The sequence below is a fragment of the Pseudomonas sp. 1912-s genome, from assembly GCF_029269205.1.
Classification (GTDB): Bacteria; Pseudomonadota; Gammaproteobacteria; order Pseudomonadales; family Pseudomonadaceae; genus Aquipseudomonas.
In genome coordinates this window covers 1-57,671 of the sequence record NZ_JARIXR010000001.1, presented here as the reverse complement: position 1 = coordinate 57,671, position 57,671 = coordinate 1, and the positions used below count along the sequence as shown (strand labels likewise).

The 57,671-nt window shown below is 61.6% G+C and carries 48 protein-coding genes and 1 other RNA gene; 24 read left to right on the top strand and 25 right to left on the bottom strand.

Features of this window, described 5'->3' with window-relative positions; translation table 11 throughout:
- The first annotated feature begins 135 nt into the window (after positions 1-135).
- The 8 genes from P3C29_RS00245 to hemN all read left to right on the top strand — a co-directional run bounded on the left by P3C29_RS00245 (position 136) and on the right by hemN (position 7,966).
- Entirely contained in the window at positions 136-390 is a 255-nt protein-coding gene (locus tag P3C29_RS00245; RefSeq protein ID WP_275963666.1) for a type II toxin-antitoxin system Phd/YefM family antitoxin, read from the top strand.
- Positions 390-800, top strand: coding sequence for a type II toxin-antitoxin system VapC family toxin (locus P3C29_RS00240; protein ID WP_029616137.1), 411 nt, complete (start codon positions 390-392; stop codon positions 798-800). Before P3C29_RS00245 ends, P3C29_RS00240 begins: the two co-directional genes overlap by 1 nt.
- A gap of 207 nt (positions 801-1,007) precedes the next feature.
- Positions 1,008-2,423, top strand: coding sequence for a cytochrome c oxidase accessory protein CcoG (ccoG, locus tag P3C29_RS00235; protein WP_275963665.1), 1,416 nt, complete (start codon positions 1,008-1,010; stop codon positions 2,421-2,423).
- Positions 2,424-2,437: 14 nt separating this feature from the next.
- Positions 2,438-2,977, top strand: a complete 540-nt coding sequence (locus P3C29_RS00230; RefSeq protein WP_010176382.1) for a FixH family protein — start codon at positions 2,438-2,440, stop codon at positions 2,975-2,977.
- Positions 2,978-3,112: 135 nt separating this feature from the next.
- Positions 3,113-5,563, top strand: coding sequence for a heavy metal translocating P-type ATPase (locus tag P3C29_RS00225; RefSeq protein ID WP_275963664.1), 2,451 nt, complete (start codon positions 3,113-3,115; stop codon positions 5,561-5,563).
- A 22-nt stretch (positions 5,564-5,585) separates the two neighbouring features.
- Positions 5,586-5,804, top strand: a complete 219-nt coding sequence (ccoS, locus tag P3C29_RS00220) for a cbb3-type cytochrome oxidase assembly protein CcoS (protein ID WP_003219033.1) — start codon at positions 5,586-5,588, stop codon at positions 5,802-5,804.
- A complete protein-coding gene (locus tag P3C29_RS00215) occupies positions 5,797-6,480 on the top strand; it encodes a sulfite exporter TauE/SafE family protein (protein WP_275963663.1) in 684 nt (227 codons plus the stop codon). The genes ccoS and P3C29_RS00215 overlap by 8 nt, the downstream gene beginning before the upstream one ends.
- A gap of 103 nt (positions 6,481-6,583) precedes the next feature.
- Entirely contained in the window at positions 6,584-7,966 is a 1,383-nt protein-coding gene (gene hemN / locus P3C29_RS00210; protein ID WP_275963662.1) for an oxygen-independent coproporphyrinogen III oxidase, read from the top strand.
- A 5-nt stretch (positions 7,967-7,971) separates the two neighbouring features.
- Here the strand turns inward: hemN and P3C29_RS00205 are convergent, their stop codons facing one another.
- Positions 7,972-8,460 carry a hypothetical protein gene (locus P3C29_RS00205; RefSeq protein WP_275963661.1) on the bottom strand — a complete coding sequence of 163 codons (489 nt, stop codon included), beginning with the start codon at positions 8,458-8,460 and terminating at the stop codon, positions 7,972-7,974.
- Positions 8,461-8,614: 154 nt separating this feature from the next.
- On the opposite strand from P3C29_RS00205, the gene fnr reads away from it, so the two are divergent.
- Positions 8,615-9,349 carry a fumarate/nitrate reduction transcriptional regulator Fnr gene (gene fnr / locus P3C29_RS00200; protein WP_003219044.1) on the top strand — a complete coding sequence of 245 codons (735 nt, stop codon included), beginning with the start codon at positions 8,615-8,617 and terminating at the stop codon, positions 9,347-9,349.
- A gap of 80 nt (positions 9,350-9,429) precedes the next feature.
- Positions 9,430-9,978 (top strand): adenine phosphoribosyltransferase, encoded by a 549-nt coding sequence (locus tag P3C29_RS00195; protein ID WP_010176387.1) that lies wholly within the window; start codon positions 9,430-9,432, stop codon positions 9,976-9,978.
- Positions 9,979-9,984: 6 nt separating this feature from the next.
- Here P3C29_RS00195 and P3C29_RS00190 read toward each other — a convergent pair whose 3' ends face one another.
- From P3C29_RS00190 to dnaX, 5 genes are all read right to left on the bottom strand, one after another.
- The gene (locus tag P3C29_RS00190) at positions 9,985-11,133 is read right to left on the bottom strand and encodes an acyl-CoA dehydrogenase family protein (RefSeq protein ID WP_201122212.1); all 1,149 of its coding nucleotides are present in this window, start codon (positions 11,131-11,133) and stop codon (positions 9,985-9,987) included.
- A 101-nt stretch (positions 11,134-11,234) separates the two neighbouring features.
- A complete protein-coding gene (gene recR, locus P3C29_RS00185) occupies positions 11,235-11,837 on the bottom strand; it encodes a recombination mediator RecR (protein ID WP_003219049.1) in 603 nt (200 codons plus the stop codon).
- A gap of 65 nt (positions 11,838-11,902) precedes the next feature.
- Positions 11,903-12,937: an NADP-dependent oxidoreductase gene (locus P3C29_RS00180; protein ID WP_275963660.1), complete on the bottom strand. Its 1,035-nt coding sequence runs from the start codon at positions 12,935-12,937 to the stop codon at positions 11,903-11,905.
- 139 nt (positions 12,938-13,076) lie between these two features.
- Positions 13,077-13,415, bottom strand: coding sequence for a YbaB/EbfC family nucleoid-associated protein (locus P3C29_RS00175; protein WP_003193199.1), 339 nt, complete (start codon positions 13,413-13,415; stop codon positions 13,077-13,079).
- 43 nt (positions 13,416-13,458) lie between these two features.
- On the bottom strand, positions 13,459-15,516 hold the full coding sequence (gene dnaX / locus P3C29_RS00170) for a DNA polymerase III subunit gamma/tau (RefSeq protein ID WP_275963659.1): 2,058 nt from the start codon (positions 15,514-15,516) through the stop codon (positions 13,459-13,461).
- Between the two features lie 132 nt (positions 15,517-15,648).
- Here dnaX and P3C29_RS00165 point away from each other — a divergent pair, with 132 nt between their 5' ends.
- Positions 15,649-16,398, top strand: a complete 750-nt coding sequence (locus P3C29_RS00165) for a transporter substrate-binding domain-containing protein (protein WP_275963658.1) — start codon at positions 15,649-15,651, stop codon at positions 16,396-16,398.
- 135 nt (positions 16,399-16,533) lie between these two features.
- On the opposite strand, the gene P3C29_RS00160 is transcribed toward P3C29_RS00165, so the two are convergent.
- Both P3C29_RS00160 and P3C29_RS00155 read right to left on the bottom strand, forming a co-directional pair.
- The gene (locus tag P3C29_RS00160; protein ID WP_201122206.1) at positions 16,534-18,225 is read right to left on the bottom strand and encodes an EAL domain-containing protein; all 1,692 of its coding nucleotides are present in this window, start codon (positions 18,223-18,225) and stop codon (positions 16,534-16,536) included.
- A gap of 18 nt (positions 18,226-18,243) precedes the next feature.
- A complete protein-coding gene (locus P3C29_RS00155) occupies positions 18,244-19,809 on the bottom strand; it encodes a PAS domain-containing methyl-accepting chemotaxis protein (protein ID WP_201122204.1) in 1,566 nt (521 codons plus the stop codon).
- Between the two features lie 460 nt (positions 19,810-20,269).
- On the opposite strand from P3C29_RS00155, the gene P3C29_RS00150 reads away from it, so the two are divergent.
- Together P3C29_RS00150 and P3C29_RS00145 are read left to right on the top strand one after the other, a co-directional pair.
- Positions 20,270-20,584 (top strand): helix-turn-helix transcriptional regulator, encoded by a 315-nt coding sequence (locus P3C29_RS00150; RefSeq protein WP_003219061.1) that lies wholly within the window; start codon positions 20,270-20,272, stop codon positions 20,582-20,584.
- 147 nt (positions 20,585-20,731) lie between these two features.
- Positions 20,732-21,103 (top strand): VOC family protein, encoded by a 372-nt coding sequence (locus P3C29_RS00145; protein ID WP_275963657.1) that lies wholly within the window; start codon positions 20,732-20,734, stop codon positions 21,101-21,103.
- On the opposite strand, the gene P3C29_RS00140 is transcribed toward P3C29_RS00145, so the two are convergent.
- Positions 21,017-21,985, bottom strand: coding sequence for a DMT family transporter (locus P3C29_RS00140; protein WP_275963656.1), 969 nt, complete (start codon positions 21,983-21,985; stop codon positions 21,017-21,019). The genes P3C29_RS00145 and P3C29_RS00140 overlap by 87 nt on opposite strands.
- A gap of 97 nt (positions 21,986-22,082) precedes the next feature.
- On the opposite strand from P3C29_RS00140, the gene P3C29_RS00135 reads away from it, so the two are divergent.
- A complete protein-coding gene (locus tag P3C29_RS00135) occupies positions 22,083-22,946 on the top strand; it encodes a LysR substrate-binding domain-containing protein (RefSeq protein WP_003219067.1) in 864 nt (287 codons plus the stop codon).
- A gap of 61 nt (positions 22,947-23,007) precedes the next feature.
- Positions 23,008-23,919, top strand: a complete 912-nt coding sequence (locus tag P3C29_RS00130; RefSeq protein ID WP_201122200.1) for a DUF2167 domain-containing protein — start codon at positions 23,008-23,010, stop codon at positions 23,917-23,919.
- 57 nt (positions 23,920-23,976) lie between these two features.
- On the opposite strand, the gene P3C29_RS00125 is transcribed toward P3C29_RS00130, so the two are convergent.
- From P3C29_RS00125 to P3C29_RS00090, 8 genes are all read right to left on the bottom strand, one after another.
- Positions 23,977-24,588 (bottom strand): hypothetical protein, encoded by a 612-nt coding sequence (locus P3C29_RS00125; protein WP_242487025.1) that lies wholly within the window; start codon positions 24,586-24,588, stop codon positions 23,977-23,979.
- Between the two features lies 1 nt (position 24,589).
- On the bottom strand, positions 24,590-25,636 hold the full coding sequence (locus tag P3C29_RS00120) for an N-acetylmuramidase family protein (protein WP_275963655.1): 1,047 nt from the start codon (positions 25,634-25,636) through the stop codon (positions 24,590-24,592).
- Between the two features lie 312 nt (positions 25,637-25,948).
- Positions 25,949-26,045: signal recognition particle sRNA small type (gene ffs, locus P3C29_RS00115), an RNA gene on the bottom strand.
- Between the two features lie 112 nt (positions 26,046-26,157).
- Positions 26,158-27,324: a putative zinc-binding metallopeptidase gene (locus P3C29_RS00110; protein ID WP_275963654.1), complete on the bottom strand. Its 1,167-nt coding sequence runs from the start codon at positions 27,322-27,324 to the stop codon at positions 26,158-26,160.
- Between the two features lie 138 nt (positions 27,325-27,462).
- Positions 27,463-29,823 carry an NAD-dependent DNA ligase LigA gene (gene ligA, locus P3C29_RS00105; protein ID WP_275963653.1) on the bottom strand — a complete coding sequence of 787 codons (2,361 nt, stop codon included), beginning with the start codon at positions 29,821-29,823 and terminating at the stop codon, positions 27,463-27,465.
- Positions 29,824-29,910: 87 nt separating this feature from the next.
- A complete protein-coding gene (zipA, locus tag P3C29_RS00100; RefSeq protein WP_010176398.1) occupies positions 29,911-30,762 on the bottom strand; it encodes a cell division protein ZipA in 852 nt (283 codons plus the stop codon).
- 258 nt (positions 30,763-31,020) lie between these two features.
- Complete coding sequence (gene smc / locus P3C29_RS00095) at positions 31,021-34,509, bottom strand: chromosome segregation protein SMC (protein ID WP_201122193.1); 3,489 nt, start codon at positions 34,507-34,509, stop codon at positions 31,021-31,023.
- A 2-nt stretch (positions 34,510-34,511) separates the two neighbouring features.
- Positions 34,512-35,171, bottom strand: a complete 660-nt coding sequence (locus P3C29_RS00090; protein ID WP_010176400.1) for a GntR family transcriptional regulator — start codon at positions 35,169-35,171, stop codon at positions 34,512-34,514.
- 280 nt (positions 35,172-35,451) lie between these two features.
- On the opposite strand from P3C29_RS00090, the gene xdhA reads away from it, so the two are divergent.
- The 4 genes from xdhA to guaD all read left to right on the top strand — a co-directional run bounded on the left by xdhA (position 35,452) and on the right by guaD (position 41,570).
- Positions 35,452-36,900 (top strand): xanthine dehydrogenase small subunit, encoded by a 1,449-nt coding sequence (gene xdhA / locus P3C29_RS00085; protein WP_010176401.1) that lies wholly within the window; start codon positions 35,452-35,454, stop codon positions 36,898-36,900.
- Entirely contained in the window at positions 36,893-39,292 is a 2,400-nt protein-coding gene (gene xdhB, locus P3C29_RS00080) for a xanthine dehydrogenase molybdopterin binding subunit (protein WP_010176402.1), read from the top strand. Before xdhA ends, xdhB begins: the two co-directional genes overlap by 8 nt.
- A gap of 123 nt (positions 39,293-39,415) precedes the next feature.
- Positions 39,416-40,258 carry a xanthine dehydrogenase accessory protein XdhC gene (xdhC, locus tag P3C29_RS00075; protein WP_088424560.1) on the top strand — a complete coding sequence of 281 codons (843 nt, stop codon included), beginning with the start codon at positions 39,416-39,418 and terminating at the stop codon, positions 40,256-40,258.
- Between the two features lie 7 nt (positions 40,259-40,265).
- Positions 40,266-41,570, top strand: a complete 1,305-nt coding sequence (gene guaD / locus P3C29_RS00070; RefSeq protein WP_275963652.1) for a guanine deaminase — start codon at positions 40,266-40,268, stop codon at positions 41,568-41,570.
- Positions 41,571-41,693: 123 nt separating this feature from the next.
- Here the strand turns inward: guaD and P3C29_RS00065 are convergent, their stop codons facing one another.
- Complete coding sequence (locus P3C29_RS00065) at positions 41,694-42,458, bottom strand: GntR family transcriptional regulator (protein WP_003219095.1); 765 nt, start codon at positions 42,456-42,458, stop codon at positions 41,694-41,696.
- A gap of 233 nt (positions 42,459-42,691) precedes the next feature.
- Between P3C29_RS00065 and P3C29_RS00060 the strand changes: the two genes are divergently transcribed.
- On the top strand, positions 42,692-43,882 hold the full coding sequence (locus tag P3C29_RS00060; RefSeq protein WP_177026892.1) for a benzoate/H(+) symporter BenE family transporter: 1,191 nt from the start codon (positions 42,692-42,694) through the stop codon (positions 43,880-43,882).
- 55 nt (positions 43,883-43,937) lie between these two features.
- Here the strand turns inward: P3C29_RS00060 and P3C29_RS00055 are convergent, their stop codons facing one another.
- Positions 43,938-44,282 (bottom strand): YggL family protein, encoded by a 345-nt coding sequence (locus P3C29_RS00055; RefSeq protein WP_275963650.1) that lies wholly within the window; start codon positions 44,280-44,282, stop codon positions 43,938-43,940.
- 235 nt (positions 44,283-44,517) lie between these two features.
- Here P3C29_RS00055 and dacB point away from each other — a divergent pair, with 235 nt between their 5' ends.
- Positions 44,518-45,978 carry a D-alanyl-D-alanine carboxypeptidase/D-alanyl-D-alanine-endopeptidase gene (gene dacB, locus P3C29_RS00050; protein WP_275963649.1) on the top strand — a complete coding sequence of 487 codons (1,461 nt, stop codon included), beginning with the start codon at positions 44,518-44,520 and terminating at the stop codon, positions 45,976-45,978.
- Between the two features lie 57 nt (positions 45,979-46,035).
- Here the strand turns inward: dacB and P3C29_RS00045 are convergent, their stop codons facing one another.
- Positions 46,036-48,435 (bottom strand): GGDEF domain-containing protein, encoded by a 2,400-nt coding sequence (locus P3C29_RS00045; RefSeq protein ID WP_275963648.1) that lies wholly within the window; start codon positions 48,433-48,435, stop codon positions 46,036-46,038.
- Between the two features lie 140 nt (positions 48,436-48,575).
- Positions 48,576-50,840 carry a bifunctional 23S rRNA (guanine(2069)-N(7))-methyltransferase RlmK/23S rRNA (guanine(2445)-N(2))-methyltransferase RlmL gene (gene rlmKL / locus P3C29_RS00040; RefSeq protein WP_010176408.1) on the bottom strand — a complete coding sequence of 755 codons (2,265 nt, stop codon included), beginning with the start codon at positions 50,838-50,840 and terminating at the stop codon, positions 48,576-48,578.
- Between the two features lie 532 nt (positions 50,841-51,372).
- Here rlmKL and P3C29_RS00035 point away from each other — a divergent pair.
- Positions 51,373-51,588 (top strand): ribosome modulation factor, encoded by a 216-nt coding sequence (locus P3C29_RS00035; RefSeq protein ID WP_002553055.1) that lies wholly within the window; start codon positions 51,373-51,375, stop codon positions 51,586-51,588.
- Positions 51,589-51,709: 121 nt separating this feature from the next.
- On the opposite strand, the gene P3C29_RS00030 is transcribed toward P3C29_RS00035, so the two are convergent.
- The 4 genes from P3C29_RS00030 to sctC form a co-directional block, all read right to left on the bottom strand.
- Positions 51,710-52,735 carry a quinone-dependent dihydroorotate dehydrogenase gene (locus tag P3C29_RS00030; protein ID WP_169387402.1) on the bottom strand — a complete coding sequence of 342 codons (1,026 nt, stop codon included), beginning with the start codon at positions 52,733-52,735 and terminating at the stop codon, positions 51,710-51,712.
- Between the two features lie 86 nt (positions 52,736-52,821).
- On the bottom strand, positions 52,822-53,283 hold the full coding sequence (locus P3C29_RS00025; protein ID WP_010176410.1) for a transglycosylase SLT domain-containing protein: 462 nt from the start codon (positions 53,281-53,283) through the stop codon (positions 52,822-52,824).
- Complete coding sequence (locus P3C29_RS00020; RefSeq protein ID WP_242487024.1) at positions 53,280-53,621, bottom strand: winged helix-turn-helix domain-containing protein; 342 nt, start codon at positions 53,619-53,621, stop codon at positions 53,280-53,282. Before P3C29_RS00020 ends, P3C29_RS00025 begins: the two co-directional genes overlap by 4 nt.
- 199 nt (positions 53,622-53,820) lie before the next feature.
- Positions 53,821-55,284 carry a type III secretion system outer membrane ring subunit SctC gene (sctC, locus tag P3C29_RS00015; RefSeq protein WP_275963647.1) on the bottom strand — a complete coding sequence of 488 codons (1,464 nt, stop codon included), beginning with the start codon at positions 55,282-55,284 and terminating at the stop codon, positions 53,821-53,823.
- A 236-nt stretch (positions 55,285-55,520) separates the two neighbouring features.
- On the opposite strand from sctC, the gene P3C29_RS00010 reads away from it, so the two are divergent.
- Positions 55,521-56,720 (top strand): CmpA/NrtA family ABC transporter substrate-binding protein, encoded by a 1,200-nt coding sequence (locus P3C29_RS00010; protein WP_010176413.1) that lies wholly within the window; start codon positions 55,521-55,523, stop codon positions 56,718-56,720.
- A gap of 12 nt (positions 56,721-56,732) precedes the next feature.
- Positions 56,733-57,308, top strand: a complete 576-nt coding sequence (locus P3C29_RS00005) for an ANTAR domain-containing response regulator (RefSeq protein WP_010176414.1) — start codon at positions 56,733-56,735, stop codon at positions 57,306-57,308.
- Positions 57,309-57,671 lie beyond the last annotated feature (363 nt).

The following is a 57,671-nucleotide window of genomic DNA, read 5'->3' as shown; positions in this document are numbered from 1 at the left end:
ATTGGCGAGGCCGTTTTTGATTTCAATCCAAAAAAATCCGGCGCTACCTAGCAACGTATCTACATTTGAGGTTGATCAAGAAAAACCGCAGTAGTAACGTATCTACATTCGTACCCCATGAGGAGGCTAGCCCCCATGACCATCACCACCATCTCCAGCCGTGAATTCAATCAAGACACAAGCGGTGCCAAAAAAGCCGCCCGCCAGGGCCCGGTTTTTATCACTGATCGGGGCAAGCCTGCCCATGTACTGCTAAGCATTGAGGACTACCAAAAACTGACAGGCCTCAATGCCGACATCGTTGACCTGTTGGTGATGCCAGAAGCGGGCGATATCGAGTTCGAAACCGAACGCGCCGTGATCATTCATCGACCCGTGGACTTCTCTTGATGTATCTACTCGACACCAATGTCATTTCTGAACTGCGCAAACCCCAGGCCGATGCAAACGTGGTCGCCTGGGCCAAAAGTGTCATCGCACCACGGATGTATATTTCAGCCATTACCTTGAAGGAGCTGGAAACAGGGGTCCTGCGAATGGAGCGGCGTGATCCCGCTCAGGGGAAGGTTTTGCGCACATGGCTCAAGCGCCAGGTAATGCCGGCGTTTGATGCCCGGATCCTGCCAATTGATGCAGCAGTTGCCCTGCGCTGTGCCAGCTTGCATGTGCCAGACCAAGCAAACGAATGTGACTCGCTGATCGCTGCGACCGCGCTGGTTCATGGGCTGACAGTGGTTACCCGCAACATCAGTGACTTTCAATCCAGCGGTGTCGCGTTGATCAATCCATGGGACGAATGACCGGTAAGGCTGCAAAAACCGTCCATACTTCACAAGTCAATTGATCCAGATCACCTACACCATCAATTGATTTCCCCCAACGCGACCAAAGGTCGCACCCGTTGAAGGGGATCAGGGGCGTATCATTACGCCACTGCAACACCCCTATTTTGACCCCGGTTGGCACGTACTGGCCGAGGCAAATCTCCACCGCCGTGGGATGCAATGATGAGCAACCAGATACCGGTACAGAACGTTACCCCGCCTGCCAAAAATTCGAACAACACCGTCGATCTCTACGCGTCCAGGGAGAAAATCTACACCCGCGCCTTCACCGGTTTGTTCCGCAATTTGCGGATGCTCGGTGGCGCCGGCCTGTTCCTCCTGTACTTCGGTACCGTGTGGCTGAATTGGGGTGGCCATCAGGCCGTCTGGTGGAACCTGCCAGAACGCAAGTTCTTCATTTTTGGCGCGACCTTCTGGCCCCAGGATTTCATCCTGCTGTCGGGCATTCTGATCGTGGCGGCGTTTGGCCTGTTCTTCATCACGGTATACGCCGGCCGTGTCTGGTGCGGTTACACCTGCCCGCAAAGCGTGTGGACCTGGATTTTCATGTGGTGCGAAAAGGTCACCGAAGGCGACCGCAACCAACGCATCAAGCTGGACAAGGCGCCGATGAGCGCCAACAAGTTCCTGCGCAAGTTCAGCAAGCACAGCCTGTGGCTGATCATCGGTTTTGTCACCGGCATGACCTTCGTCGGCTACTTCTCGCCGATCCGTGAACTGCTGTTCGATTTCTTCACCGGCCAGGCCGATGGCTGGTCGTATTTCTGGGTCGGTTTCTTCACCCTCGCCACCTACGGCAACGCCGGCTGGCTGCGGGAGCAAGTGTGTATCTACATGTGCCCGTATGCGCGCTTCCAGAGCGTGATGTTCGACAAGGACACCCTGATTGTTTCCTACGATCCGCGCCGTGGCGAAGCCCGTGGCCCGCGCAAAAAAGGCATCGACTACAAGGCCGAAGGCCTGGGGGATTGCATCGATTGCACGATGTGCGTGCAGGTGTGCCCCACCGGTATCGACATCCGTGACGGCCTGCAAATCGAATGCATCGGCTGCGCCGCCTGCATCGACGCCTGCGACAACATCATGGACAAGATGGAATACCCTCGCGGCCTGATCAGCTACACCACCGAGCACAACCTCTCGGGGCAGAAAACCCATAAGCTGCGCCCGCGCCTGATCGGTTACGCCCTGGTGCTCCTGGCGATGATCAGCCTGTTGGTGGCCGCGTTTTTCATGCGTTCGCTGGTGGGTTTCGATGTCAGCAAGGACCGCGTGCTGTACCGCGAAAACGCCGAAGGCCGGATCGAAAACGTCTACAGCCTGAAGATCATGAACAAGGACCAGCGCGACCACACCTACGTGCTCGACGCTGCTGGCCTGCCGGACCTCAAGCTGCAAGGCCGGCGCGAGATCAAGGTGGCTGCCGGGGAAATCTTCAGCATGCCGGTGGAGCTGTCGAGCGCACCCGAGCAACTGCCGTCGAGCACCAACGAGGTGAAATTCATCCTCAGGGACGCCGATGACCAAAGCGTTCACATTGAAGCCAAGAGCCGATTCATCGGCCCACAAGTTCGTTAATAGAGAGCACAACAATGCCCGCAGCTACTGCCGCAAGCCCCTGGTACAAGCACCTCTGGCCCTGGATCATCATTGGGATCCTGGCGTGCTCGGTAACGCTGACCTTGTCCATGGTGACCATCGCGGTGAACAACCCCGACAACCTGGTCAACGACAACTACTACGAGGCCGGCAAAGGCATCAATCGCTCCTTGGACCGCGAGTTGCTGGCCCAGACCCTGCAACTGCGCGCCAAGGTGCACCTGGACGAACTGACCGGCGAAGTCGAGTTGCACCTCACCGGCAACAGCGGGCCCGGCACCCTGGAACTCAACCTGATCTCGCCGACCCAGCCGGAGAAGGACCGCAAGATCATCCTGACCCGCAGCGACAGCGAACCCGGCCGCTACATTGGCCAGGTGACCGACAAGGTCGAAGGCCGCCGCTTCGTCGAATTGCTCGGCGTGGAAGGCGACCGGACCTGGCGCATGTTTGAAGAAGAACAGGTCAGCCATGACAAGGACTTGCTGCTGGGCGACGAGCCGCTGCAGGGTGCTGAAGACCTGAAAAAATAGCACCGTACCTGTTCGATCGTTCCCACGCTCTGCGTGGGAATGCAGCCCGTGACGCTCCGCGTCACAAGAGCGGACGCGGAGCGTCCAGCGAGGCGTTCCCACGCAGAGCGTGGGAACGATCATCGGAACTGAGCCATGACCACCCCTACCCCTTGCTACCACTGCGCACTGCCCGTTCCGCCCGGCAGCCGGTTCACCGCCGTGATCCTCGGCGAGTCCCGCGAGCTGTGCTGCCCGGGCTGCCAGGCAGTGGCCGAGGCGATTGTCGCCGGTGGCCTGGAAAGCTACTACCAGCACCGCAGCGAAGCCTCGGCCAACCCCGAGGCGCTGCCGGTGCAACTGGTGGACGAACTGGCGCTGTATGACCGTGCGGATGTGCAAAAACCCTTCGTACGCCACGACGGTGATCTGTCGGAAGCCACCCTGTTGATGGAAGGCATCAGTTGCGCCGCCTGTGGCTGGCTGATCGAAAAACACCTGCGCAACCTGCCCGCCGTGGCCGAGGCGCGACTGAACCTGTCCAACCATCGCCTGCACGTGCGCTGGGCCGACGGGCAATTGCCGCTGAGCCAACTGCTCGGCGAGTTGCGCCACATCGGCTACGCCGCCCACCCGTATCAAGCCGACCGCGCCGCCGAACAGCTGGCCAGCGAAAACCGCCTGGCCTTGCGCCAATTGGGCGTGGCCGGGCTGCTGTGGTTCCAGGCAATGATGGCGACGATGGCCACCTGGCCGGAATTCAATATCGACCTGAGCCCGGAGCTGCATGTGATCCTGCGCTGGGTCGCGATGTTTCTCACCACACCGATCGTGTTCTACAGCTGCGCGCCGTTCTTCAAGGGCGCGATGCGCGACCTGCGTACCCGCCACCTGACCATGGATGTTTCGGTATCCCTGGCGATCGGCGGTGCGTACCTGGCCGGGATCTGGACCGCCATCACCGGCACCGGCGAGCTGTATTTCGATGCGGTCGGCATGTTTGCCCTGTTCCTGCTCGCCGGGCGTTACCTGGAGCGCCGCGCCCGGGAACGCACGGCGGCGGCCACCGCACAGTTGGTCAACCTGCTGCCGGCCTCGTGCCTGCGCATGAGTGCCGATGGCCAGAGTGAACGCATCCTGCTCAGCGAGCTCGCCTTGGGTGATCGGGTTCTGGTACACCCGGGCGCGGTACTGCCGGCGGACGGCATCATCCTCGACGGCCAGTCGAGCATCGACGAATCCCTGCTGACCGGCGAGTACCTGCCGCAACCACGACAGGTCGGCGATGCAGTCACCGCCGGCACGCTCAATGTGGAAGGCGCGCTGACCGTCGAAGTCCGCGCGCTGGGCCACGACACGCGCCTGTCGGCCATCGTGCGCCTGCTGGAACGGGCCCAGGCGGAAAAACCCCGGCTGGCGGAAATCGCCGACCGCGCCGCTCAATGGTTCCTGTTGTGCTCGTTGATCGCGGCCGCAGTCATCGGGCTGGTGTGGTGGGAGCTGGATTCATCGCGAGCCTTCTGGATTGTCCTGGCGATGCTGGTTGCAACCTGTCCTTGCGCCCTGTCCCTGGCCACGCCCACCGCCCTGACGGCGGCCACCGGCACCCTGCACAAACTCGGCTTGCTGCTGACCCGGGGCCACGTATTGGAAGGCCTGAACCAGATCGACACGGTGATCTTCGACAAGACCGGCACCCTCACCGAAGGCCGCCTGGCTTTGCGCGCGATTCGTCCGCTGGGCGTGCTGGGCAGCGACGAATGCCTGAGCCTTGCCGCCGCGCTGGAACAACGCTCCGAACACCCGATCGCCCGCGCATTCGGCCGTGCACCCCTGGCGGCAGATGAGGTGCTCAGCACACCGGGGCTGGGCCTGGAAGGGCGCGTCGGCGAACGCCAGTTGCGCATTGGCCAGCCGGGTTTTGTCTGTGAACTGAGTGGTTGTGCCCTCCCCGACTCGCCAAAGGACGCCGGCCAATGGCTGCTGCTGGGCGACACTCAAGGTGCCCTGGCCTGGTTTGTCCTGGATGACCGCCTGCGCAGTGACGCGCCCGCCTTGCTCGCGGCCTGCAAAGCCCGGGGCTGGCGCACGTTGCTGCTGTCGGGCGACAGCTCGCCGATGGTCGCCAGTGTCGCTGCGGAGCTGGGTATCGATGAAGCCCACGGCGGCCTGCGCCCCGACGACAAGCTGCACATGCTGCAACAACTGCACAAGGAAGGTCGCAAGGTGCTGATGCTCGGCGATGGCGTCAACGACGTGCCGGTGCTGGCCGCTGCCGATATCAGCGTGGCCATGGGCTCGGCCACCGACCTGGCCAAGACCAGCGCCGACGCGGTGCTGCTGTCGAACCGCCTCGACGCCCTGGTACAAGCCTTTACCCTGGCCCGGCGCACCCGTCGGGTAATCATTGAAAACCTGCTGTGGGCCGGGCTGTACAATGGCCTGATGTTGCCGTTTGCCGCCCTTGGCTGGATCACTCCGATCTGGGCGGCGATCGGTATGTCCCTCAGTTCGTTGACCGTGGTGCTCAACGCCCTGCGCCTGACTCGCATGCCGAGCACGCCAGCCGCGAGCCCCGCCCCCGTAACCCGTCCGCTGCCGGCTTGAGCCGCGCGGGCATGGAGTGCAGATGCCAGCTCTTTACGTGATGATCCCGGCGGCACTGTTGATCGTGGCCATTGCCATTTACATCTTCTTCTGGGCGGTGGACAGCGGCCAGTACGACGATTTGGACGGCCCGGCCCACAGCGTGCTGTTCGATGACCAGGACCCGAATCACCTGGCCGCCGTCGATGAAGCCAACGGCCCCGAGCAACCGCCCAAGCCCAAAGACCCGCCCCATGCTTGAACTGGCGCCCCTGCTGGTCTCGGCGGTGATCCTCGGCCTGCTGGGCGGCGGCCATTGCCTGGGCATGTGCGGCGGCCTGATGGGCGCGCTGACCCTGGCAATACCCAAGGAGCAACGCAGTCGGCGCTTTCGCCTGCTGCTGGCCTACAACCTGGGACGCATCCTCAGCTACGCCACCGCCGGCCTGTTGATCGGCCTGGCCGGCTGGGCGGTGGCCAACAGCCCGGCAGCGATGTTCATGCGCCTCCTCGCCGGGCTGCTGCTGATCTGCATGGGCTTGTACCTGGCCGGCTGGTGGAGCGGCCTGACCCGCATCGAAAGCCTCGGTCGCGGCCTGTGGCGCCATATCCAGCCGGTTGCCAACCGTTTGTTGCCGGTGTCCAGCCTGCCCCGGGCATTGCTGCTGGGCGCGCTCTGGGGCTGGCTGCCGTGCGGCCTGGTCTACAGCACCCTGCTGTGGGCGGCCAGCCAGGGCAATGCGCTGGACAGTGCAGTGCTGATGCTCGCGTTTGGCCTTGGTACCTGGCCGGTGCTGCTGGCCACCGGCCTCGCAGCCGAACGTGTCACTGCTGTGTTGCGCAAACGCAGCGTGCGCATGACCGGAGGCCTGCTGGTGATTGTGTTTGGCCTGTGGACACTGCCAGGCCCCCATCAGCACTGGCTAATGGGCCATTAAAAGGCCATGTGGCATAGCGCCGCTCCCCGTTGATGCAAATCAAGATGGCCCCTGCACCCAGCCCCTAGACTCGGCCCACTAGCCTATCCGGGGGAACGCCCGCATGCTCGACGCCATTCGTTGGGACACTGATCTGATTCACCGCTACGACCTGGCGGGGCCGCGCTACACCTCGTACCCCACCGCCGTACAATTCGACAGCCAGGTCGGCACCTTCGACCTGCTCCACGCCCTGCGCGACAGTCGCAAGGCCGCACGGCCCTTGTCGCTGTACGTGCATGTGCCGTTCTGCGCAAATATTTGCTACTACTGCGCCTGCAACAAGGTCATCACCAAGGACCGCGGGCGGGCCCAGGCCTACCTGCAGCGCCTGGAGCAGGAAATCCAGCTGGTGGCCTGTCACCTCGACCCGAAACAGCCGGTGGAGCAACTGCATTTTGGCGGCGGCACCCCGACCTTTCTCAGCCACGACGAACTGCGCCAAGTGATGGGCCGGCTGCGCCAGCACTTCAACCTGCTGGACGATGATTCCGGCGACTACGGGATTGAAATCGACCCACGGGAAGCCGACTGGGCGACCATGGGCCTGCTGCGCGAGCTGGGGTTCAACCGCGTCAGTATCGGCGTGCAGGACCTGGACCCCGAAGTGCAGCGGGCCGTGAACCGCCTGCAAAGCCTGGAAGAAACCCGGGCGGTGATCGACGCCGCGCGCACCCTGCAGTTTCGTTCGATCAACATCGACCTGATCTACGGCCTGCCCAAGCAGACACCGTTGAATTTCGCCCGCACGGTGCAGGAAGTCATCAGCCTGCAACCCGACCGGCTCTCGGTGTTCAACTATGCACACCTGCCGGAGCGTTTCATGCCCCAGCGGCGGATCAACACCGACGACCTGCCCTCCCCGGCCGAAAAGCTGCTGATGCTGCAAACCACCATCGAGCAGTTGACCCAGGCCGGCTACCGCTACATCGGCATGGACCACTTCGCCCTGCCGGACGACGAACTGGCCATCGCCCAGGAAGAAGGCACCCTGCAACGCAACTTCCAGGGCTACACCACCCACGGGCATTGCGACTTGATCGGGCTCGGGGTATCGGCGATCAGCCAGATCGGCGACCTGTACTGCCAGAACAGCAGCGACCTGAATCACTACCAGAACGCCCTGGCCGGCGCGCAACTGGCCACCAGCCGTGGGTTGTTGTGCACCACGGATGACCGGCTGCGACGGGAAGTGATTCAGCAGTTGATCTGCAATTTCAGCCTGAATTTCGAGAAGATCGAACAGGCGTTCAACATCGATTTTCGCGGCTATTTCGACGAACTCTGGCCGCAGCTGGAAGCGATGACCGACGACGGACTGATCGAAGTCGACCCACAGGGCATCCGCGTATTACCGGCGGGACGCCTGCTGGTGCGCTCGGTGTGCATGGTGTTCGATGCCTACCTGGAGCATCAGAACCGGCAACGATTTTCGCGGGTGATCTGAGGGTGTTACTTCGCCATCAGGCTCATTGCTTCCATCTGGGCCTGGGGCGTCTCGTCTTTCAAGACTTTGGCCAATTGCGTCTGGGCTGTCATCAAGCCGGCCTGGATGGTCGCCACGTCGCCCTGTAAGCCTGCCACCTTGGCCTGGCGTGCCTCCGGACTCAGGGAGGTGTTAGCCATGGCTGCGGAGAGCTCCGCCATCTTCTGCGCAAGCTGCTTTTTCAGCTCGCGGATCATTTTCAACAGTTGCTTGGCGCTGTCGCTCAGGCTGCTGTCGTCAATATCGCTGTTGGAGGACTTCTTCGCCGAGGCCATGCCCATCCCCGCACCGGAAATGGTGACCTTTACGCCTTCAGTGGCGCTGGGCTCCGCCGCCTTGGTTTCAGCAGCCGGCGCTTTGGCGGCCGCTTCTTTTTCCTTGGCTGCATCGGCAGCTTTCCAAATCGACACCGCTGTCGCGTTGATAATCGGGTTTTGGACCGTGCTGACTGACATGATCTGAGCTCCAGCTCATTTGAGAGACATCCATGTATCGGCGCCGATACATAAAGCTTTATACCGTTGCTGCTTTTTTGTACACGCTGGCCTGATCGCCCCCCAGTGCGTTACCCTTACGTCTTATGTGTGTTTTCCCACAAGGATTTAAGAAATGTCCGAGCCAGTTAAACTGCGCGCTCATAGCCAGGCTCATTGCAAGGATTGCAGCCTGGCCCCCCTCTGCCTGCCACTTTCGTTGAATTTGGAAGACATGGAAGCGCTGGACGAGATCGTCAAACGCGGTCGCCCACTGAAGAAAGGCGAGTTCCTGTTTCGCCAGGGCGACAAGTTTGATTCCGTTTATGCAGTACGTTCGGGTGCGTTGAAAACCTTCAGCCTGAGCGATGGCGGCGAAGAGCAGATCACCGGTTTCCACCTGCCCAGCGAGCTGGTCGGGTTGTCGGGCATGGACACCGAGATTCACCCGGTGTCGGCCCAGGCCCTGGAAACCACCTCGGTGTGTGAAATCCCGTTCGAGCGCCTGGATGAACTGGCCCTGCAGTTGCCACAACTGCGCCGCCAGTTGATGCGCGTGATGAGCCGGGAAATCCGCGACGACCAGCAGATGATGCTGCTGTTGTCGAAGAAAACCGCCGACGAGCGGATCGCCACGTTCCTGGTCAACCTCTCCGCGCGTTTCCGTGCCCGGGGTTTCTCGGCCAACCAGTTCCGCCTGAGCATGTCGCGCAACGAAATCGGCAATTACCTGGGCCTCGCGGTGGAAACCGTGTCCCGCGTATTCACCCGCTTCCAGCAGAACGAGTTGATTGCGGCCGAAGGCAAGGAAGTGCACATCCTTGACCCGATCCAGCTCTGCGCTTTGGCTGGCGGTTCGCTCGACGGTTGATCCAGACACCTGCGGCCGCGCCAATCGGCTGGGTCGCAGGTATACTTCGAGTCCGTTTTCCGCCCCAGGACTCCTCGACGATGGTCTTCGATTCGTTCGACATCAAATCCCTGATTCGCCCAGTCATCGACTTCCCCAAGCCTGGGGTGATCTTTCGCGACATCACGCCGCTGTTCCAGTCGCCCAAGGCCTTGCGCCTGGTGGCCGACACCTTCGTTCATCGCTACGTCGAGGCCGAGTTCACGCACATTGGAGCGATGGACGCCCGGGGCTTTTTGATCGGTTCGATCATTGCCTACCAGTTGAACAAGCCGCTGATCCTGTTCCGCAAGCAAGGCAAACTGCCGGCTGACGTGCTGGCCGAGGGTTACCAGACCGAGTACGGCGAAGCCTTCCTGGAAGTGCACGCCGACAGTTTGTGCGAGGGTGATTCGGTGCTGATGTTCGATGACCTGATTGCCACCGGCGGCACGCTGATCGCAGCGGCCAACCTGGCACGGCGCATGGGCGCACGGATTTTCGAAGCGGCGGCGATCATTGACCTGCCGGAGCTCGGTGGGTCCCAGCGTCTGGAAGACATGGGCATACCGACGTTCTGCCTGACGCAGTTTGCGCTGACGGACCGTTGATCCGGGTTACAAGCCCATCTGCTTGCTGATGATTTCGTTCATCACTTCCCGAGTCCCGCCACCGATGGACAGGATGCGGTTGTCGCGATACAGCCGCTCCACCAGGTTGCCGCGCATGTAACCCTGGCCGCCGAGGATCTGCACCGCGTCATAGGTCACGCGGTCGGCGGTATCGGTGGCGAGGTTCTTGGCCATGGAAATCTCCTTGATCACACTCTTGCCTGCGGCCATCTTGGCGGCCTGGCGGTAGGTGAATTCCCGGGAGACTTCCACCGCCGTGGCCATTTCCGCCAGGCGATGCTTGAGCACCTGGAACTTGCCGATAGGCTTACCAAACGCTTCGCGCCGGGCCGCCCACTCCAGGCTTTCCTCCAGGGCCATCTGCGCCGTCATGTTGGCCATCAAGGCCAGGGCCAGCCGTTCGCTCTGGAAGTTACCCATGATGCAGGCGAAACCCATGTTCTCGGCGCCAATCAGGTTGCCTACCGGTACGCGGCAATCGTCGAAGAACAGCTCGGCGGTGTCCGACGCCCACCAGCCCATTTTCTTCAGTGGCGTCCCGGTGGTGAAGCCAGGCGTGTCCTTTTCGATCAACAACAGGCTGATACCGCCAAACCCCGGCCCACCGGTGCGCACTGCCACGGTGTAGAAATCGGCGCGCTGGCCGCTGGTGATAAAGGTTTTGCTGCCGCTGACCCGGTAATGGTCGCCGTCGAGCACGGCGCGGGTTTGCAGGTTGGCGACATCGGAGCCGCCGCCGGGCTCGGTGACGGCCAGGGCGCAGATCTTCTCGCCGCACAAGACCTGCGGTGCGACACGATCACGTATTTCAGGCCGGGCCCATTTGACGATGGGTGGCAAGCCGATATCCAGCGAGCCCAACCCCGCTACCACGCCGCCGGAGCCACAGCGCATCAGCTCTTCGCTGGCCGCGACCTTGGCGAACAGGTCACCTTCGTGGCTGCCGCCCAGGGCTTCGGGGTAACCGATGCCGAGGATCCCCGCCGCGCCAGCCTTGAGGTACAGCTCCCGGGGGAAGCTCTCGGCTTCTTCCCACTGCTCGATGCCCGGCAACATCTCGCGCTCGACGAAACGTCGCACGCTGTCACGGACCAATTGGTGGCTGGGGTCGAAGTATTCCTGATAGGCAGACATCGGCAAGCTCCACGGGAAGGTGGAGCGAACTTACCAAGCGCTTGCTTGGTTATCAAGCAAGAAGAAAGACTCGTGAACACCACAAACAAATGTGGTGTTTGTTACAGGGCGATCGGCTTACGCCCGGCAAACGAATGCGCCAAGGTACCGCCATCCACCAGTTCCAACTCGCCACCCAGCGGTACGCCGTGGGCGATACGCGAAGTGATCAGGCCTTTGTTGGTCAGCAACTGCGCGATGTAATGGGCTGTCGCTTCGCCTTCCACCGTTGGGTTGGTGGCCAGGATCACCTCGACAAAGGTGCCCTGCTCCTCGATCCGTGTCACCAATTGCGGAATACCAATGGCCTCCGGCCCCAGCCCGTCCAGTGGCGACAGATGGCCCTTGAGCACAAAGTAACGCCCGCGGTAACCGGTCTGCTCCACCGCGTACACGTCCATCGGCCCTTCGACCACGCACAGCAGCGTGTCGTCGCGGCGCGGGTCGGCGCATTGCGGGCAGAGTTCTTCTTCGGTCAGGGTGCGGCACTGGCGGCAGTGGCCTACGCCTTCCATGGCCTGGCTCAAGGCCTGGGCCAGTCGGGACCCACCGCTGCGATCACGCTCCAGCAGTTGCAGCGCCATGCGCTGGGCGGTTTTCTGGCCCACGCCCGGCAAAGTACGCAGGGCGTCGATCAGTTGACGAATCAGGGGGCTGAAGCTCATGGGGAAAGGTCCGACAAAACAACGAGACGCGGTTTATACCCGCGCCCCGGATTAGCGTCAAATGCTCAATCTTGTGCGACGCGCACCACCAACTTGCCGAAGTTACGCCCCTCCAGCAAACCGATAAAGGCTTCAGGCGCCTGCTCCAGACCTTCCACCACGTCCTCGCGGAACTTGATCTTGCCGTCCCGCACCCACGGCGCCATGGCACTGAGGAACTCCGGCTGGCGGTCGCCGTAGTCATCAAACACGATAAAGCCCTGGATCCGCACACGCTTGGTCAGCAACGTGCGCTGCAGCGCAGGCAGTCGGTCGGGGCCGCTGGGGGCTTCGTGGGCGTTGTAGCCGGCGATCAGGCCGCACAACGGAATGCGCGCCTTGGCATTCAGCAGCGGCACCACCGCGTCGAAGACCTTGCCGCCGACGTTTTCAAAGTAGATATCGATGCCTTTGGGACAAGCCTGGGCCAGTTCCTCGGCAAAGTTGTCGCCCTTGTGATCGATGCACGCATCAAAGCCCAGCTCATCCACCACATAACGGCACTTGTCGGCGCCACCGGCCACGCCGACCACCCGCAGGCCCTTGATCTTCGCCACCTGGCCGACCACCGAGCCCACCGCACCGGAAGCCGCCGCCACCACCAGGGTTTCCCCGGACGTGGGTTGGCCGATGTCCGTGAGGCCCATGTAGGCGGTCATGCCGGGCATCCCCAGCACACCCAAGGCCATGGACGGACTGGCCAGGCCCTTGGGCACCGGGATCAGGTTGCGGCCATCGGAGATGCTGTGGCTCTGCCAGCCGGTGGAACCGACCACCAGGTCACCCACTTCGAACTTGGGATTGCGGGATTGCTCGATACGGCTGACAGCGCCACCGGTCATCACCTCGTCGATTTCTACGGGTGCGGCGTAGGACGGTGCATCACTCATGCGCCCGCGCATGTACGGGTCCAGAGACAGGTAAAGGGTTTTCAGCAGGACCTGGCCGTCGGCCAGTTCCGGCAGCGCGACGCGTTCCAGGCGAAAGTTTTCCGGCACCGGTGCGCCGTGAGGGCGTGAGACCAGCACGATGCGCTGGTTGAGGGTCAATGCTTCGGTCATCAGCGAGGCTCCTTCTATCGGTGATTGAATTCAACGGTATAGGGTGCAGACAGCATTCAAGGGTTACGCGTTCGATCAGCTTACCCCCAAAAAAAATGCCAGGCACGGGGCCTGGCATTTTCAGTCGCGGGCTTGCCGGTCAGAACGGCAGCTTCATCCCCGGTGGCAGTTGCATGCCAGCGGTCACACCGGACATTTTGTCCTGGCTGTTGGCTTCGATCTTGCGCACGGCGTCGTTGACGGCCGCGGCGAACAGCGCCTCAAGCATTTCCAGGTCATCTTCGCCAACACCCGGCAATACGCTTGGGTCGATGCTCACGCGCTTGATGTCGTGACGACCGGTCATCACGACGCTGACCATATCGCCACCGGCTTTACCGGTGACTTCGGCGTTGGCCAGTTCTTCCTGCATCTTGGCCATCTTTTCCTGCATCTGCTGCGCCTGCTTCATCAGGCCGGCCATGCCACCTTTCATCATGGGAATCACCTCAAAAGTACGTGGATCAATTATTGGCCCCGGCTTACGACGCTTGGGGAACCGGGGCTTCTACAGGTTCAATAGTATCGTGACGCACCACCGCGCCAAACTGCTCCATCATCTGCTGGATGAGCGGATCACCGTGGATCGACTCTTCAGCCTCGCGCTGGCGGTTGACCCGGCGACGGGAAGCGGCCTGGGCCGGGGTTTCCTGCTCGGGCTTGATCAGCTCGATGCTGATGGTCAGCGTGCGTCCGTGGAACTGGTTCAGGGCATCGTTGAGCCGACGCTGCTGGGTCGCGTTGAACAGGGCGCTGTGGGCCGGGTCCAGGTGCAGCAACCAATGGTCGCCATCCACGGCAATCAGCGTGCAGTTGGCGGCGATGCTGCCGGTCATGCCGGAAATCGGCAGTTTCGGGAACAGCTCCAGCCATTGCAACGCCAGGCCGGTGGCCGGCATCGCTGCCGGTTCGGGTTCGGGCTCCGGGGCGGGCTCGGCGGTATGTTCGCTGGCCAGGTCGTCCAGGTAGCTGTAGGCCGAGTCCATGTCCGGCTCGATGTAGTCTTCGTCCAGCGGCGGCTCGTCGTCGAGGTCGGTGCCCGGGGTAGCGGCGTCCACTTGAGCGACGGTCGGCTCCGGCACCGGGGCCGACACCCACTCGGGAGCGTCCGGCACCACGCTGTCCGGGGTTGGTGACGGCATCGGCGTCAGTTCGGGCTGCTCGGCGGCGGTTTCCAGTACCGGCTCGACGGCAGGCTGCAGCTCGACTTCGGCTTCTACCGGGTCGTTCCACGGCAAGTCGACTTCAGGCACAGGCGCCGGCTCAACCACCGGTTCAGGCACGACCACAGGCGCTACGGGCTCGGCAACCACCGGGGCCGGTGCCGGCGCAACCGGCGCAGGCGGCGAAACCACTGGCGCGACAACAGCCGGGCCAGCCACTGGTTTGGCGGAATCAACTGTGGCCTGGCTGATCCCCACTGGCTTTAGCGGCTGTCTCGGCGCATCCGCCGTGTCGGCGGGCCTGAAGGCCAGCATCCGCAGCAGGACCATTTCGAAGCCGCCGCGCGGGTCGGGTGCCAACGGCAAGTCACGTCGGCCAATCAGGCCCATCTGGTAGTAGAACTGCACATCTTCGGCCGGCAGCGCCTGGGCCAGGGCCAGCACGCGCTCGCGGTCGCCATGGCCGTTGTCGACACCTTCAGGCAAGGCCTGGGCGATGGCGACTCGGTGCAGCACGTTGAGAATTTCCGAGAGCACGCCATTCCAGTCCGGGCCTTGCTCGGACAGATGGCGCACGGCTTCGAGCAACGCCTTGGCGTCGCCCTCGATCAGCGCGTGCAGCACGTCGAACACCTGGCCGTGGTCCAGGGTGCCGAGCATCGCCCGCACGTCGGCCGCCATGACCTTGCCTTCACCAAAGGCGATGGCCTGGTCGGTGAGGCTCATGGCGTCGCGCATCGAGCCGTCGGCGGCACGCCCCAACAGCCACAGGGCGTCGTCTTCGAACGGCACGTTCTCGACGCCCAGCACGTGAGTCAAATGCTCGACCACCCGCTCCGGGGTCATGTTTTTCAGGGAGAACTGCAGGCACCGCGACAAAATCGTTGCAGGAAGTTTCTGCGGGTCGGTGGTGGCCAGGATGAATTTGACGTAGGGCGGCGGCTCTTCCAGGGTTTTCAACAGCGCGTTGAACGAGTGGCTGGAGAGCATGTGCACTTCGTCGATCAGGTAGACCTTGAAGCGGCCGCGGCTCGGCGCGTACTGCACGTTGTCGAGCAGCTCGCGGGTGTCTTCGACCTTGGTGCGGCTTGCGGCGTCGATCTCGATCAGGTCGACAAAGCGCCCTTCGTCGATTTCCCGGCACACCGAGCAGGTACCGCAGGGCGTCGAGGTAATGCCGGTTTCACAGTTCAGGCACTTGGCGATGATACGGGCAATGGTGGTCTTGCCCACACCGCGGGTACCGGTGAACAGGTAGGCGTGGTGCAGCCGCTGGCTGTCCAAGGCATTGATCAGAGCCTTGAGCACATGGGTCTGGCCGACCATTTCGCGGAACGAGCGCGGACGCCATTTACGTGCAAGAACCTGATAACTCATCGAAAACCGTCGCAACTGGGAAGCGGAAGCGGGTAATGCTAGCGGAGCAAGGGGGAAATTGCATCCGGCACGCTCGTCTAATCTGACTAAGCTGGTCTAACCAAGCTTTAAATGGCTGAAGCCGGAGAGTTTATGCGCGCAGTCGTGGGCGCCTTGTGGATGATTGCAACGGTCAGCCTGGCGGCCCCCGCACCTCTGCGTTTCTCCATTTCCGACAGCTGGACCATGCCCATGGTGCAACTCGACCAGGGCCAGCCGACCCAGGGCATTTTGTATGACGTGATGTTGAGCCTGGCCACCCAGGTCGGGCGCCCCGCGAAATTCGTGGTGCTGCCCCGTGCGCGCATCGACACCGCCATGGAGCGCGGGGACGTTGATGTGCGCTGCTACGTGACGCCGGCGTGGCTGAACAACCTGTCGGGCGACTACACCTGGAGCCTCCCGCTGATGGTGCAGCGCAATGTGCTGGTCGCCGCGCAGGTGCCACCGCTGTCAGTGCGCCTGGACAGTCTGGCGTCGCAACACATCGGCACGGTGCTCGGCTATAGCTACCCGACCCTGGAACCACGCTTCGCCAGGGGCCAGCTCAGCCGCGAGGACAGCCGCAGTGAGGAGCAGGTGTTGCAGAAGCTCGCGGCCGGGCGTTTCAACTATGCGGTGAGCAATGAATGGATCCTCGACCGCTTTAATCAGCAATTACCGCCCACACAGCGCCTGCACACAGTGGCCGTGATCGAAGAACAAAGCCTGGGCTGTTACGTGCGCAACGACCCGCAGGTGCCCGGGCAACAGATCCTGCGCACGTTGCTGCGGATGAAAATGTCCGGCGAGATTGATGAAATCATCCAGCTGTACACCGGGAACAGCGCCCCCGCCCCTTGAGATCACCTGATTTACTCTGTGGCGAGGGAGCTTGCTCCCGCTGGGCTGCGTAGCGGCCCTAATCTTTGGGAGCGCTGCGCACTCCGGCGGGAGCAAGCTCCCTCACCACAGCAAGCTCCCTCGCCACAGTAAACATCACTCGAGCTTTTGCCACTGCAGCGGCGGCGCAAACCCTTCAACCCAACCCGGCACCTCCACCGCCGGCATCGGCCGGGCGATGAAATAGCCCTGGGCCACTTCGCAACCCATGCGCATCAATAGCTGCCCGTGCTCCAGGGTCTCCAGGCCCTCGGCGATCACTTCGCGGCCAAACGCCCGGGCGAGGCCGATCACGGCCTTGGTCAGCGCCAGGTCGTCCTTGTCGTGCAGGATGTCGCGCACGAACGACTTGTCGATCTTGATGGTCTGGGTCGGCAGCCGCTTGAGGTAGCTGAGGGACGAATAGCCGGTGCCAAAATCATCCAGGGAAAACTGCACGCCCAGGGCCTGGCAGGCTTCCAGGTGCTGGGTGACGCGCTGGATATTGTCGATGGCCACCGACTCGGCTATCTCCAGGTCCAGCCGGTGCGGCTCCACCTGCGGATAGTGCGCCAGCAAGTCTTGCAGCCGCTCGACAAAATCCTCGCGCTGGAAATGCCGCGCCGCGATATTCACGCTCACCGACCACCAGTGTCCATGCACCTGCCACTGGTGCATCTGACGCAACACCTGGTCGATCACCCATTCGCCGATGTCGACAATCAGGTCGGTCTGCTCGATCAGCGGCAGGAAGTCCCCCGGCGTCACCAGGCCACGCTCGGGGTGCTGCCAGCGCAATAACGCTTCGAACCCCACCACCGTGCCGCAGCGCAAGTTGACCTTGGGCTGGTAGTGCAGGCACAACTGCCCCGCCGCCAGGGCCTGGCGAATCTGCTCCACCGTCTGGTGGCTGGCTTTGACCTCTTGCTCCAGGGACACATCAAACAACTGGTAACGGTTGCGCCCACTCTGCTTGGCCACGTACATCGCCTGGTCGGCATGACGCAGCAAGGTGTCGGCGTCTTCGTCATCCAGGGGAAACAGCGTGACGCCGATGCTGGCGAACACGTTCAGCTCGGCACCCTGGATCGAGTACGGCTCGGAAATCGCCTTGAGGATGCGCAGCAAGGCACCGTTGAGCTCATCGATATCACGCACGTAACGCAGGATCAGCACAAACTCATCACCGGCGAGCCGCGCGACCACGTCCTCGCCGCGAATAATCTCCCGCAGCCGCGTAGCCACCTCCACCAACAGCAAATCGCCGCAGGCATGCCCATACCCGTCGTTGACCGCCTTGAAGCCGTCCAGGTCGAGCATGCACAACGCCAGCGGGATGTCTTCGTTGCGGGAGAATTCGAGGGACTGGTTAAGCAACTCGGACAGGTAGGCACGGTTTGGCAAGCCGGTCAGCACATCGTGGCCGACCCGCCATTGCAGGGTGTGCAGCAGTTGACGCTTTTCGCTGACATCAAAGCGGATCGACACGTACTTCTGCACGCGCCCGGTCTGCTCATCGAGCAGCGGCACCATGGTGCTGTCGACCCAATACAATGTCCCATCCTTGGCCCGGTTGCAGATTTCCCCACGCCACACCCGGCCTTCGCTGATGGCCTGCCACATGCCCTGGAAAAACGCCGCAGGGTGCAGCCCGGAACTGAGGATCCGGTGGTTTTGGCCCAGCAACTCGTCACGCCCGTAGCCGGACATGCCGCAGAACTGGTCATTGACGTAAGTGATGCAGCCCGCCAGGTCAGTCTCGGAGAAAATGGCGGCTGCATCCACGGCCCTGCGGTATTTCTCGTCCATGAGTCAGGCTCACTGTGGCTAGCGGTTGAACCGCTCGACCAGGGCGCGCAACCCGGAAGAGATGCTTTCGAGTTCCCTGCCACGGGTGACTGCAGCGTTGGCATTGCCCGCTGTCTTTTGCACCGTGGCGGCGACGTTATTGATCTGGTGTGACACTTCCTCGGCGACGTGGGATTGTTCCTGTGAGGCAGCAGCCATTTGCTGACTCATGTCGGTAATACGTTCCACCGCGTGGCGAATGCCTTGCAGCGCCTGTTGCGCCTCAAGCACTTGCTGCACGCCCTGCTCGGCTTCGTGAATGCCCAGGCTTGCGATCTCGACCGCCTCATCGGCACCGGCCCGCAGGTTCTGGATGATGCCCTGGATCTGCTGGGTCGACTCCCGCGTCTTGCCCGCCAGTGCACGCACCTCATCAGCCACCACCGCAAAGCCGCGGCCTTGCTCGCCGGCGCGGGCCGCTTCAATGGCCGCGTTGAGCGCCAGCAGGTTGGTCTGGTCGGCGATTGCCTGGATCATGCTCGCAGCCACCTGGATCTGCTGGGTCTGCCCGGCCAGGTTGCCTACGGCCTGGTTGATCTGGGTGACGGTGCCGGCCAGCAACTGGATCGCCTCACGGGAAGTACCGGCCACCTGGCTGCCCTGTTCGGCGAGGGTGTTGGCGGTGTGGGCTTCGCTGGCGGTTTGTTGCACGTGCACCGCCACTTCGGCGATGGACGCGGCCATCTCGGTCATGGCGGCGGCGGTCATGTCGGTCTCGGCACGCTGTTCCAGCAGCGCCGATTCGGTGGTACTCGACAGCACACTGGAGTGAGCGGCGGCTTCGGCCATCTGGTTGGCCAGGTCGCTGAGTCGGGTAAGCGCGGTTTTCAGCCGCGCCTCTTCGCTGATCAGGATCATTTCCAGCTGCGCGGTCGGGCCCAGCGCATCGCTGTAGGTCATGGCGCTGATAGGGTCGGAAAAGGTATTGGGCGTGTTCTGCACAATCCGCTTGAGCTGCAGTCCCAAGCGTTGATGGCCCCAGATGCCGACACCGAGAAACAAACCGGCAGTCAACGCCTGGGCCCACACACCTGGAGCCCATTGGAAGGCGGCGAGGCTGGCCACGGCGGCGGCCAATGGCAAGGCCATGGCCCGGGCGATCGACGCCAGGCGCCGCACTGGCGCGACCGCCGCACCACCGGCCTGCAAACGTGCGTACAGCGCCTCTGCGCGCCGCACCTGTTCGCGGGTGGGCTTGACCCGCACCGACTCGTAGCCGGTCAGGCGCCCGTCTTCGAGAATCGGCGTCACATAGGCGCTGACCCAATAATAGTTGCCGTTCTTGCAGCGGTTCTTCACCACGCCCATCCAGCTCTGCCCGGCCTTGAGGTAGCTCCACATCAGCTGGAACACGGCGGGCGGCATGTCCGGGTGGCGCACCAGGTTGTGGGTGCTGCCGATCAGCTCGGCCTGGGTAAAGCCGCTCATGGCAGCAAACTCGGCGTTGCAGTAGGTAATGTGGCTGTTGACGTCAGTCGCGGAAATTAGCCGTTGCTGCTCCCCAAAAGTCTGCTCAACAGCAGTGACCGGCAAATTGAGACGCACGTTAAAGCTCCATGGACAGCATTCGATCGCTCTCTGGACCACCGGGTAGGCAGGACAGGTGGATTCGTATTTCCAGTCGGGCTGCGCCGTCGATCGGCTGGTTGGCCGCAAAGGTACGCAAACCCACGATTTTGCACAGCAATTCACCATCCATTCAGTGATGATCAACTAGGCTTTAATTCGGGTATCCGGCACGTGAGGCGCAATGATGCGTGGCACTGACGAGCGACATTTCGGTCCCTGCCAAGCGTCCGTTTTAGGGGCACATTTATGAGAGTAAGGAGAAAGCAATGATTTCCTGTTTCATAAACCTGCCTTCTGAAACGAGACCACCAAATACTTGTCCTAGATGCCGATTCTACGAATTACATCACATTTTGCAAGAAAAGGTGATGGTACGTGCGGTTGTCTAATTTTAAGATTTATCGTTAAGTTCTTGATTCTAAATGGGAATTGAGCGATGCACATTTCAAGTTTGGGTCCGGCCATCAGACGTTACCGCAAGGTCGCAGGGCTTACTCAGGCTGAACTAGGTGAAAAAACCGGTTTTGACCCTAAAACCATCAGCCGCTTCGAAACCGGCACCTATACACCCAGCGTCGAGGCTCTGTTCTTGTTCGCAGAGGCGCTGGGAGTGAAGCTGAAAGTCTTTTTCGCAGACCTGGTCGACGAGGAGGAACAGCGCGCTTATCTGTTCGGTGTCATTCATAAAGCCACCCCGAAGGATCTGGGAAAGCTGATCGCAGCGGTAGACCAGGCCTTGTCCAAGCCTTAGAGCTCGTAACACAAGTGCACGCAATAAAAAGAGCAGACAGCGAGACTGTCTGCTCTTTGCTGGATGACTCCTGACATGAACTGACAGGACAGCCCCTTAGACTAGGGACTGAGCCGCGCCATTGCTGCGCCATTCCAGGGAGTCATCATGAATAGCATTGCCCATTACTTTTTGTTGTACGTCGACAGCCCGGCCACCAGTGCCAACCTCTATAGCCGCCTGCTGGACAAGCCGCCCGTGGAATTGGGGCCGACCTTTGCCCTGTTCATCCTAGAAAACGGCGTGAAGCTTGGCCTGTGGTCACGCCATACCGTGGAGCCCGCGGCCCAGGCCACGGTCGGCGGTGGCGAGGTGGGATTCTGCGTGGTGGATGTAGCAACGGTCGATGAACTGCACGCGCGCTGGGCGGACCTGGGGCTGAGCATCATCCAGTCACCGGTCGAGGCGGACTTCGGCTACACCTTTGTCGCCCAGGATCCCGACGGTCACCGTCTGCGGGTGTTCACCGTGAACCCGTAGCGGCTTGCGGCGCCAGCGCCCTTCCAGGCTGATGGCGCCGACACTGGCCAGCACGATCAGGCCACCCAGCACCACGCGCAGCGAAACCTGCTCGCCCAGCAGCGTGGCGGCCATCACCATCGCCACGGGCGGCACCAGGTACAACGCCACCGACGCGCGGCTGACCTCGATGTGCCGCAACACATAAGCCCACGCCAGGTACGCCAGCGCGCTGGGAAACGCGCCGAGCAACAGCACCGCGAGGTTGGCTTGCGTGGATGCCTGCGACACCACCGCCGGCAACCCCGGCAAATAGACACACAGCAGCAAGGTGCCCGACCACACCGTGTAGCACACGGTGGTCAGCGGGCTGTAGCGCCGGGAATAGTGTTTCTGAAGGGTGAAGTAGAGGCTCCACGACAGCGCCGCCACCAGGATCATCAAGCCACGGGGGTCGATCTCGCCCAGACCATGCTCGCCCCAGATCACCACCAGCACCCCGCTCAACCCCAGCAGCACGCACCCCCAGCGCCAACCGGTGACGCGCTCCTTCAACCCGAAAAACGCCACCAGCACCGTAAACAGCGGAACCGACTGCGCCAGCACACTGGACGCGGCAGCCGTGACAAATTGCTGGCCGAAGTTGATGGTCAGGTGGTGCAGGAAAATCCCGAAGAATCCCAGCACCAACAGCCACGGCAAGTCCCGCAGGCGTGGCCGCTCGATCCTCATGACCAATGCCACGCCGGCCATCAATACCGAAGCAATCAAGAACCGCCCCAAGGCTAACTGGCCCGGGCTGTAGCTGTGCAAGGCCATATGCACACCAATCGGCGAATACGCCCAACAGAGGATGACGCTGGCAGTGACTAGCGTAAGCTTTACAGGTGACGGGGCATTCATGAACGGCGTCCAGCAGTGGGAATGCCGTCAGTCTTGGCCCCGCCAAGACGCAGGACAATTAACCGTTTCTGACTTCTGCAATCACTGGAACTGAGCGATGGAACTGGCCCAACTGAAAATGGTGAAAGCCGTGGCGCAAACCGGCAGCGTGGCCCAGGCCGCCCTGCAATTGCACTGCGTGCCGTCCAACATCACCACGCGCATCAAGCAGCTGGAAAGCGAGTTGGGCACCCCGCTGTTCATTCGTGCCGGGCGCGGGCTGGCGATCAGTGCGGCCGGCGAAGTGTTTCTCGACTACTGCGAACGCATCCTGGCGTTAGTGGAAGAGTCCAAGCGCGCCGTCGACAGCAACGCGATTCCCCGCGGCAAACTGCGCATCGGCGCGGTGGAGTCCAGCGCCAGTGGCCGGTTGCCGCCGTTGTTGGCCGAATACCATCGACGTTATCCACAGGTGGAGCTGGAACTGGTAACCGGCGCCTGGGCTCAGCTACTCGATGACCTGCAACACCACCGCATCGATGCCGCGCTGGTGGCCGCCGGCGGCAAACGCCCGAAGCTCGAACAAAGCGTGGTCTACAGCGAGCGCCTGGTGCTGATCACCAGCGCTTCCAGCGCACCAATCGAGGATGCCCGGGACCTGGCCGGCCGCACCTTGCTGGTCTGGCCGCCCGGCTGCCCGTACCGCGCCGCCCTGGAAAACTGGCTCAAGCCCCACGACATCAAGCCGGCCATCGCCAGCTATGCCAGTTGGGGCACGATCATTGGCTGCGTCAGCGCGGGGATTGGCGTGGCACTGGCGCCGGAAGGCATCCTGGCGCGCTACGAGCAGGCCAACCAATTGACGTCCTATCGTTTTGACGAATTGGCGGCGGTGGACAACCTGCTGTTCTGGCACAAGGACACCCAGCGCCACTTGGCGCGGGACGCCTTTGCCGGGCTGCTGCGGGAAACATTCGGCTAACCCGTTGCAACATGTTTCAGTTATCCTGCCGCGAAATTAATTCAAATTGTAAGGGACTACCATGAATTACTTCCGCCTAGTGTTGGCGGCGGCCGCTCTGAGCCTGCCTGTCGCACCCGCTTTTGCCGCCCCCAAGCCGGCGCCTGTTGAAGCCACCGCCCCCGCCGAAGCTCCCGAAACCGCCGAACACTTTCTGGCTTCTCTCAAGCAGAAGACCGGCACGGTCACCCTGCCCGGCGACATTGCGACTCTCAAGCTCAACGACGAGTTCTACTACCTCGACCCCGCAGACACCGAGCGCCTGTTGACCGATGGCTGGGGCAACCCACCGGGCTTCAAGACCCTGGGCATGATCGTGCCGAAAGCCGTCAGCCCATTGTCGGAGCGCGGCTGGGGCGTGATCGTCAGCTACAAGGCCGACGGGCACATTTCGGACGAAGACGCCGCGAAAATCGACTACACCGAACTGCTCAAGCAAATGCAGGAAGAAGACGTCGAAGACAACAAGGCGCGCCAGAAACAGGGTTACGCCGGCCTGCACCTGCTGGGCTGGGCCGAGCCGCCGCACTATGACGACACCACCCACAAGATGTACTGGGCCCGCGAACTGAAGGCCGACGACGCCAAGCAGACCACCCTCAACTACAGCATCCGCGTGCTGGGCCGTGAAGGCGTGCTGGAACTCAACGCCGTCGCCGGGATGTCCGACCTGGCCACCATCAAGCAGGAACTGCCCAAGGTCCTGGCCTTTACCAACTTCACCGATGGCAACCTGTACACCGACTTCAACCCGAAGACCGACAAACTCGCGACCTACGGCCTCGCGGCACTGGTTGCCGGCGGGATCGCCGCCAAGGCCGGGCTGTTCGCCAAGATCGGCATCTTCCTGCTGGCGGCGAAGAAATTCCTGGTAGTCGGCGTCGTGGCGCTGTTCGCCGTCATCCGCAAACTGTTCAACCGCAACAAGGCCTGATTCGCGGGCGTAAAAAAGCCGCGGCGTGCCTGGCACACCGCGGCTCACAGAACGACTTCAGCTTTTCGCAGGGGCCAGCCTGGCGTATTGGTCCTGGCTGATCCAGCCTTTGGAAGAGCGGCCCTCGCCATTGATGTACTCCACCTGGGCCCAGCCATCCTTGAACGCCAGCACCGCGACCACATCGTCCTTGACCACGTAGGCACGATGATTGGCCTTGGCGTCCGGGGTTTTCTGCAGGAAGGCCTTGTCGGCCGAGACAGTGACTAGGCCAATCCACTTTTTGGCAGCCGTCTGGGTCAGGTCCAGGCCGGTGGCAATTTCGGGCATCAACACGCTGATACAGCCGGGGTGTTCGCGGCCCTTCTCCACGGTCAGCGTCACACCGTCCGAGGACGCAGCGACGGTTCCCGGATACGCCGCATCCAGCCACGTGGACACCGACGCCTTCGCGCCATCGACCTTGCCCTGCAAATAGAACGTGCACGTGCGGGTCACGCCCTCGCCCATCTCCTCAGAATAAAAACCTTCCACCTGATGCTCAGGCGTCACGGCCAGCATCAGCCCTTCGTACTTGCCCGAGTGCAGCGTGGCGGCAAATGCAGGCGTTCCGACCACACACACGAAAGAGGCAACCCACAACCGGGACAGGCAATGTTTGAACGGCATGCTATTTTTTCCCTTCAAGTGCTTCGTAGGCTTTTTTGATGCGTTGGTCATAGTCGCCATAATCCTTGCCGTTATAGTTCAACGCCATGGCGGCGTAATCCTTGTTCTTCATGGCCTTGACCAGTGCCGGGCTCTGACTGCAAAAACCGAGGAAGGCCTTTAGTTGATGCCCGGCATTAATCTTCATCGCCACCACCAATTCAAACACCGTTTTATAACCGCATGCCGTGAAGTTGGAGCCCATTATCTGAAACATGCCCCAGGAGGCCGACTTCAAGGCCGCTTCCTGATCCAGCGCAAAAGCGGTGGCCATGGTTTCCCAGGCCTTGGTCTGGTCCTTGTTATTGGCCTTCCACTGGGGCCCGGCCTTCTTCACGTAGGGGTACGACAACAGCGGGTGGGTCTGATCGTATTTCTGATGGGTGTACTTGCGAAAGTGGTGCCCTTCAAAGGCAATCACCGGCAACTTGGCCGGCCCAAAGCCGGAGCGCCCGCCCGACTCCACCGTGGCGAAGGCCTTGATGATATTGACGGATATGCCGTTACCCAACTGCGTGGCGGCGTTCTGGAAGTCCGTGTCCGTCAGCGTCGTCCCGCCATCGCACGTGGCCTGGAGCATCATCTGCCGGTTGCGCCGCTCGGCCTCGATCATCGCCCGCATGCGGTCCAGGTAATTATTGACGGTCGCCTGGACCATGTCGGAACTGGTGTTGCCAAACACATTCAGGAAAGTCGGAATGCGCAGGGTCGGGTGCGACTTGACGGGCACCTTCACCGCCTCTTCGATCAGGCTATTGAAGGTGCGCCCGGTGGGGTCGATAACACCATCCGGGTGAGCGTACTTGAGGTAGCGGAACTGATACTGGCTGATGCACTGCACCAGTTGGCCGTCGCACTTGCCGTTTTCGGCCAGGGGAAAACCCAACTTGGGAATGATCAAGTTGAACAAGTACTGGACGCACTGAACGTCGGCGGGCAAGTTGCGGGCTTTGCCCGGCGCCCCGACGGAAGCGCTGATGAGAGTAGGCAACCCTTGCAGGCTTTTCATTACCGACATCCTTGTTAGTTGGGCTGAATGAGCCATAAAGCGCCATCACTTTAATATCATCCATGTGCCGTAGACATATTTAGAAATATGTCGCTGGCGCAAACTAACAAGGCGAAATTGGGTTGTCCAGAGTGGATTCTTGAAGTTGTGAAAGGGCACTCACAGTGTTTTTTCGATAGCGATTGCTTTGCGGCGGGTGAGCGCTTTGCCAACGGACGAACAGCAGAAATCGCTTCGCACTTGACGATTGTCAGCGAAGGGTCTCATAAGCGTATTTTTTTGAATCAAGGAGGGGTGGCGTTATGGAGGCAACCCCACCAGCCACACCCCGGCACACAATGTTCCCGCTGTGGCTGCTGCCTTCCGGCTCTGACCAGGTTCACGGGTAATCGTTGCGGGGGGACCGATGGGGTCACCATAACGACGCTCGCCTCTCGGCAAGCGGGGCCATTGTACCGATCTCATCGGAAGTTACAACCGTTCGCGTGGGATTAAAAATATGAAGGGCTTCAAGCACTTGCCTATTGGGCCTGGAGCACCTCATCCGCCCTGCCGCCCTCTTGCTGGATCACCAGGTGAATGAAGTGCAGCTTGGCAATCACCGCCGGCGGCAGGACGAACGGATAGAAATCCGGCTGGCCCATGCTGCGGGACAGTTCGTTGAGCATGCCGGCCAGTTCGATCCAGGCATTGACGAATGACAGGAACGCCGCGCCGCCGGGATGTTCAGGGTCATACAGCGTGCTGACGGGAAACGGCTGGTAATCCAGGTCCATTTCGCGGGCGCTCATGCCGAAGCCCAGCGCGGTGTCGACGGCGTCCATCATGTGCAGGTAATGCGCCCAGGTTTCCGCCCAGTCTTCCCAGGGGTGCATGGTGGCGTAGGCGCTGACGCAGGTTTGCTGCCAGTCCGGGCGCGGGCCGTTCTGGTAGTGCTGCTCAAGGGCGTCGGCGTAGCTGGCGCGCTCGTCACCGAACAACGTGCGGAATGGCTCCAGCCAGTGGCTGTTGGCGATCAGGCGGTCCCAGTAGTAGTGGCCGACCTCATGGCGAAAATGCCCGAGCAAGGTGCGGTAAGGCTCGCGCATCTGCACACGGATTTTTTCGCGGTGGGCGTCGTCGGCTTCCTTGATGTCGAGGGTGATCAGGCCATTGGCGTGGCCGGTGGTGGGCGCGTTGCCTTCCAGGTCGATGCCGACGAAATCGAAGGCCAGGCCGGTGTCTTCATCGACGGTCTTGGGGATGACCTGCAAACCCAGGCTGATCAGTTGCGCGACCAGACGGCGCTTGGCGGTTTCGACCTTGCGCCAGCGCTCGGGGTTTTCAGCAATCGACAGGTCGGGGATGGTGCGGTTCAGGCTGCAGGCCACGCACAAGGCCTGGCCGCTGTCGGAAGGCACCAGCCAGTTGCAGGCAGCCGGGCTGTCGAGGTTGGCACAGCGGCGAAAGGCGCCAGCTTCAGGGTCGGCGTCCAGCAGCCACGTGTCGGCGTATGGGCCAGGCTGCAACGATGTCAGCCGACTCTGCTCCGACTGGTAACCCAGCAGCGCCGAACAGGCCAGGCACTGGCTGTTGCGAAAGAACAGCGACTGCCCACAGCGGCACTGCCAGACCTTGCTGTTGCGCGAGGTTTCGGCCATGAACGGTGCGGCGATGCGCGAACTGAGTTGTTCGAAGAAGCGGTACATGGCGATCTCTCCCAGGGCTGCCCAAGACTAGATCATTTCCTGCCGATGATCGTTCCCACGAATTGTAGGAGCCGGCTTGCCGGCGATGGCGATCTTGAAAACGCCATCGCCGGCAAGCCGGCTCCTACAGGATGGGCGTCAGGCAACGGTTATGCCGTGCTGGGCGAGGAACGCCACGAACGCCTCTTCATCCAGCACTTTCAAACCCAACTCACTGGCCTTGGCCAGCTTCGAGCCGGCGCCCGGCCCGGCCACCACGCAATGGGTTTTCGCCGACACCGAGCCCGCCACCTTGGCGCCGAGGCTTTCGAGTTTTTCCTTGGCGACATCACGGCTCATCAGCTCCAGGGAGCCGGTGAGCACCCAGGTGTGACCGGCCTCGGGCAAGCCTTCGACGACCTTCTTCTCGCTCTGCCAGTGCATGCCGAAGTCCTTGAGCTGCTGCTCGATGGCCAGCGCACGATTAGTGTTTTCTTCGATGTCGAAGAAATCCCGTACGGCCTTGGCCTGCTTCTCCGGCAACGCCTGGCGCATGTCGAGCCAATCGGCCTTGATCACGCCTTCCAGGGAGCCAAACTTGTCTGCCAGCTTCTGCGCCGCACCCGGGCCTACGGACGGCACGTGCAGCTTGTCGAGCAAGCCACCCAGCGTGGTGCTGGCCGCGAATTCGGCGCTGAGCTCGCCCTGCTCCTGCAACTCCAGGCCGCACTCCTCCTTGGAGATCAAGGCCCCGATCACTTCCTGGTTATGGCTGTCTTCAAAGAAGCTGTGAATCTCGTGGGCCACTTCCAGGCCGACGTCCGGCAAGTACGTCAGCACTTCCGGCAAGGCCTGCTGCACGCGCTCCAGGGACGCCAGCGAGCGCGCCAGCACCTTGGCGGTCTCCTCGCCTACATCGGGAATGCCGAGGGCGTAGATAAACCGTGCGAGGGTTGGCGTCCTGCTGTTTTCAATGGCGGTGATCAGCTTCTTGCTGGAAACGTCGGCAAAGCCTTCCAGGTCGATGATCTGTTCGTACTTGAGCTTGTAGAGGTCTGCCGGTGAGCCGATCAGCTTCTCGTCCACCAGTTGCTCGATGGTCTTGTCGCCCAGGCCATCAATGTCCATGGCGCGGCGCGACACGAAATGGATGATCGCCTGCTTGAGCTGCGCACCGCAGGCCAGGCGCCCGACGCAGCGATACACCGCGCCTTCGCTGACGGTTTCCTTGCCCTTGCTGCGCTTGACCAGTTGCGTGCGCTCCACGTGGGAACCGCACACCGGGCAGCTCTCGGGGATCTGCACCGCGCGGGCGTTTTCCGGGCGACGCTCGGTGACCACCGACACCACCTGGGGGATCACATCACCGGCACGGCGGATGATCACTGTGTCGCCGATCATCAAGCCCAGGCGCGCCACTTCGTCCATGTTGTGCAGGGTTGCGTTGGACACGGTTACACCGGCGACCTTGACCGGTTTCAAGCGCGCCACCGGCGTTACCGCGCCGGTGCGGCCGACCTGGAATTCAACGTCCAGCAGTTCGGTCAGCTCTTCCATGGCCGGGAATTTGTGAGCGATTGCCCAGCGTGGTTCGCGGGCACGGAAGCCCAGTTCCCGTTGGTAGGCAATGCTGTTGACCTTGAACACCACACCGTCGATTTCATACGGCAAGGCATTCCGGCGCTCACCGATATCGCGGTAGTAGTCGAGGCAATCCTGAATCCCCTTGGCCAGCTTCAGCTCATGACTGATGGGCATGCCCCACTGCTTCAGCTGTTGCAGATTGCCGATGTGGGTGTCACTGATATCCGTGGTCACGCCGTAGCAGCAGAATTCCAGCGGACGGCTGGCGGTGATCTTCGAATCCAGCTGGCGCAGGCTGCCCGCCGCCGCATTGCGCGGGTTGGCGAAAGTCTTGCCGCCGACTTCCAGTTGCGTGGCGTTCAGCCGTTCGAAACCGGCCTTGGACATGAACACTTCGCCGCGCACTTCCAGGGTCGCTGGCCAGCCGCTGCCCTGCAGCTTGAGGGGAATATTGCGCACGGTGCGCACGTTGACGCTGATGTCTTCACCGGTGGTGCCATCGCCGCGCGTGGCGCCACGCACCAGTTCACCGTCCTGATACAGCAGGCTGACCGCCAGACCATCGAGCTTCGGCTCGCAGCTGTATTCCACTGCCGCGCCACCGCCAAACAGGTCGCCTGCCGGCAGGTCCAGGCCTTCGGTCACCCGGCGATCGAACTCCAGCATGGTGCTTTCATCGAAGGCGTTGCCCAGGCTGAGCATCGGGATTTCGTGACGCACCTGAGTGAATGCAGACAATGCCGCACTGCCGACCCGCTGCGTCGGTGAATCACGGGTGACCAGGTCCGGGTGCTCGGCTTCCAGGGCCTTGAGCTCGTGGAACAACCGGTCGTACTCGGCGTCCGGGATGCTCGGTTCGTCGAGGACGTGGTAACGGTAGTTGTGCTGATCCAGTTCAGCGCGCAGTTCGAGGATGCGGGTGTGGGCGGCGGTCATGGGTGTTCTCTCATAAAGCAAAAGAGCAGCCGAAGCTGCTCAATATGTTAGTGCATGGATTCTACAGGCAACGCTTAAGCTTGAACCTCAGCGCTTCTGTGTCAGGGCGCGACGCTCGAACTCGACGATGCGCTGACGGTAATGCTCGATGGTCTGGGCGGTCAGGACGCTGCGTTGATCGTCCTTGAGTTCGCCGTTGAGTTCCTGGGACAGCTTGCGGGCGGCGGCCACCATCACGTCGAACGCTTGTTTCGGGTGACGCGGGCCTGGCAGACCGAGGAAGAAACTCACCGCCGGGGTGCTGAAATGGTCGATGTCGTCCAGATCAAAGATGCCCGGCTTGACCGCGTTGGCCATGGAGAACAGGACTTCACCGTTGCCGGCCATGCTTTCGTGGCGGTGGAAAATATCCATCTCGCCAAAACGCAGGCCGCTTTCCAGAATATTCTGCAGCAAGGCCGGGCCCTTGAAGCCGGCGGCGTCACGGCAGATCACGCTGATCACCAGCACCTCTTCGGCAGCCGGTTGGTCCTTGACGGATTCTTTATGGGCGCTCTTGGTCGGTGCTTCATCCGGGAAGTCATCGTCACGGCTGCTGAAACTCGGGCCTTCGTCCAGGTCCAGGTTCAGGTCGCCCTGAGCGGGTTCGCTGGCCGCAGCACGCTTGCCGCGCTTGGGCTCGCGGGCTTCACGCACCGGTGCGCTCATCGACGGCAGGTCGTGCTCGTCCAGTTGCGGCTCTTTATGGTTATCCAGGACACGCGGAGGCCCCAGCAGCTCTGCGCTGCCGTCGTCGTCCGGCAAATTGGACAGGTTGCGGTCCAGGCGGAATTTCAACTTGCCCTTGCCGCCGCGCATCCGGCGCCAGCCATCAAAAAGAATACCGGCAATGACAATAATGCCGATGACGATCAGCCACTCGCGCAGACCGATTTCCATGTAATCCCGTGCCTCTAATAAAAAATGCTGAAAAATAAGGGGTTTAGCACCGTGCAAACCGCTTTAAAACGTGGCGCCAACTCTATGTTCTGAATGACGTTTTGCCCACGCATACGAAAATTTGACATTAAACTAGCACGACCAAAGATAACTTTACACCGTCTGTCAAAATGCCTTGAACAAATATGTCCATTTGCCACTTTTCCCAGACCGGTAAATCACCTTACGTCCTGCTGAAAATCCTCCTTCGAGTGCGACTCAGGATTCCACCAGCGCCATCGCCTCTTCGACATCCACCGCCACCAACCGCGAACAGCCCGGCTCGTGCATCGTCACGCCCATCAACTGATCGGCCATTTCCATGGCGATCTTGTTGTGGGTGATATAGATGAACTGCACCGTCTGGGACATCTCTTTAACCAGTCGGGCATACCGTCCAACGTTAGCGTCATCCAGCGGGGCGTCAACTTCGTCGAGCATGCAGAACGGCGCCGGGTTCAACTTGAAGATCGCAAATACCAGGGCCAATGCCGTCAGTGCCTTCTCGCCACCGGACAACAAATGGATGGTGCTGTTCTTCTTGCCCGGAGGCCGCGCCATGATCGTTACCCCTGTATCGAGTAGATCTTCGCCCGTCAGTTCCAAGTAAGCGCTGCCACCACCGAAAACTTTCGGGAATAACGCCTGTAAACCGCCATTAATCTGATCAAAGGTATCTTTGAAGCGATTACGGGTTTCCTTGTCGATCTTGCGGATCACGTTTTCCAGGGTGTCCAGGGCTTCGACAAGGTCAGCGTTCTGCGCATCCAGATAACGTTTGCGTTCGGACTGCTGCTGGTACTCGTCGATGGCGGCGAGGTTGATTGCGCCGAGGCGTTGAATGCGCGCGGCAATCCGTTCAAGTTCTTCTTCGGCCTCTTTCTCGTTGGCCTCGGCGGTCAGCGTATTGAGCACGCCGTGCAGGTCGTAGCCGTCTTCCAGCAACTGGTCTTGCAGGGTTTTGCGGCGCACGGTCAGGGCTTGCCATTCCATGCGCTGCTGTTCGAGTTGGCCACGGATCAGTTGCGACTGCTGCTCGGCCTGGGTCCGGCGTTTTTCGGCGTCGCGCAGTTCGCGGTCGGCGTCTTCCAGGGCGATTTGTGCAGTCTTGAGTTCTTCGTCGACAGTCATGCGCTTGTCGAGCAACTCTTCGAGCTTCAGGCGCAGCTCTTCCAGCGGGGCTTCGCCCTCCTCCAGGTTGAGGCTCAGTTGCTCGCGCTTTTCGGTCAGGCGTTCGGACTGCATCTCGAGACGCTCAAGGGCCTGGCGCGTGGAGTCGTGTTGCGCACGCAGGGAACCGAGGCGCACGGCCAATTGATGGGCGTGGTCCTTGTGCTGGCGGGCTTCCTGGCGCACCCGGTCGAGGCGCTCGCGCAGGCTGTCGCGCTGGGCCAGCAGCAACTCGCGCTGCTCGGTGTCCAGGGCCATGCTGTCGAGGGCTTCCTGCAATTGCAGGCGCGCTTCGCCGACTTGTTCGTGTTCAAGGGCGCGTTGCTCGCCCATCTCGGCCACTTCTTCGTCGAGACGAGTACGGCGCAGGGTCAGTTGCTCGACCTTGGCCTTGCTCGCCGAGAGCTGGGCTTTCAATTCGCCTTGCTGGCGCGCTTCGTCCTGCAACAGGCGGCGCAGGTGTTCGCGGCCAGTCTCTTGCTGGCGCTGGGTGGCGCGCAGGGTTTGCAGCTGGTTTTCCAGGGACTCAAGCGTCGCTTCGCGCTCTTCGCGCTCGGCGGTCAGGTTGACGATTTCCTGGCCACGGGCCAGAACACCGCTTTCCGCTTCGCTGGCGCGACGCACCCGCAGGAAGTGCCGGCCAACCCAAAAGCCGTCGCGGCTGATCAGGCTTTGCCCCGCCGCCAATTGGCCGCGCTGGGCCAGGGCCTGCTCAAGGCTGTCCACCGGTTTGACCTGGCCCAGCCAGGGCGACAGATCAATCGCCGCCTCGACCTTGTCCAGCAGGCTGCCCGGCACACGGGTGCCGTCCGCCGCCGGGCTGAGCAAGCGCAGATCACCCTGGGCAAACCCCGCCAGGTCGAAGCCGCCAAAATCATCCACCAGCACCGCTTGCAGGTCGGCGCCGAGCACGGTTTCCACCGCCAGCTCCCAACCGGCTTCAACCTTCAAGCCTTCGGCCAGGCGCGGGCGCTCGGCCAGGTGTTGATCGCGCAGCCATTCCGCCGTGCCGGTGCCCGGGTCGAGCGCCGCTTGCTGCAAGGCTTCCAGGGAGGCCAGCCGGCCGTTGAGCCGCTGCAAATCGCCCTGGGCCTGCTGCTGTGCCTGGGTCGCCTGCTGCAGTTGCTGACGCAATTGCTCCAGGCGCTCCACTTGTTGTTCTTCGCTGGCTTCCAGCTCTTCCAGCGTCATTTCGCTTTCGGCCAGCTTCTCGCTCAACTCCAGGATCGCCGCGTCTTCCGGGTCGGCGGCGAGCAGCACACGCTCTTCCACCAAACGCCGCTGACGCTCGGCCAGGCGCTCCATGCTGGTTTCCAGTTGCTGGATGCGCGACTGCTGCACCTCAGCCTGGCGGCGGGGCTCGGCGGATTGCAGGTTGAAAGTGTCCCACTGCTCCTGCCAGCCGTGCATGGTGGTTTCGGACTCCTCCAGGGCCGCAGCGGCTTCTTCAGCGGCAGCGCTGGTGACTTCCTGCTCGGGGGTGAGCATGTCCAGCTCTTCCCCAAGGGTCAGCAGCAAGGTGCGGTCGTGGCCCAGGTGGGATTCGGTTTCCAGGCGTGCGCGTTCGGCTTCTTTGAGGTCATCCTGCAATTGGCGCAAACGTTGTTGACCGTGCTGGATACTCTGTTCGACCCGGGCGATATCGCCGCCCACCGAATAGAAACGCCCCTGCACCAGATTGAAGCGCTCGGACAGGTCATGGTGACCGTCCCGCAGGCGCTCGATACTGGCGTCGGCATTGCGTTGCTCGGCCACCAGGGCCTCAAAGCTGATTTCCTGGGTGCCGATGATCGCTTCGCGCTGGCCCACTTGATCGTTCAGTGCCTGCCAGCGCAGGGCCGACAGTTGCGCCTTGAGCTGGCGCTCTTCGCCCTTGTATTCCTGATACTTCTCGGCGGCCTGGGCCTGGCGGTGCAGGCGCTCCAACTGGCGCTCCAGCTCTTCACGCAGGTCGGTCAGGCGGGCGAGGTTTTCATGGGTACGGCGGATGCGGTTTTCAGTCTCGCGACGGCGCTCCTTGTACTTGGAGATACCGGCCGCTTCTTCGATAAAGTTACGCAGGTCTTCCGGCTTGGCTTCGATCAGCTTGGAGATCATGCCCTGTTCGATGATCGAGTAGCTGCGCGGGCCCAGGCCGGTGCCGAGGAAAATGTCGGTAATGTCCCGGCGGCGGCACTTGGTGCCGTTGAGGAAGTAGCTGTTCTGGCTGTCGCGGGTGACTTTACGACGGATGGAAATTTCCGCGTAGGCCGCGTACTCGCCCACCAGGGTACCGTCGGAGTTATCAAATACCAGTTCGATGCTGGCCTGGCTCACCGGCTTGCGGCTGGTGGAGCCGTTGAAGATGACGTCGGTCATCGACTCGCCACGCAGGTTTTTCGCGGAGCTCTCGCCCATCACCCAGCGTACGGCGTCGATGATGTTCGACTTGCCGCAGCCATTGGGCCCCACCACTGCCGCCATGTTACTGGGGAAGTTCACCGTGGTCGGGTCGACGAAGGATTTGAACCCCGCCAGTTTGATGCACTTGAGCCGCACGCTTAGGCGTCCGCCAACGCAGCGATGACCAGCGAGCAGCTGCGCTCGCCGTAAGCCGAGAGCACCTGGCGAATCTGCGGCAGGTCACGGGCCAGCACGGCGGCGAGCAATTGCTCAAACAGCACCAGGTACTCGCTCATGGACGCCTTGCGTTGATCCAGCGCCAGGTAATAGGCGCGGTTCATCGCCGGCTGCAGGTTCTCGACGGTTTCCTGCAAATACGGATTGTTGGCGAACGGATAGGCGGCGCGCATCACGTTGAAGCTTTCTTCGACGAAGGCGCGGATGTCCTGGCGTTCGAAGCTGGCGATCAGGCGCTGCTGGATCTGCACGAACGGCGCCATGTCGGCCTGGGTCTGCCAGCCTGCGGCGACGGCGTTGCCCAGCAGGATGTACAGCTCGCCCATCAGCGTGCACAGGCTCTGCACCTTGTGGGCAGTCAGCTCGGTAACGTGGGCGCCACGGCGCGGCAGGATCGCGATCAAGTGCCGGCGCTCAAGGATCAGCAAGGCTTCGCGCACGGAGCCACGGCTGACATTGAGCGCCAGTGTGACCTTCTGCTCCTGGATCCGCTCCCCAGGCTTGAGGTCGCCGCGAATGATACGTTCGGCGAGGTGGTGAGCGATTTGCTCGGCAAGACTATCCGGCGCCTTGAACGTCATGTTTTCCCTTCAAAATCGTCTATCGGTACAAGCGCGGCAGTGTAGCGCAAATGCCCGCTGATGGCGCTGGGCCCACAAACCAGAATTTGGCATGAAATAAGCAGCCGTTAAAGTCCAGAAGCCCCCAAAAACGGCGGTTCCAGAGAACTGGACCATAATTAAAGATGTTGAGATCGCATTTTCTTGACCTTTCGGTCAGAAAATCGTTGACCGAAAAGTCAGACATGACTAGATTCGGCGCAAAGCGGTTAACAACAATAATGAGTCTGCGAGGCCTTCCGTGATCCAGTTTTTACTAAACCAGGAGCTCCGTAGCGAGCACGCCCTGGACCCGAACCTGACCGTGCTCAACTATTTGCGTGAGCACCTGGGCAAATCCGGCACCAAGGAAGGCTGCGCCAGCGGCGACTGTGGCGCCTGCACCGTGGTGGTCGGCGAGTTGCACACCGACGATCAGGGCGCGGAGCAGATTCGCTATCGCAGCCTCAACTCGTGCCTGACCTTTGTCTCGTCCCTGCACGGCAAACAGCTGATCAGCGTCGAAGACCTCAAGCACCAGGGCCAACTCCACAGCGTGCAACAAGCCATGGTGGAGTGCCACGGTTCGCAATGCGGCTTCTGCACCCCGGGTTTTGTGATGTCACTGTTCGCCCTGCAGAAGAACAGTGATGCACCCGACAGCCAGAAAGCCCATGAAGCCCTGGCCGGCAACCTCTGCCGCTGCACCGGCTATCGCCCGATTCTCGCGGCTGCCGAACAGGCCTGCTGCAATAAACCCCAAGACCAGTTCGACAGCCGCCAGGCCGAGACGATCGCCCGCCTGAAAGCCATCGCCCCGACGCAAACCGGTGAACTGAACAGCGGCGACAAACGTTGCCTGGTGCCGTTGACCGTCGCCGACCTGGCCGACCTTTACGACGCGTACCCACAAGCCCGGCTGTTGGCGGGCGGCACCGACCTGGCGCTGGAAGTCACCCAGTTCCACCGCACGCTGCCGGTGATGATCTACGTCGGCAATATCGAAGAAATGAAGCGCATCGAAAGCTTCGACGACCGCCTGGAGATCGGCGCGGCCACGTCGCTGTCCGATTGCTACACGGCCCTCAATAACGAATACCCGGACTTCGGCGAATTGCTCCACCGCTTCGCCTCGCTGCAGATCCGCAACCAGGGCACCCTGGGCGGCAATATCGGCAACGCTTCGCCCATCGGTGACTCGCCGCCGTTGCTGATCGCCCTCGGTGCGCAGATCGTGCTGTGCAAGGGCAACACCCGCCGCACCCTGGCCCTGGAAGACTACTTCATCGACTACCGTGTCACTGCGCGTCAGGACAGCGAATTCATCGAAAAAATCATCGTGCCCAAAGGTGTGCCGCTGTTCCGTGCCTACAAGGTGTCCAAGCGCCTGGACGATGACATTTCCGCAGTCTGCGCCGCCTTTAACCTGAAGATCGATAACGGCGTTATCAGCGACGCCCGGGTTGCGTTCGGTGGCATGGCCGCCACCCCGAAACGTGCGAAGAATTGCGAAGCGGTGCTGAGGGGTGCCACCTGGAATTCCGCCACCGTGGAAAAGGCCTGCGCTGCGCTGGCCGAAGATTTCACCCCGCTGTCGGACTTCCGTGCGAGCAAGGAATACCGCCTGCTCAGCGCACAGAACCTGCTGCGCAAATACTTCATCGAACTGCAAACGCCGCACATCGAGACTCGGGTGACCGCTTATGTCTAACCATCATGCCGTGGAAAAATCCCAGGCCGAACTCGCCGAACTGTTTGCCAAGGACCTGACCAGCGGAGTCGGTCGCAGCGTCAAGCACGACAGCGCCGCCAAGCACGTCTCGGGCGAGGCGCAGTACATCGATGACCGCCTGGAATTCCCCAACCAGTTGCACCTGTATGCACGCATGTCGGACCGCGCCCACGCGAAGATCATCAGCATCGACACTGCGCCCTGCTACGCCTTCGACGGCGTGCGCATCGTCATCACCCACGAAGACGTTCCGGGCCTGAAAGACATCGGCCCGCTGATGCCCGGCGACCCGCTGCTGGCCATCGACACCGTGCAGTTTGTCGGCCAGGTGGTGCTGGCGGTTGCCGCCCGCGACCTGGAAACCGCGCGCAAAGCTGCCATGGCCGCCGTGATCGAATACGAAGACCTGGAGCCGGTGCTGGACGTGGTCGAGGCGTTTCGCAAAAAGCATTTCGTGCTGGACAGCCATACGCACCAACGGGGTGATTCCGCCGGCGCGCTGGCGACCGCAAAAAATCGTATCCAGGGCACCCTGCACATCGGTGGCCAGGAACACTTCTACCTGGAAACCCAAATCTCCTCGGTGATGCCTACCGAGGACGGCGGCATGATCGTCTACTGCTCTACGCAAAACCCCACCGAAGTGCAGAAACTGGTGGCCGAAGTCCTCGACGTGTCCATGAACAAAATCGTCGTCGACATGCGCCGCATGGGCGGTGGTTTTGGCGGCAAGGAAACCCAGGCGGCCAGCCCGGCGTGCCTGTGCGCGGTGGTCGCACGCCTCACCGGTCAGCCGACCAAAATGCGCCTGCCGCGGGTCGAAGACATGCTGATGACCGGCAAGCGCCACCCGTTCTATATCGAGTACGACGTGGGCTTCGACGACACCGGCCGCCTGCACGGTATCAATCTGGACCTGGCGGGCAACTGTGGCTGCTCACCGGACCTGTCGAACTCGATTGTCGACCGTGCCATGTTCCACTCCGACAACTCGTATTACCTGGGCGATGCCACGGTCAACGGTCACCGCTGCAAGACCAACACCGCGTCCAATACGGCTTACCGTGGCTTCGGCGGGCCCCAGGGCATGGTCGCCATCGAGGAAGTGATGGACGCCATTGCGCGCCACCTTGCGCTCGATCCGCTGGCCGTGCGCAAAGCCAACTACTACGGCAAGACCGAGCGCAACGTCACCCACTACTACCAGACCGTCGAGCACAACATGCTCGAAGAGATGACCGCCGAACTCGAACACAGCAGCCAGTATGCCGAGCGCCGCGAAGCGATCCGTCGCTACAACGCCAACAGCCCGATCCTGAAAAAAGGCCTGGCGCTGACCCCGGTGAAATTCGGGATTTCGTTCACCGCCAGTTTCCTCAACCAGGCCGGTGCGCTGATCCACATCTACACCGATGGCAGCATCCACCTGAACCACGGCGGCACCGAAATGGGCCAGGGCTTGAACATCAAGGTCGCGCAAGTGGTGGCCGAGATATTCCAGGTGGAAATCGACCGCGTACAGATCACCGCCACCAACACCGACAAGGTGCCCAACACCTCGCCGACGGCCGCTTCCAGCGGTGCCGACTTGAACGGCAAGGCCGCGCAGAATGCCGCCGAAACCATCAAGCAACGCCTGGTGGAATTTGCCGCGCGCAAGTATGAAGTCAGCGAGGCCGACGTTGAGTTCCACAACGGGCATGTGCGGGTTCGCGATCATATCCTGACGTTTGAGGCGCTGATCCAGCAGGCGTATTTCGCCCAGGTGTCGCTGTCGAGCACCGGCTTCTACAAGACCCCGAAAATCTTCTACGACCGTAGCCAGGCACGTGGCCGGCCGTTCTACTACTTCGCGTTCGGCGCGGCCTGTTGCGAAGTGATCGTCGACACCCTGACCGGCGAATACAAAATGCTGCGCACCGACATCCTGCACGACGTGGGTGCCTCGCTGAACCCGGCCATCGACATCGGCCAGGTCGAAGGCGGCTTCATCCAGGGCATGGGCTGGCTGACCATGGAAGAGCTGGTCTGGAATAACAAGGGCAAGCTGATGACCAACGGCCCGGCCAGCTACAAGATCCCCGCCGTGGCCGACATGCCGCTGGACCTGCGGGTGAAGCTGGTGGAAAACCGCAAGAACCCGGAAGACACGGTGTTCCATTCCAAGGCCGTGGGTGAGCCGCCGTTCATGCTCGGCATCGCCTCGTGGTGTGCGATCAAGGATGCCGTGGCGAGCCTGGGTGACTATCGCCATCAGCCGAAGATTGATGCACCGGCGACTCCGGAGCGGGTGTTGTGGGGCTGTGAGCAGATGCGCCAACTGACCGCCGCAAAAGCTGTGGAAACCGAAACCGAGCTGGCTTCGCTCTAGACCGAGGCGCTGCCATCGCGGGCAAGCCCGGCTCCCACATTTTGATGTGTGAACCCGATCAAATGTGGGAGCTGGCTTGCCTGCGATAGCGGTCGAACTGACAACAGAGATGCTGAGGTAAACATGAACAACTGGATCAGCGCCCTCGCCGACCTGCAGAACCAGGGTGAACCCTGCGTGCTGGTGACCATCATCGAAGAGCTTGGCTCCACGCCACGCAATGCCGGCTCGAAGATGGTCATCAGTGCCGCCCACACGTTCGACACCATCGGTGGCGGGCACCTGGAATACAAGGCCATGCAGATCGCGCGGGACATGCTCGTGCGCGGCCAGCAGAACACCCACCTGGAGCGCTTCAGCCTCGGCGCCAGCCTGGGCCAGTGCTGCGGCGGCGTGACGGTGCTGTTGTTCGAACCGATGGGCCAGGTGCAGGCGCAGATCGCGGTGTTCGGCGCCGGCCACGTGGGCCGCGCGCTGGTGCCGTTGCTGGCCAGCCTGCCGTGCCGGGTACGCTGGATCGATTCCAGGGAACAGGAATTCCCGGAACACATCCCTCAGGGCGTGCGTAAAATCGTCAGCGAAGAGCCGGTGGATGAAATCGACAACTTGCCTGTGGGCAGTTACTGCATCGTCATGACCCACAACCACGCCCTGGACCTGGAACTGACCGCCGCCCTGCTCAAGCGCAATGACTTCACCTACTTCGGCCTGATCGGTTCGAAGACCAAGCGCGTCAAGTTTGAACATCGCCTGCGGGATCGCGGTTTCGACACCGCGCAACTGCAACGCATGCATTGCCCGATGGGGCTGACTGAGGTCAAAGGCAAATTGCCTGTGGAAATCGCCATCTCCATCGCCGGCGAAATCATCGCCACCTATAACGCCAACTTCGGCCAGCACACTGCGAGCGCCGAACCCATTGCCAAACTGCTGCCGGTTTCACGCCGCAGCCAAGCGACTAACTGAGACGACCATGCCTTTGACACGAAAAGCCTACCGTGCCGCCATCTTGCACAGCATCGCCGACCCTGCCGAGGTAGGAATCGAAGCCTCCTACGAGTATTTCGAAGACGGCCTGCTGGTGATCGACAACGGCCAGATCAGCGCCCTGGGCCACGCCAGCGAATTACTCGCCAGCCTGCCCGCCGACATCGAGGTCACCCATTATCAGGACGCGCTGATCACCCCCGGCCTGATCGACACCCACATTCACCTGCCGCAAACCGGCATGGTCGGCGCCTATGGCGAGCAGTTGCTGGACTGGCTCAACACCTACACCTTCCCGTGTGAAAGCCAGTTCGCCGACAAGGCCCACGCCGAAGAAGTCGCGGGGATTTTCATCAAGGAACTGCTGCGCAACGGCACCACCACCGCGCTGGTATTCGGCAGCGTGCACCCGCAGTCCGTGAACTCGTTTTTTGAAGCCGCCGAGAAACTCGACCTGCGGATGATCGCCGGCAAAGTGATGATGGACCGCAACGCGCCGGACTATCTGACCGACACTGCGGAATCCGGCTACGCAGAAAGCAAGGCACTGATTGAGCGCTGGCATGGCAAGGGCCGTTTGCACTACGCGGTGACGCCACGTTTCGCACCGACCAGTACGCCCGAACAGCTGACCCTTGCCGGGCAGTTGCTGGGGGAATACCCGGACCTGTACATGCAGACCCACATCAGTGAAAACCTGCAGGAAGTGGAATGGGTAAAGGAACTGTTCCCGGAGCGCAGCGGCTACCTGGACGTGTACGACCATTACAAACTGCTGGGCGAGCGCTCGGTGTTCGCCCACGGCGTGCACCTGTGTGACGACGAATGCGCACGGCTGGCAGAAGCCGGCTCGGCAGTCGCATTCTGCCCGACGTCGAACTTCTTCCTGGGCAGCGGGTTGTTCAACCTGCCGATGGCCGAGAAGCACAAGCTGAATGTCGGCCTGGGTACGGATGTCGGTGGCGGCACCAGCTTCTCGCTGCTGCAAACCCTGAACGAAGCGTACAAGGTGATGCAGTTGCAAGGCGCGCGGTTGAGCCCGTTCAAGTCGCTGTACCTGGCCACCTTGGGCGGTGCGCGCGCGCTGCGGCTGGAAGACAAGATCGGCACGCTGCAACCGGGCACTGACGCAGACTTTTTGGTGCTGGATTACAACGCCACGCCACTGCTCAGCTATCGCCTGAAGCAGGCCAATAACATCGCCGAGACGCTGTTTGTACTGATGACGCTGGGGGATGACCGGGTGGTGTTGCAGACGTATGCGGCGGGGCAGCTCGTGCATCAACGCTGATTCAGCAAACACCTCAAAACCAATGTGGGAGCTGGCTTGCCTGCGATGCAGACACCTCGGTGTATCAGTGATACCGAGGTGATGCTATCGCAGGCAAGCCAGCTCCCACATTTTTGATGGGGTTTACAGTTTTACAGACGAACGCCCCGGCTTCTTGGTCTGCAACAAATGCGAGAACACCGCATGCAGGTCATCCGACGCACTTTCCTCGTCGAGGTTGAGTTTGCTGTCGATGTGATCCATGTGGTGCATCATCAGGTTCACGGCCAGATCCGCATCCCGCGCTTCGATCGCGTCGATCAACTGGGTGTGCTCATCGTAGGAACAGTGCGAGCGGTTGCCGCTTTCGTACTGGGCGATGATCAACGAAGTCTGGGACACCAGGCTGCGCTGGAAGCTGATCAGCGGCGCGTTCTTCGCCGCTTCGGCCAGTTTCAGGTGGAACTCGCCGGAAAGCCGGATACCCGCACCGCGATCGCCACGGGAAAAGCTGTCGCGCTCGTCGTTGACCATCTGCCGCAACTCGGCCAGTTGCTCGGCCGTGGCATGCTGCACCGCCAACTCAGTGATCGCACGCTCCACCAGGCGACGGGCGAGGAACACCTGGCGGGCTTCCTCGACACTCGGGCTGGCCACTACCGCGCCGCGATTGGGCCGCAGCAGTACCACGCCTTCATGGGCCAGGCGCGACAGCGCGCGGCGAATGATGGTGCGGCTCACGCCAAAGATTTCGCCCAGCGCTTCTTCACTCAATTTGGTACCGGGCGCCAGGCGTTGTTCAAGGATCGCCTCGAAGATATGCGCGTAGACGATATCGTCCTGGGTTCCACTGCGACCGGCCTTACCGGCTCGCGGTTGTTTCTTGAGGGGCTGCAACTGTTCGTTCATGGGCACTCGGGTCGGGAGAACGGCGGCGAATTGACGTTGACTGTAATACGGCACAGAGGGTCGCTGGCAAGTATCGCGTAAAATCAGCGCACATTGTACACAACCCATTGCGCCAACACACTGTACGGCTGTTTGCGGCGCCGGCTGTATTGCAATGAATCGTTACGTTTGAGTTTAGGCTTGATTCTGCATTCGCTCCTACAAAAAGCCCCAGGCATAAGGAACACCGCCCCATGTCCGACGCCCCCCAAGCGCGATTACGCCCACTGGCCGACACTTCGCCTTCGGCCATCGTCGCCGGTTTCATTGCCATGATGACCGGCTACACCAGCTCCCTGGTGCTCATGTTTCAAGCCGGCCAAGCCGCCGGCCTGACCACGGCGCAGATTTCCTCGTGGATCTGGGCGATCTCCATCGGCATGGCGGTGTGCAGCATCGGCCTGTCCTTGCGCTACCGCACGCCGATCACCATTGCCTGGTCGACCCCGGGCGCGGCGCTGTTGATCACCAGCCTGGGCGGCGTGAGTTACGGCGAAGCCATCGGCGCCTACATCACCTGTGCGGTGCTGGTGACGATCTGCGGGCTCACCGGCAGCTTCGAAAAACTCGTCAAGCGCATCCCGGCTTCCCTGGCGGCGGCCTTGCTGGCGGGGATCCTGTTCAAGATCGGCAGCGAGATTTTCGTCGCCGCGCAGCACCGTACCGGGCTGGTGCTGGGGATGTTCTTCACCTACCTGGTCATCAAACGCCTGTCGCCACGTTATGCGGTGCTCGCCGCGTTGCTGATCGGCACCGCGCTGTCCGGGCTGATGGGGTTGCTGGATTTCAGCGGTTTCCACCTGGAAGTGGCGACGCCGGTGTGGACCACGCCGCACTTCTCCCTGGCAGCGACCATCAGCATCGGCATCCCGCTGTTCGTGGTGGCCATGACCTCGCAAAACATGCCGGGAGTCGCGGTGCTGCGGGCCGATGGCTATAACGTGCCCGCCTCGCCCCTGATCACCACTACCGGCCTGGCCTCGCTGGTGCTTGCGCCGTTTGGCTCCCATGGCATCAACCTCGCGGCCATCAGCGCGGCGATCTGCACCGGGCCCCACGCCCATGAAGACCGCAACAAGCGCTATACCGCTGCGGTCTGGTGCGGGATTTTCTACGGGATTGCCGGGGTGTTCGGCGCAACGCTGGCCGCGCTGTTCGCCGCCCTGCCCAAGGAACTGGTGCTGTCGATTGCGGCACTGGCGCTGTTTGGCTCGATCATCAATGGCCTGAGCATCGCCATGAATGAGCCGAAGGAGCGGGAAGCCGCGCTGATCACCTTTATGGTCACAGCGTCAGGGCTGACGTTGTTTTCCATCGGTTCGGCGTTCTGGGGGATTGTGGCGGGGGTGTTGACGCTGGTGATTCTGAACTGGCGCAAGGCCTGAGTTTTTAAGACCCGGAAACGAAAAAGCGACCCGGGCGGGTCGCTTTTTCATGACATCAGACTGCCGGATTGATCGGCTTTTCTGGATGCCAAGCGTCCAACAGGGCGCTGACTTCAACGCGGGTCAGCTCTGGACGAGCCTTCAGCCACGCTTCAACAGCGGCACGCTGCTCTTCGTTGACCGAACCACGGGTGGCTTTGCAAACCAGACCGAAGTCATCACCGCCGACGTAGTCCAGGCCGTTGCCGTCCATCGCTTCGGTCAGGAATGCTTCGAGGAGAGCGTCAACCGCTTCATCGTCCAAACCTTCTTTGAAGTCCAGGTTCAGTTCGAAACCCAGCTCTTGAAATTCATCAACGCACAGTTTTTTGCGCAGACGCCGGGAACGGTTAGTCGCCATTGGAACAATCCTCTTAAGTAATAACGGGCCGCACTTTAGCAGTTTAAGCCGGCCTTTGCCCGATTCTCTGGGACGGGCGGCAGAGTGCCAGTAAAAAAAACCGCGAATAGCAGCTATCGTTCAGCCACAAGTGCAACGGCCTTGGGGCATAATGCCGACACTTTCATGACCATTGAGGGATTTTTCGTACATACCCCTCGCCTTTTTACCCCTCAGCAGTAGGGTTTTAATTCTTATGATCAAATCTTTGCGTCCATTGTTGCTGGCCGGTTTTCTGCTCCCCCTGGCCTTTTCCGTTACCGCCGCACCGATCAACACTTCCCTGCCGCCCAAGGTCCAGGAAGCCCTCCAGAAAGCCAAGTTGCAAAACAACGCCTTGTCCCTGGTGATGATTCCCCTCAATGGCCCGGGCACGCCTACCGTGTTCAATGCCGATGTATCGGTCAACCCGGCCTCGACCATGAAGCTGGTCACCACCTACGCGGCCCTGGAAATGCTTGGCCCCAACCATCAGTGGAAAACCGAGTTCTACACCGACGGCACCCTGAGCGGCGGCATCCTCAACGGCAACCTGTACCTCAAGGGCGGCGGCGACCCCAAGCTGAACATGGAAAAACTCTGGCTGCTGATGCGCGACCTGCGGGCCAATGGCGTGCAGCAAGTGACCGGCGACCTGGTACTGGACCGCGGCTTCTTCATCCCGCCGCAACTGCCGGAGTTCAATGACGACGGCAACGACGAGAACAAGCCGTTCCTGGTCAAGCCCGATGCTCTGATGGTCAACCTCAAGGCCCTGCGCTTCGTCACCCGTAATGACTCGGGCAAAGTGCTGGTCTCGGTGGAGCCGCCGATTGCGAGCATCCGCATCGACAACCAGGTCAAGGTTTCCAACGCCAAACAATGCACGGGCGATGTGCGCTACAGCCCGATGACCGCCGCCGATGGCAGCGTCACCGTGACCGTCAGCGGCCAGTTGGCGGATGGCTGCAGTTCGCAGACCTATCTGTCGTTGCTGGACCACGCCACCTACACCGCCGGTGCTGTTCGGGCGATCTGGAAGGAACTGGGCGGCAGCATCCAGGGCCGCGATATCCAGGCGCCGGTACCAAAGAACGCCAAAGTGCTGGCCCGGGCGTTCTCGCCGGACCTGGCAGAGATCATCCGCGACATCAACAAATACAGTAACAACACCATGGCCCAGCAGCTGTTTCTGAGCCTGGGCGCGCAGTTCCGTACCGATGCCGACGGCGACGACGCCAAGGCAGCCCAACGCGTGGTGCGCCAGTGGCTGGCGAAAAAAGGCATCACCGCGCCGCACCTGGTGATGGAGAACGGCTCCGGCCTGTCCCGTGCCGAACGGGTCAGCGCCCGTGAGATGGCGACCATGCTGCAAGCGGCGTGGAAAAGCCCGTACGCGGCGGAATACATCAGCTCGCTGCCGATTGCCGGCACCGACGGCACCATGCGCAAACGCCTGAAGACCACCGCCATGCGTGGTGAAGCCCACGTCAAGACCGGTACCCTGAACACCGTGCGGGCGATCGCCGGGTTCAGTCGCGACAACAATGGCAATACCTGGGCGGTGGTGGCGATTCTCAACGATCCTAAACCGTGGGGCGCTTCTTCGGTGCTGGACCAGGTGCTGCTGGACCTGTACCGCCAGCCGAAGCTCGCGGCGGCTGCGCCGGTCCTCTAAACGTAGGAGCTGTCGAGCCTTGGCGAGGCTCGACAGCTCCTACAGGTGAGTATTACTTCAGGCAAGCGCCCGCTCTGCCTCAACTCTGTCCCTGCCCGCCTGCTTCGCCGCATACACCCCCGAATCCGCCCGCAGCAACAAGCCGTCAACGCCCTCCTCGACTCGCCAACTGGCCACCCCGAAGCTCGCCGTCACCGTCCCCACACCGTCCATCGGCGTGCTGCGCAACGCTTGCCACAACTCCAGGGCAACACTGAAGGCCTGGCTGCCATCGGTATTGGGGCACAACACCACAAACTCCTCGCCCCCCAGCCGGCAAAACACATCCGTGCGCCGCAACCGCTGGCTGATGCGCCGGCACAATTGCTTGAGCACCTCATCGCCCGCCGCGTGGCCGTGCTGGTCGTTGATGCGCTTGAAGTGGTCGATGTCGAGCATGATCACCGACAATGCCCCCGAGGCGCGCTTGACCCGGGTCATCTCGGCCTTCAATCGGTCCTGGAAATAACGCCGGTTGTGAATCCCCGTCAACGAGTCGGTAATCGACAACGCCCGCAGCTCTTCCTCGACCCGTTTGAGGTCGGAAATGTCCGATACATAGCCATGCCATAACGTACCACCGCCGGGCAATTCTTCCGGCGTCGCTTCGCCGCGAATCCAGCGCAGACCGCGCTGGGGCAGCAGCACCCGGTACTCTTCACGCCAATGGCTCAGTTGCAAGGTAGACAGCCGAATGGACTCGCGTACCCGTTCAACGTCCTGAGGATGAATCCGCTCGAACACCTTGCTCGCATCCTGCTGCAACAGCGCCGGCTCGATTTCGTAGATATCGCGAATGCCGTCGCTGGCATAAATGAAACGCGAGACATCGTTCGGCTCCAGAATGAACTGGAAAATGCCGCCGGGCACATGGGCACTGAGTTTCTTCAGCAACCGATCCCGCGCGGCCAGTGCCTCATAGGCGCGCTTCTGCTCGGTGACATCCAGGCAGATCGCCAGGTGCCCGACCCACAGGCCGTGCTCATCCAGCAACACAGTGGCGAGCATGTTCACCGTCAGTTGGCTGCCCCCCTTGCGCACCAGTGTCCACTCGCGGGCTTCGTGAACGGTATCGGCGCTGTCCACCAGCATCGCCTGGCCGGGCGGAATGCGCTTGCCCAGCGCTGCGCTCAACTGCACAGCGCGGGCTTCCAGCTCGGGCGCCAGGTGCAGGCTTTCGAGGGTCAGGTGGCCCAGTACCTCGTCCGCCTCAAAGCCCAGCATCTGCTCGGCGCCGGCGTTGAAAGTAGTGATCACGCCGCGCAGGTCAGTGGCAATGATCGCCACCTGGGTCGCCGCATTGAGCACGCTGCGCAACTGGCCATGGGTGCCCCGCAGCTCCTGTTCACGTTGACGCAACTGGGCCGTGCGCTGCTCCACCAGTTTCAAGGCGCGCTGGCGCTGACTGACCAACACATAGAGCAACGCACTGAGCAACAGGCTCAGCAGGCTGCCCATGACCAGGATACTGATCAACGAAGAATGATTGCCCTGCTGGAACACCTGGCTGGGGCGCAGGCTCAAGGCGTAGATGTGGTCACCCAGGGTCAGCCGGCGCGCGGCTACCAGGTCGCTGTCTGCCAGGGCATTGCTGGATTCGTACAGCACTCGTTTTTCTGCGTCGGAGGTGTCGACGATTTGTATCACCAGGTTGTCCCGGTCAGCCTTGGGCAAACCATCGGCCACCAGTTGGCGCATGCTGATCACCGCCATCACGTAGCCGTAAGGTTCGCTGACGGGCACTTGTGTCGTCGGTGCCCGGCTGACCGGCGCCACCAGCAGCACGCCCATGGCGTAGGCCGGCTCCACACCCACCAGTTGCATGGGCTGGGACACGGCCATTTTCCCTGACTGTTGCGCACGCTCCACCGCCGAGCGCCGCAATGGCTGGGCCAGCAGGTCAAACCCCAACGGCGAGCCAAGCAGGCTCTGGGTCTGGCTGTACAGCACCGGCACATACTCATCGCGCTGGCTGGCCGGGGTCAGTTCACCGGCCGTGTTCAATTCGCGAATGGAGAAACTCGCGCGGCGCTCAGCCGTCACCTCTTGCTCAAACGCACTGCGTTGGTCACGCAACACCCGGGGCGCCCAGGCATAGGCGCGGGTACGCAGCAGCAAAGGCTGCGCGAAACCGTCGAACTCTGCGCGGGAGACTGTATTGGAATTGACGAAGAACCGCCGCAGGCTGCCCAGGCGTTGCTCCTGGTCCTCGAAACGTTCCTGGAGGCGGCTGTAACGCTCGTTGACCAGCAACTGGAAACGCTGGCGCAACTGCTGCTGATAGAGATCGGAGGCGGTCCAGGCGACGATGACCGTCAGTGCGATTCCCGTCAGAAACACCACCACCGCCACCAGCCACGCCGACACCTGCTCACTGATAAAGCCTAGGATTTTCGGGCGGACGGCATGCAGCGGCATAGACAAGACTCGAAACGCCAGCGTGCAGGTGCGTCACTTTGGCCAGGCCTTAAGTTATAGCCACAGGACTGGCGTTTGACCAGCGTAAAAAAGCCGCAAGGCCGGAATAATCCGGGCTTGCGGCTTCAGGAAGGCAGCGATCAGCGAGCGGTGATTTTCCACGCCCGATGGATCTTGGCGTTGCGCGCAAAATCCGGGTCGATGGTCTTGTCACTGATCTCCTCGACGGCATACCGCTCGACGAGGTTGTCTTCCAGCTGGAACTTGCGGAAGTTGTTCGAGAAGTACAACACGCCGCCCGGCGCCAGGCGCGCCATGGCCAGGTCCAGCAACTGCACGTGGTCACGTTGCACGTCGAAGATGCCTTCCATGCGCTTGGAATTGGAGAAGGTCGGCGGGTCGATGAAGATCATGTCGAACTCATCGCGGCTGGCTTCCAGCCAGGCCATCACATCGCCCTGCTCCAGGCGGTTCTTGTCGGAGAAACCGTTGAGGGAGAAGTTGCGGCGGGCCCAGTCCAGGTACGTTTTCGACAGGTCGACGCTGGTGGTGCTGCGCGCGCCACCCTTGGCGGCGTGCACACTGGCAGTGGCGGTGTAGCAATACAGGTTGAGGAAGCGCTTGCCGGCCGCCTCTTTCTGGATGCGCATGCGCATTGGGCGATGGTCGAGGAACAGGCCGGTGTCCAGGTAATCGGTCAGGTTGACCAACAACTTGACGCCGCCTTCACTGACTTCGGTGAACTTGCCCTGGGCGCTCTGACGCTCGTACTGCTTGGTGCCGCTCTGACGCTCACGACGCTTGACCACCACACGGTTCTTGTCGATGCCCAGCGCCTGGGGAATGGCAGCCAGGGCATCGAACATGCGGGCCGAGGCTTTTTCCGGGTCGATGGACTTCGGCGCCACGTATTCCTGGACGTGAACCCAATCGTGGTACAGGTCGATGGCCATGGAGTATTCCGGCATGTCGGCATCGTACACACGGTAGCAATCGACGCCTTCGCGCTTGGCCCACTTGCCCAGCAGCTTCAGGTTCTTTTGCAGGCGGTTGGCAAACATCTGCCCGCCTTCGCTCAAGCGCGCCTGCTCGACCACAGGGGCCGGGGCGGGTTTGATCGGGTTACCGTTCTTGTTGTACTGACGCTCTTGCGGCTCGGTCGGCGCCTGATCGTAGGCGGCCTGCTCGCGTTCGGCCTGGCGCTGCTCCGGGGTACGACGCTCGCCGGTGACGAACTGGTCCGGGGTGACCTTGATCAGCAGCAATTTGCACGGCAAGGCGCCGTTCCAGAACGAATACTGTTTGTGGCTGCGGATGCCCATGCGCTTGCCCAGGTCCGGGGCACCAGTGAACACCGCCGCTTCCCAGCCCAGGCACGCCTGGCGCAGACGCTCGCCGAGGTTCTGGTAGAGGTACAACAGGCTGGCTTCATCACCCAGACGCTCGCCGTACGGCGGGTTGCAGATCACCAGGCCTTTCTGGTTCTGGTCCGGGCGTGGCTCGAAGGTGCCGACTTCGCCCTGGTAGATCTTGATCCAGTGGCTGAGGCCTGCGCGTTCGATGTTGTTACGGGCCGGCTGGATCAGGCGTGGGTCCGCTTCGTAACCACGGATCCACAGCGGTGGCTTGGCCATGCCGATAGCGGCGCGTTCGCTGGCCTCTGTATGCAGTTTCTTCCACAGCGCCGGAACGTGACCAAGCCAGGCGGTGAAGCCCCACAGCTCGCGGTTCAGGTTAGGCGCCATGTCGGCGGCGATCATCGCGCCTTCCACCAGGAAGGTACCGACGCCACACATCGGGTCGCTCAGCGCGCCGCCTTCGGCAGCGATGCGCGGCCAGCCGGAACGAATCAGGATCGCTGCCGCGAGGTTTTCTTTCAACGGCGCAGCGCCCTGCTGCAGGCGGTAACCGCGCTGGTGCAGGCTGTGGCCGGACAGGTCGAGAGACAGGATCGCTTCGCCACGGTCCAGGCGCAGATGAATGCGCAGGTCCGGGTTGATCTTGTCGATGGACGGACGTTCGCCGGTCGGGGTGCGCAGCTTGTCGACAATCGCATCCTTGACCTTCAGCGCGCCGAAGTGGGTGTTGTCGATGCCCGAGCCATGGCCGCTGAATTCAACGGCCAGGGTGCCGTCGGCGAGCATGTGGTCTTCCCACTCGATGTCCAGCACGCCGTGGTAGAGGTCTTCGGCGTCCTTCATCGGGAAGCGCTTGAGCACCAGCAACACGCGGTTGGCCAGGCGCGACCAGAGGCACAGGCGGTAGGCGGTCTCCATGTCGGCCATGCCGCGCACGGCCGAGGTGTGCTCGCGGGCTTCCTCAAGGCCAAGCCCGACGGCTTCCTCGATCAGCAGGCCTTCGAGGCCCTTGGGGCAAGTGAGGAAGAGTTCAAAACGGTCCGACATGGGGCATTCCAGGCTTTTCAGCAATAAGTGAACGGGCGACGCATCGCGCGTTCGGTTTTCAATCAAGCGCTTTTCTTGAAGAGCGCTCGTGTGGCACGAATGTGCCGTTCCACCCCGGCTACAGGCCTTACGGGCCTTTATTGACGGGGCAGTTCATGTATTGGGTGCAACAAAAAGAAATATTCCGACCCTTCGTCGAATAATAACCGACTGCAACAGACGGGCATTCTCACCAAAGGATTAAACCCATCCTCTTTGAAGGGCACATCATAGCTGGGTTTGCCCAACAAAAGGGGCGAAAAGCCATCCCAGCTTATGGCTATAGCATCATTATCGTTACGTGCTTATGACAAAACGATCATTGAATCCATGTGACCTATTGGTTAGAACTCAACACAGGTTGGCGCCGTAACGACGCCGACACATTGGCTCGCCACGCCGGCAGCGAGCCCACCAACGGCAGAAAAACTCTGCCCGGCCTCGGACGAGGCCGAAGGATATCAAGACAGTCAACAAGTGAGGGAAACACCCTATGAGAAGACTTAAGCGTGATCCGTTGGAAAGAGCATTTTTACGCGGATATCAATATGGCGTTCATGGCAAATCCCGTGAGCTTTGCCCATTTACTCTACCGTCGGTACGCCAAGCCTGGATCAACGGCTGGCGAGAAGGACGCGGCGACAACTGGGACGGTATGACTGGCACTGCGGGAATCCACAGACTCAACGAACTTCACGCCGTCGGCTAATCAAGGGCATTTAATTCCGACACCACCACGAATACGCAACACCTTAACCACGCACGCCCTATCCGGGCGGCGGGCTTCGGCCCAGGGGCTCCTTCAAGGAGCCCTTTTTAATGGGCGGCGATTAACCTCTTGGCAGTGCGGCGATTGCATCCACAGACTGGCGAATCAACGCCGGGCCCTTGTAGATAAAGCCGGAATACAGCTGCACCAGGCTCGCACCTGCGGCGATTTTCTCGGCCGCGTGCTTGCCCTCGGTGATGCCACCCACCGCAATGATCGGCAAGCGCCCGCCCAGCTCGGCCGCCAGCACCTTGACGATGTGGGTGCTCTGGTCGCGTACCGGCGCACCGGACAAGCCGCCCGCCTCGTCACCAAAGGCCAGGCCTTCGACACCGACGCGGCTCAGGGTGGTGTTGGTGGCGATCACCGCATCCATGCCCGAGTCCACCAGGGCCTGGGCCACCAGCACGGTTTCTTCATCGCTCATGTCCGGGGCAATCTTGATCGCCAACGGCACGCGCTTGCCGTGGCGCACAGCCAGGTCTTCCTGGCGCTGGCGCAAGGCTTCGAGCAATTGCTTGAGGGAGTCGCCAAACTGCAGGCTGCGCAGGCCCGGGGTGTTCGGGGAGCTGACGTTGACCGTGACGTAGCTGGCGTGGGCGTAGACCTTGTCCAGGCAAATCAGGTAGTCATCCACGGCACGTTCTACCGGCGTGTCGAAGTTCTTGCCGATGTTGATCCCCAGGATGCCCTTGTACTTCGCCGCCTGGACCCGCGACAGCAAGTTGTCCACACCCAGGTTGTTGAAGCCCATGCGATTGATGATCGCCTCGGCTTCCGGCAGGCGGAAGATCCGCGGCTTGGGATTGCCCGGTTGCGGCCGAGGGGTCACCGTGCCGATTTCGACAAAGCCAAAACCCAACTGCGCAAAACCGTCGATGGCTGCACCGTTCTTGTCCAGGCCAGCCGCCAGGCCGACCGGGTTGGGGAAATCGAGCCCCATCACCGACACCGGCATTTTCGCCGGCGCCTTGCACACCAGCCCATTGAGCCCCAGGCGGCCACCGGCCCCGATCAAATCCAGGGACAGATCGTGGGAGGTTTCCGGAGAGAGTTTGAACAACAGCTGGCGGGCCAGGGTATACATGGGCGGGATTGACTCGGATGGCGGCGAAAGGTGGCGGCGATTATAGCCGGGGTGACGGGCTGCATGCGAGGCGTGCCGTCCAATCGTCAGTTGCGGTGCGCCATCAGTTGCTCGTAGCGAACCCAAATCTTTTGCGCATAGCGAAGACGCAGCTCTTCACGCCGGGGCCCGGGGCCGCCCCCCACATTGTAGGAACCGATCGCCGTCCAGTTGTAGCCGAACTGCTTGATAAACTCGGCCAGGATCGAGGCACCGACCTCCACCGATAAACAAGGCTCATCCAGCAAGCGTTGCTCGGTAATGCCTTCCTTGAGCAGGCGCGGCAGGTGAATGCTGTTGATCTGCATCAGCCCGATATCACGGGTGCCGTTGTTGTTGGCGTGGTTCATGGCCTCGGCGCGATAACCCGACTCTACCGCAGCGATGGCCTGCAGCAACTCCGGCTCGATGCCATATCGGTTGGCGGCCTCTGCCCAGCAATACGCCCGGGCTTCATGGCCAAAGCAGACCGTGAGCAGCAACAGCCCCTTGCGCCAGACGCCTTTCATGCGTGGCCCCGACCGCAGGAGGAACAGACCTGGCTCGCCGCGTTGACCGAACAGGTCACTCGATACCCCTTGCCATACACCGTCTTGATCAGCCCCCTGCCCTCCTTCAAATACTTGCGCAGTGAACAGATGCAACGGGTCAGGGACTCCTCGGTGGCATCGTTATGGGGCCATGCCCGTTCCAGCAACTGATCCTTGGTCACCAGCACACCGGCCGACGCCAACAACAGGCGCAACACATGCCCCTCCTTGGGCGGCAGTTGAATATCCGAGTCTTCGCCGGTCAGCCTGCCGTCGCTGTGCAATGTCCACCGATCAAAGACCATAGGCGCCGCCATTCCCCCCTCCATCACCCCTGCCATTCACACCTCTGCACCTGACTCCCCCCATTTCCGACACGGGCCCTCCTGCAAGGTCGCGACTATAAAAAGCTCACCCGTCGTATAGGAGAGGCAAAGGCCCACAGGCCCGGTATTTTTCAGACGGGCTATGTAAGACTTTTCCAGATCGCCAGTCCTGGGTGGACGGTCAACGGCTTTATCCCTCGGATATGCGGGTAAATGCCCGCTTCACGCGCTCATGCTGGGAGGGTGTCAACGGCGGTGCCTGCCCCGGTCCGCCACCTGTGTGCGAAGCACCACCCACCGGCGCAACCTGGATGACAAACAGCCGCACGCTATTGGCCATAGGCCCGTAGTAGCGCCCGGCCAAGGCCGCGCCGGTTTCACGCTGAAAATCCCCCACCAGCAACCGCCGGCCCGGAGCCACACGCACCACGGTGCTGATCCCCATGCGTTCCACCGCCGCCGAGCGTTTGTCGCGACTGCCGGCCTTGCCCATCTGACGGCCATCTTCGAGGGTGAGCTGCATCTCGATTTCATTCTCCTCGGCGAAGCGCGGCAGCACACTGACCTGTGTGCCGTAGACCACCGGTTGCCACTCATCACTGTTCTCACCCGGCCGGGGCAGGTAGAACGTCTGGTTGTCGTTGAAAACCGCCGGCACATTCTCCTGGGTCAGAATCACCGGCAACGCCGTGACCTTCGCTCGCCGACGCTGCTCCAGTGCCGTGATCCGTTTCATGAACACATCGTCCTCGACGGGTGCCATTACGCGGGTTGCCGGAGGCTTGTCGGGCCCCTTGTGCAGGACATCGCCCACCTTCTTGAGCTCGTCGCGGTCCACGTCCACCAGCCACAATGAAACCTCAACCGCACGCTTCGGCACGTCCAGTTCCGCCACCAGGTTTTCGATAAAGCTCACTTGCGCAGGCTTGCCCTTGATCAACAAGCTGTTGGTGTCCGGGTACGCCAGCACCGAAATAGTCTTGTCGGCGAGTAATCCGGGTTGCCGTGGGGATGCGCTCTTCTGCTCGACGGCCAGCAGTTTTTCGATCATGGAAGCCATGCCCGGCACCGTGACGGTTTTGTCACCCATGTCGTACTCGCGGTCGGCAACGTGGGTGTTGAGCACCTGCACCACGCCAATCCGCTGCGGCCCCATGCGCAGCTCCGCACGCTGGCGGTCCATCAGCTGTGCCAGGCGCAACACATGGTCGACGTAGTTCGGCGGCCCGGACACATAGAACACCCGCGCCGCACTCGCACGCAGCGGATAGCGCGCCTCGTCGAGCCCGGAGCGGCGCATGAACCCGCGCAACATATCGACCGAAATATGCCGCAGGGTTACCACCGAGCTTTTCGCCTCGTCGGCGTCATACAGGTAAAGCACCTGGCCGTCGCTGTACCAGATCAAACCGTGCTGCCGGGCAACTGACGCCAGAAGCGTTGGGGCCGAATCGAAATCGAACGTCCCGCTGATGCGCTTGCGGGCCGCCGCCTGACTGACCACGATCGGCTGCCCCAACGGCAAGGACAACGCGGTAAAAAACGTGTGCAGGTTCTCATCACGGGCCTCGTAAGGCTCACCGAGCACCCGGGGACTGCCCAGCACCAACAGCCAGAAAAACACAGTCGCAATACGATGGCGGTTGATGAACATGCCTGCAAAGCCCGGGATCAAGGAGCGGCCATACTGGGAGCCAGGCCGGTTTCAATCCTGACGGGAAGCTGACGGCCTGCCGGGCTTTCCCGGTGCGTGGCATGTGCCTTGCTTTGCCTTGCCTATCGCAGCCCGCGCCAACGGCGGAACGGGTTCAGGACAAAGACGTCGTTACCCCGGGCCTCCTCCGTGCGTGGCCCGACGGAGCGGCGTTTTTTTATGAAAGGTACATACAAATGAATGATCCCCTGGCTTGGGTCAACGGCAGTGATGCTCCGGAAAAGAGCAGCCTCAACCTGGGCTTCATGGCCCTGAGCGATTGCGCCTCAGTGGTAGTCGCCGCCACCCAGGGCTTCGCCCAGCCCTATGGCCTGACGCTGAACCTCAAACGCCAGTCGTCATGGGCCAGCCTGCGGGACAACCTGGTCAGCGGCGAACTGGACGCGGCCCACAGCCTGTATGGCCTGATCTACGCCGTGCACCTGGGCATCGGCGGCGTGGCGCCCACCGACATGGCGGTGCTGATGGGCCTGAACCAGAATGGCCAGAGCATCAACCTGTCCCGTGGCCTGCAACAGTTGGGGGTGACCAGTCCTGAGGCACTGGACCGTCACGTGCATCAAAGCCGAACAAAACTCACCTTCGCCCAGACCTTTCCCACAGGCACCCACGCCATGTGGTTGTATTACTGGCTGGCCAGCCAGGGGATCCATCCGTTGCAGGATGTCGACAGCGTGGTGGTGCCGCCGCCGCAAATGGTTGCTCACCTGCAGGCCGGACGCATCGACGGGTTTTGTGTGGGCGAGCCGTGGTGCGCCAGTGCGGTGAAGCAAAACCAGGGCTTCACCCTGGCCACCACCCAGGCGATCTGGCCGGATCACCCGGAAAAAGTCCTCGGCTGCACCCAGGCGTTTGTCGAGCAGTACCCCAATACCGCCCGGGTGCTGGTGATGGCTATCCTGCAGGCCAGCCGGTTTATCGAAGAAAGCACGGAAAACCGCCGCTCCACCGCGCAATTGCTGAGCGCCCCGCACTACCTCGACGCACCGCTCGACTGCATCGAACCGCGCTTGCTGGGCAACTATGACGACGGCCTCGGCAACCACTGGCAGGATCCCCATGCGCTGCGGTTTTATGACGACGGCGCGGTCAACCTGCCCTACCTGTCGGATGGCATGTGGTTCATGACCCAATTCCGTCGCTGGGGCCTGCTGCGCGAAGACCCGGATTACCTCGGCGTCGCCCGGCGCGTGCAGCAACTGGATATCTATCGCCAGGCGGCCAGCGCCGTAGGTGTGCCGGCCGGTGGCGAGGCCATGCGCAGCAGCCAGTTGATCGACGGAAAGGTCTGGGACGGTTCGGACCCGGCCGGGTATGCCCGCAGCTTTCGCCTGCATGCCATGACAGATGTTGTCAGCCGCCAAGCCTTGCGCTGACAGGAGGACCTTATGTTGCGAATCCTGTTGATCAACGATACGCCGCGCAAGGTGGGGCGGCTCAAGGCCGCGTTGACCGAGGCCGGGTTTGAAGTAATCGATGAGTCGGGGCTGACGATCGACCTGCCGGCGCGGGTTGAAGCGGTGCGCCCGGATGTGATTTTGATCGATACCGAGTCGCCGGGGCGCGATGTGATGGAGCAGGTGGTGCTGGTGAGCCGGGATCAGCCGCGGCCGATTGTGATGTTTACCGACGAGCATGATCCGGGAGTGATGCGACAGGCGATCAAGGCCGGGGTCAGTGCCTATATTGTCGAGGGGATTCAGGCGCAACGGTTGCAGCCGATCCTGGATGTGGCGATGGCGCGGTTTGAGAGTGACCAGGCGATGCGCGCGCAGTTGCAGGCCAGGGATCAGCAGTTGGCGGAGCGTAAGCGGATCGAAACGGCCAAGGGGCTGTTGATGAAAATGAAGGGGTGTAATGAGGAAGAGGCCTACACGCTGATGCGGCGTCAGGCGATGAGTCGGCAGCAAAAGCTGATTCAGGTGGCGGAGCAGATTATTGCGATGAGTGAGTTGTTGGGGTGAGGGGTGTATATCCGTTATTTAGGTAACGGCCACTATTGGTTCCGCTCTTACAGCGGCTCACTTTTGAAAAGCGCAAAAGTAAGCAAAACGCTCTTGCCCCACCACTCGGCACCTCGCTCAGGCTCGGTGTGCCCTTGTAAGATTGTTTTCACCTGCTTCAGACCGTAGTGCCCTCTGATTTCGAGATCGTGAGTGAGCATGGGTCGGAGCAGGTTCCTTCCTAAACTAGTCCGAACGGTTGCCTGGGCGCAAAGCCCGATTCTGCAAGGTTGGACGTGAGGAAAACGCTATGGACCATGACTCTGCGTTCGTCGGAATTGATGTTTCCAAAAACAAGCTCGACTCATTCGTCAGCACTACTGG

Excerpts from the sequence above, each read along its gene's own strand:
- P3C29_RS00245 (WP_275963666.1), top strand. The coding sequence starts at position 136 with ATGACCATCACCACCATCTCCAGCCGTGAATTCAATCAAGACACAAGC.
- P3C29_RS00240 (WP_029616137.1), top strand. The coding sequence starts at position 390 with ATGTATCTACTCGACACCAATGTCATTTCTGAACTGCGCAAACCCCAG.
- ccoG (WP_275963665.1), top strand. The coding sequence starts at position 1,008 with ATGAGCAACCAGATACCGGTACAGAACGTTACCCCGCCTGCCAAAAAT.
- P3C29_RS00230 (WP_010176382.1), top strand. The coding sequence starts at position 2,438 with ATGCCCGCAGCTACTGCCGCAAGCCCCTGGTACAAGCACCTCTGGCCC.
- P3C29_RS00225 (WP_275963664.1), top strand. The coding sequence starts at position 3,113 with ATGACCACCCCTACCCCTTGCTACCACTGCGCACTGCCCGTTCCGCCC.
- ccoS (WP_003219033.1), top strand. The coding sequence starts at position 5,586 with ATGCCAGCTCTTTACGTGATGATCCCGGCGGCACTGTTGATCGTGGCC.
- P3C29_RS00215 (WP_275963663.1), top strand. The coding sequence starts at position 5,797 with ATGCTTGAACTGGCGCCCCTGCTGGTCTCGGCGGTGATCCTCGGCCTG.
- hemN (WP_275963662.1), top strand. The coding sequence starts at position 6,584 with ATGCTCGACGCCATTCGTTGGGACACTGATCTGATTCACCGCTACGAC.
- P3C29_RS00205 (WP_275963661.1), bottom strand. The coding sequence starts at position 8,460 with ATGTCAGTCAGCACGGTCCAAAACCCGATTATCAACGCGACAGCGGTG.
- fnr (WP_003219044.1), top strand. The coding sequence starts at position 8,615 with ATGTCCGAGCCAGTTAAACTGCGCGCTCATAGCCAGGCTCATTGCAAG.
- P3C29_RS00195 (WP_010176387.1), top strand. The coding sequence starts at position 9,430 with ATGGTCTTCGATTCGTTCGACATCAAATCCCTGATTCGCCCAGTCATC.
- P3C29_RS00190 (WP_201122212.1), bottom strand. The coding sequence starts at position 11,133 with ATGTCTGCCTATCAGGAATACTTCGACCCCAGCCACCAATTGGTCCGT.
- recR (WP_003219049.1), bottom strand. The coding sequence starts at position 11,837 with ATGAGCTTCAGCCCCCTGATTCGTCAACTGATCGACGCCCTGCGTACT.
- P3C29_RS00180 (WP_275963660.1), bottom strand. The coding sequence starts at position 12,937 with ATGACCGAAGCATTGACCCTCAACCAGCGCATCGTGCTGGTCTCACGC.
- P3C29_RS00175 (WP_003193199.1), bottom strand. The coding sequence starts at position 13,415 with ATGATGAAAGGTGGCATGGCCGGCCTGATGAAGCAGGCGCAGCAGATG.
- dnaX (WP_275963659.1), bottom strand. The coding sequence starts at position 15,516 with ATGAGTTATCAGGTTCTTGCACGTAAATGGCGTCCGCGCTCGTTCCGC.
- P3C29_RS00165 (WP_275963658.1), top strand. The coding sequence starts at position 15,649 with ATGCGCGCAGTCGTGGGCGCCTTGTGGATGATTGCAACGGTCAGCCTG.
- P3C29_RS00160 (WP_201122206.1), bottom strand. The coding sequence starts at position 18,225 with ATGGACGAGAAATACCGCAGGGCCGTGGATGCAGCCGCCATTTTCTCC.
- P3C29_RS00150 (WP_003219061.1), top strand. The coding sequence starts at position 20,270 with ATGCACATTTCAAGTTTGGGTCCGGCCATCAGACGTTACCGCAAGGTC.
- P3C29_RS00145 (WP_275963657.1), top strand. The coding sequence starts at position 20,732 with ATGAATAGCATTGCCCATTACTTTTTGTTGTACGTCGACAGCCCGGCC.
- P3C29_RS00140 (WP_275963656.1), bottom strand. The coding sequence starts at position 21,985 with ATGAATGCCCCGTCACCTGTAAAGCTTACGCTAGTCACTGCCAGCGTC.
- P3C29_RS00135 (WP_003219067.1), top strand. The coding sequence starts at position 22,083 with ATGGAACTGGCCCAACTGAAAATGGTGAAAGCCGTGGCGCAAACCGGC.
- P3C29_RS00130 (WP_201122200.1), top strand. The coding sequence starts at position 23,008 with ATGAATTACTTCCGCCTAGTGTTGGCGGCGGCCGCTCTGAGCCTGCCT.
- P3C29_RS00125 (WP_242487025.1), bottom strand. The coding sequence starts at position 24,588 with ATGCCGTTCAAACATTGCCTGTCCCGGTTGTGGGTTGCCTCTTTCGTG.
- P3C29_RS00120 (WP_275963655.1), bottom strand. The coding sequence starts at position 25,636 with ATGAAAAGCCTGCAAGGGTTGCCTACTCTCATCAGCGCTTCCGTCGGG.
- P3C29_RS00110 (WP_275963654.1), bottom strand. The coding sequence starts at position 27,324 with ATGTACCGCTTCTTCGAACAACTCAGTTCGCGCATCGCCGCACCGTTC.
- ligA (WP_275963653.1), bottom strand. The coding sequence starts at position 29,823 with ATGACCGCCGCCCACACCCGCATCCTCGAACTGCGCGCTGAACTGGAT.
- zipA (WP_010176398.1), bottom strand. The coding sequence starts at position 30,762 with ATGGAAATCGGTCTGCGCGAGTGGCTGATCGTCATCGGCATTATTGTC.
- P3C29_RS00090 (WP_010176400.1), bottom strand. The coding sequence starts at position 35,171 with ATGACGTTCAAGGCGCCGGATAGTCTTGCCGAGCAAATCGCTCACCAC.
- xdhB (WP_010176402.1), top strand. The coding sequence starts at position 36,893 with ATGTCTAACCATCATGCCGTGGAAAAATCCCAGGCCGAACTCGCCGAA.
- xdhC (WP_088424560.1), top strand. The coding sequence starts at position 39,416 with ATGAACAACTGGATCAGCGCCCTCGCCGACCTGCAGAACCAGGGTGAA.
- guaD (WP_275963652.1), top strand. The coding sequence starts at position 40,266 with ATGCCTTTGACACGAAAAGCCTACCGTGCCGCCATCTTGCACAGCATC.
- P3C29_RS00065 (WP_003219095.1), bottom strand. The coding sequence starts at position 42,458 with ATGAACGAACAGTTGCAGCCCCTCAAGAAACAACCGCGAGCCGGTAAG.
- P3C29_RS00060 (WP_177026892.1), top strand. The coding sequence starts at position 42,692 with ATGTCCGACGCCCCCCAAGCGCGATTACGCCCACTGGCCGACACTTCG.
- P3C29_RS00055 (WP_275963650.1), bottom strand. The coding sequence starts at position 44,282 with ATGGCGACTAACCGTTCCCGGCGTCTGCGCAAAAAACTGTGCGTTGAT.
- dacB (WP_275963649.1), top strand. The coding sequence starts at position 44,518 with ATGATCAAATCTTTGCGTCCATTGTTGCTGGCCGGTTTTCTGCTCCCC.
- P3C29_RS00045 (WP_275963648.1), bottom strand. The coding sequence starts at position 48,435 with ATGCCGCTGCATGCCGTCCGCCCGAAAATCCTAGGCTTTATCAGTGAG.
- rlmKL (WP_010176408.1), bottom strand. The coding sequence starts at position 50,840 with ATGTCGGACCGTTTTGAACTCTTCCTCACTTGCCCCAAGGGCCTCGAA.
- P3C29_RS00035 (WP_002553055.1), top strand. The coding sequence starts at position 51,373 with ATGAGAAGACTTAAGCGTGATCCGTTGGAAAGAGCATTTTTACGCGGA.
- P3C29_RS00030 (WP_169387402.1), bottom strand. The coding sequence starts at position 52,735 with ATGTATACCCTGGCCCGCCAGCTGTTGTTCAAACTCTCTCCGGAAACC.
- P3C29_RS00025 (WP_010176410.1), bottom strand. The coding sequence starts at position 53,283 with ATGAAAGGCGTCTGGCGCAAGGGGCTGTTGCTGCTCACGGTCTGCTTT.
- P3C29_RS00020 (WP_242487024.1), bottom strand. The coding sequence starts at position 53,621 with ATGGCGGCGCCTATGGTCTTTGATCGGTGGACATTGCACAGCGACGGC.
- sctC (WP_275963647.1), bottom strand. The coding sequence starts at position 55,284 with ATGTTCATCAACCGCCATCGTATTGCGACTGTGTTTTTCTGGCTGTTG.
- P3C29_RS00010 (WP_010176413.1), top strand. The coding sequence starts at position 55,521 with ATGAATGATCCCCTGGCTTGGGTCAACGGCAGTGATGCTCCGGAAAAG.
- P3C29_RS00005 (WP_010176414.1), top strand. The coding sequence starts at position 56,733 with ATGTTGCGAATCCTGTTGATCAACGATACGCCGCGCAAGGTGGGGCGG.